This is a genomic window from Microcoleus vaginatus FACHB-2002 (assembly GCF_040004035.1).
In the GTDB taxonomy this organism is placed as follows: domain Bacteria; phylum Cyanobacteriota; class Cyanobacteriia; order Cyanobacteriales; family Microcoleaceae; genus Microcoleus; species Microcoleus vaginatus_C.
This window is the reverse complement of sequence record NZ_JAMPLN010000024.1, coordinates 1-57,671: the sequence shown is the minus strand read 5'-3', so window position 1 is coordinate 57,671 and position 57,671 is coordinate 1. Positions and strand designations below refer to the sequence as shown.

Genomic DNA, 57,671 nt, shown 5'->3' with positions numbered 1-57,671 from the left:
CAAAGTCATCTAGCAGTTTGGTGTCACCGAATTGCGCCTTGGTTGCTGGATTTTGTGTTGCGGATGGCGACTCCCGAACTTCGGGACAAATCGCGGGGCCGTAAATTGCGGGAGGCTTTAGCTAGCGGGCGATAAACCCTTTTATGGGCGGGCAAGATGCCCACCCCACAAGAAAACTCCTTCTTTGTGGAACGGGCATCTTGCCCGTTCCTAAGCGCACCTTACATTTGGCAAACACTCTAACTGTTAGTCATATCGTTTCCGGTTGCATCGGAAGGATATAGAGGACACGGCACGGCCCATAGGTGTCAACTTAAGACTCAAACCCTTGATCAATCTCGTTTTTAGCTTAGTCTAGATCCCCCTAAATCCCCCTTAAGAAGGGGGACTTTGAGAAGAATCTTGTCCCCCCCTTTTTAAGGGGGGATCTAAGTTTAATGGTCAAAAGCCGTCTGTGACTAGGTTTTACATTAAGTTGACACCAATGATATCACTCATCCTCATCAGAAAATAGGGACGGTAAATCCCGTTCTCCCCTTACCACCCTGATAATTTCAATTCCACTGTCTATCGCCCGATAAAGAATAATGTAACCCATGAGAGGAAGCCCCCGTACAGAAGCAGCTAGTTCCTCGTAACTACGACCCATATTAGGAAAGTTAATTAAATTTCGACACTTTCGATTGAAGTCCTCGACGAACTGTTCTCCGGATTCAATATTTCTAGCTGCAAAGTAATCAGAAATTTCATCTAAATCGCGACTCGCTTCTGGAGAAACAATGTAGCGACTCATCTTTAGTTCTCCCGCATTTTCCGAAATTTTTCCTGCAATCTTGCTATGACTATTTCTCCATCAATCCCTTCACCGCGATCGAGTTGAGCTATTCCTGTTGATACTTTTGGTCGCGTTTCTTCTACCCATTTTTGATAGCTGTTGCTCTCTTTGGGCTCGCTGTTGTCGGCTAGGAGTTCTAATGCCGCTGCGATTACCTCCTCCGCCGAAGGATATCTGCCACTTGTAACTTGTGCTTCTATGAATTTTTGCTGCTCCGGCTTGAGAGTAATTTTCATGGGGTTTACCTCTGAGAACCTTTAACTATTATATCATTTCCACTCGCCCTGAAGGGTAAAAGCAGCCCAATAATAGGGAGACTTCCATTTTTCCTGCTGCATCATTTCGATCTGCGCCGCCCTCAAAGCTGCCGCCGGCGCTAACTTTTGTTGAAGCATTTTTTGATAAAACTTTTGCATTAACACAGCAGTTCCTTCATCATCTACACTCCACAAACTCACCGCCACCCGCTGCGCCCCCGCATACATAAAACCTCTTGTCAATCCCACCATTCCTTCGCCTTTAACATTCTGTCCCATTCCCGATTGACAAGCACTTAAAACCACTAAATTTGCTGCCAGTTTCAAGTTGAAAATATCTGTGAGGCGCAAAAAGCCATTGACAAGATTGCCTTTGTCATCTACCATCGACATCACAATTCCTGACAGTTCGGGATTTTTGCTGTTGGCAAGGCCGTGGGTGGCGAAGTGCACGATTTGATAATTGGCTAAACTGCCATCGGTAGCAGTAGTGCGGCTGGCATTAAAATCAAATATTTGACGGCTAGAAGCTGAGGGGAATAAAGTTAATATTGTTTGGGCTTCTTGGCGGGTAAATGGTAGGCGTTTTGGCGGCCATTCCCGATTAGAAGCGCGAAGCGAGCGATTTAAACCGAGGTTATTTGCTTCTAATTTTTCTGTTGTTGCTTGGGTGATTTTTCCTTTGACTCTTTCATCGTCTGGACTGAAAACAGGATCGGCTAAAATTGCTAAAGTTTGGCTGGGCGGTTTTCTATCTCCGTAATTTTGCCTGAGAATAGCGAGACTTGAGGCGGAAGGCAGGGTAATAATTTCATGTTGGGCAATTAAGGAAAGATTGGTATTTTGTCCCCGGGTTTGGGGAAGAGTTAAAGACGGAAAAGGGGTATAGTGCAGCACGCCATCGGGAACAATTAATAATCGTTTGTTTGCTAATTGGGCTGCTGCGGGCTGTAAAATTACTTGACTTAGATTGGCACTTGCTTGGGCAACTTTTTGGGGAATATCTCGGTGGATTCGGCTAGTTATTGCGTCTCGGAAATTGCGGGCTGCTGTTTCAATGTCAACCTGTTTTGGTAATTCATAGCTGGTTAGTCCGGTGGATGTCACCACCCACAAATAACTGCGGTCTTTGCCGAGGGAATACTGCAATAAAATAGTGTTTTCATCGAGAATCTGTTTCTGAATTTCTGGCAGTGTTAAAGGTTGGGGTTGGGTGAGGGCTGCGTAGCGGGGGCTGGCGGTACGAATCTTTGTTTGAATTTGCTGATATTCTTGCAAAAGTGCGAGGCGCTGTTTGTCGATTTCAGTGATTTTAGTTTGATTGGGATTGGGGCTGCTGATTGCTTCGATGCGCTGCTTTTCAATGGCTTCGAGTTGCTGTTGCCAGCTCTTTTCTTGTTGCAATAAATTGGGGTCAATGCCTTCGCGAATGTTGGCGTTACTTTCTTGGAGGAGTTCGAGGAGGCTGCGGGCTCTCGAACGTTCGCTGGCTTCTAAGGCTTTTGTATCGTAACCGGATTTAGGATTAGTTTTATGCAGTTGCATTAACAAATTGATGTAGAATTCGTAGTAGTCCTGGACTGTGGCAAAGTATGAGCTGCGGAGTTCAGGGCTGGCTATTTTGGTGCGGAGGTTTTCGATGATTTTGAGAGAGGCTTCGATGTCTTTGAGGGCTTCGGTAAGATTGTTTAGAGCGCGTTTGACATAAGCTATGTGGAAAAGGGTGACAGCTTCTCCAGCGCGATCGCCTGTTGCCCGAAATATGGGAAGCGACTGGCTGTAATACTCTAGCGCCTTCTGTTTTTCTCCCAATTCATCGTAGACTAAGCCAATGTTGGTGAGGGTAGTAGCTTCCCCGCGGCGCTCACCTGTTGCCCGAAACAGGGGAAGCGACTGGCTGTAATACTCTAGCGCCTTCTGTTTTTCTCCCAAATCTGAGTAGACTAAGCCGATGTTGTTGATGGTGCCAGCTTCCCCGCGGCGATCGCCTGTTGCCCGTCTCAGGGGAAGCGACTGGCTGTAATACTCTAGCGCCTTCTGTTTTTCTCCCAAATATGAGTAGACATTGCCGATGTTGTTGAGAGTGCGAGCTTCCCCGCCGCGATCGCCGGTTGCCCGACTCAGGGGAAGCGACTGACTGTAATACTCTAGCGCTTTCTGTTTTTCTCCCAATGCTGAGTAGACTACGCCGATGTTGTTGAGGGCGGTAGCTTCCCCGCTGCGATCGCCTACTGCTCGAAACAGGGGAAGGGACTGGCTGTAATACTCTAGCGCTTTCTGTTTTTCTCCCAATTCTGAGTAGACCTTGCCAAGACCAAGGAGGCTAAGTGCTTGCCCTCTATTGTCGCCTGCTTGCCGATATAGCTTTAAGGCTTCTTCCAACTTGGCGATCGCACTTCTTTTTGCTTCCGCCGTTCCTTGCTGGTAGAGTTGTACTCCTTCGTTTTCTGCTTTTTCAGCAGCGTCGCTACTGTTAGTTTGTGCTGTTTGTACGACCTTACCAACGGGCGTGGCTGCTGCAACTGGCTGACTTAACTGAAGCGAAAGCGCGATCGACATTCCAGCCAAAAACCATTGAGTGCGATCGAACATAACCACCCCTTTTGTATTTTTGTCGATTTTACTCACTAGCTCGCTTAGTGTAAAGGCAGGAAGAAGTAAGGGCGATCGGCATTTTTGCTAGAGTTAACAAGTAGTGCGATTCTCTGCCGGATAGCTACGCTTGACGAACTTTTTCCCAGCATGAACAACATCCTAACTACCCCCGATCCCGTAACAACCCACTGGGATTGCCCCGAATGCGGCGGCACCGGTACCCTCAGCCCCGAAATTTGCCCTGTTTGTCTCGGAGCAAAATACATCGATCTCGCTACAATAACTAACTGGATGCTTGATTTTATGGAATCTCGCGGCTGCGATCGAGCTGAGATCGATCGATTGCGAACCGAAAACCCAGACCCTCTAACATTAACTTTTTGCCTCGAAGTTTGTATCGCCCTTAAATAAACAATTTACCAATTACCAATTCCCTATTCCCAATATTCAGTGTCCCTTAACCGGATGTTGACCGTAAAAAGGCAAAGCATCCGACCAATCAGGACGACTTCCCATTTGCCACTCCCAATAAGCCAATTCCAACACACTAGAAACCGACCATCCCAACTCGCTACCAACTTCAATCAACTGATAAGAATTCCCCCAATTATCCAACTTTTCTTGCCAAGATTCAGGAGTCATCACCGTCTCAGGAAACAACTCAGTTAAACCAGAATCTTTGTTAACTGAATAAACAGCGCCAAACAATTGTCCCCGCTGTGCAGGCATTTGCAGCGCTATATTCTCTCTCAAAAGCCCCCCCTTAGCAAGGGGGGGTTGGGGGGGTTCCGCCCAAGCCACAGCCGCCAGAGTTGAAACCGCAAAAACCGGAATATCCAACTGTTGAGCCAAAGTCCGCGCCGTCACCATACCCATCCGAGTTCCCGTGAAGCCTCCGGGCCCCTTCGCCACAGCAATAAAAGCCAAATCCGCCCAAGTTTGCGGCTGAATAAACTCGACTAAATACTGATGCAAATGAGTTGCTAAATCCCGATCCAAATTCCAAGTTTGGCAGCGAGAATCCCCGGCAAAATTGCTGATGGCTAAACCGAGTTCGCGACTAGCTGTGTGCAGGGCTAAGCCGTATTTTTTAACAGATGTTCCGTCTTGGGGATTGCTATTCACGATTAGTGGTAATTTTCCTTAACAAAAAACAGGGGCAAAGCCACAACTAAGCAACCCAAAAGAATGCCAAATATTCCCGTATTTAAAATCCTCGAATTACCCATGCCCCCAGTCATTAAAAACAGCACTACTAAACTTGCAAATAAATTTTTATTGGCAAATTCTTTGTTTTGGGAAACTTGATGCTTCACCGTCATAAAACCAGACGTAACTATTAGGGCAAACCAAGAATTAAAAATGACTATTTGAGAGCCAAAGATAAACCAAACTAAGGCAAACATTAGCGCATCTATCCAAAAATCCTGAGTTTTCAACTTCGGCAGCCAAAATTCTTGGGTAGTAACAGAGGCGATTTTCTTGAGCAATTGATTGTGTTGCAGCCGCACGAGTTTGTTTCTCAATTGAATCTTGGGATCGATTTGCAATATTTGCTTCCACTCCGGGCGGCGAGAATTGTTGACTCTTCCCAACAGCTTCACGGCTGCGACTTTATTTAACTGCAAATCGGTGAGTCTGGTGGCAATTATTTGAGATAAGTGCGGATAGTAAACGGGGTTGTCTTCGGTTCTGTTGATGACGATAGTGAGCTGTTGCTTGGCTTGACTGACTTGGATTGTAACATTGTAGGGGGCGAGATCCTCTTGCAAAGCTTGCTGAATTTCGGCTTGCTGTTGGCGAGTGAAAAGCGGCACACCGGGCGCAGGTGTAACCACCCGTTCGGCGGGCGTTTCCGGCGCGTCTAGCACCGGCTGTGCGTCTAAATACACCGGTTTGGGGTTCAAGTGCCGGATGACTGCTGATGCTGAGCTGTAGCGCCGATTGGTGGCACTTTGAAGCATGGTGTCGAGGATGCGGCCGAAATCATCGCTAACAGCAGTCTTCAAATAATTTCGCCAAGCCCAAGAATCCTCTGTACTGTCGAACAAATCGAAGGGAGGAATTTCAGTCAGCAAGTGAATGCATGTAACGCCCAAACTGTAGATATCGCTAGCAAAAACTGCTTTCCCCATCAATTGTTCTGGGGCTGTATAAGCAGCACTGCCGATGATTGTACCAGTTTGCGGCAACCCAGTTGCTGTTACTTTCTTAGCTGCACCAAAGTCTACTAAAACAATATCTTTTTGGAAAGGAGAGGGTTGATAGGAATTTTCTAAGGCGGGTAAAGGGGCTGGAGATAGCCGGCGGCGAATGATATTTTCTGGTTTGATATCGCGGTGAATGACTTTAGATTTGTGGACGAAGTGGAGCACTGGCAATAAATCGTTGAGGATTTGCCGAATTTGAGTTTCGGTGAATGCTCCTTTTTGTTCTAATTCTCTAGCTAGGTTTTTGCCGTCTATAAATTCTTGTACTAAATACTGTCTCCCGTCTTGTTCAAAATGCGCGATTAATTCTGGAATCTGGGGATGTTTTCCCAAGGTTTCTAGCTGGGCTGCTTCTTGGTGAAATAGTTGAGCGGCTTTTTCGGCTGAGGTATTTTGCGGGAAAAATTGCTTGATTACGCACTGCGAAAAAATCAGGGGTTTGGTTTCATCAACTGCTAGAAATGTTCGGCCAAAGCCTCCTTGCCCGATCGGCTTTATGGTTCGGTAGCGAGATGCTGATGGCGTTTCTGCGTCAATAGTCAACAACAATTTGGAGCCGCAACTTTGGCACAATTCTGCATCCCCTGGGTTGTGCGGATTCTGACAAGTTGGGTTTAAGCAATAGCACATTGGATTTTAGATTTTAGATTTTAGATTTTAGATTTTTAATTGGGAATGGGGAATGGGGAATTGGGCATCGGGCATCGGTAATTGAAAATTGAAAATTGGGAATTGAATATTGGAAATTGAAAATTGAAAAGCGGGTAAAAAGAAGAAACAAGAAAATGAGAGCGTTTTATTTTTTCGTCCTTCCTTCTTCCTTCTTCCCTCTTCCTTCTTCCCTCCTCCCTCTTCCTTCTTCCTTCTCCCTTAAGTCGGGACAAGTTCGCCTGGCCGCAATTTTGCCCATTTGCCGGTCTCTTGCTTGAAACTCTGACACCCGACTACATCCCATTCCATTTCAATTTCGTCTTGGCGGGGACGGATGTTGACGTTGATGGTGGGTTCTACGGGGTCGAAATCGGGTGTTTCGGTGAGGTGAAGCTGTTCGTGCTGTTCTTCTACGGCGTGGTAGGTGAAGCAGCGGTCTACATAGTGGCAGTTAATACAAATACACATTCTTGATATCCTCTGTGCATTTCAAAAAGATTGGTGAAATTTGAGCTTTCTGTTAATCTAGCGTAGCAAGAGTTTAATTGTTTGTAAGTTTGTAGATTTTTGTTGCAATGCCGATTAATTTGCCCTCTTCATTATCTCCTAATACTTGGCCGTTTGATTTGGAACTGCTGACACCGCCTGCTTATCTGGTGGGCGGTGCGGTACGGGATGCGTTGCTGGGCCGCCGATCGCACTATTTTGACTTGGATTTTGTCATGCTAACACGGGCGGTGAAGACTGCTCGAAAAATTGCCGATCGCACGAAAGGTGGATTTGTCTTGTTGGATGCGGAACGCCAAATTGCGCGGGTGGTGTTTGCCGACGGTACGGCGGATTTGGCGCAGGCGGAAGGGGGGAGTCTGGAGGGGGATTTGCTGCGCCGGGATTTTCGGATAAATGCGATCGCCTACAATCCTTTTACCGGAGAAATCATCGATCCTTTGGACGGTCAAACTGATTTGCGCTTGGGTGTGCTGCGGATGATTTCGCGGTCAAATTTGGAGGACGATCCGCTAAGGTTATTAAGAGCTTACCGCCAAGCCGCGCAGTTGGGTTTTGCGATCGAAGCTGAAACTCAATCTGCGATTCGGGAATTGGCGCCGCTGTTGAGTCGGGTAGCGGTGGAACGGGTGCGGACGGAATTAGGTTATTTGTTGAGTAATCCAGAGGGTGTTCCTTGGATTTGTCGCGGTTGCGAAGACGGTTTGTTTTCGATTTGGTTTGAAAGTGCGATCGACCGTTTTGATATTTTGACAAAAATTGATGCCTCTGCTGCCAAGTTAGCGGCAATTTACCCGGAATTAGGGAAGGAATTCGGGCGTCAGATTAGAGATACAATTAAAACGCCTTTGTTGGCTGTCGCGAAGCTGGCTATTTTGGCAGATTCCGACCCGACAATTGCTGAAACTCAGTTGCTGCGGTTGAAGTACAGCAATGCGGAGATTAAAAGTGCGATCGGGCTTTTGAATTACTTGCCGAAGTTGCAAGCAAAACCTATCGTGGAAATGTCTTTGCGAGAACAGTATTTTTTGTTTCGGGATGTGGGAATAGTATTTCCAGTTTTAGCGGTTTTGGCCGTGGCGGCGGGAGTTGCGGTTGAGGATATTTCACTGTTAATTAATCGCTATCTGGATGCTGATGATATTATTGCTCACGCCACACAATTAGTTAGCGGCAATGATTTAATGGAATATTTGAAATTGCCCCGAAGTCCGCGCATCGGTCAATTGTTAATGGAAATTCAATTAGCGCGGGTGGAAGGGAGAATCGCGACTCGCGAAGATGCGCTGACATTGGCGGCAGAGTTGGTGAATCAGTCAGTTTAAATTGATATATTTCAGAAATTAGAACGGGCAAGATGCCCGTTTTACAAAATTCAACTTTCCCGTGGGGTTGGCTTCTAGCCCGCCCTAAAAAGTTAGTTTACAATGCTCAAAACTCAGAATCTTAAACAACATTTTTTAATTCTTCCGGCAATTCAAACTTGCCATCGGCACCCGGTTCAAACTCAACAACTTTCAACACAGCATCAACATTCAGCGGCCCGTAAATGTGCGGGTAATTCTCACCCGCAGCCAATTCATACTTAAGTTCAGATTCTACTTTGTCCGAGTCAATCCAAAGCAGCAGCAATCCTGTTTGTCCCACAAAAAATTTATTAGCAGATTTAAGAACTTGTGGCAGAGTCGAACAGTGGATAAATCCTTCAGTATCTAGCGTATCGCCGCGATAGGATTGAACTTGTTTTGCTTGTTCCCACTGTTGGCTGCGGGTGATGTGAAAAATAACGCTCATAGTTAGATAGGTTTTAGGTTTAATTGACAATTGGCAGCAAAATTTGAGAGGGACAATTTCCGCCACAACTTACTGTCAGCGTGATAATTTTAGCATCGATCGTCCGCGCTTCACCGCCCGGCGCGCCCGTTCCCGGATTCACGTCGTAAGCGGGAAAACAAGCCGCACTCAAACTCAGACGCAAGGCATTACCTTTGGCAATTTGCATACAAGTTGCTTGCAGCACAATTCTCACAGGTGTTTCACCTGAATTCACCCGGACGTAACCTTGAGTAAAATTGTAGACGCTGCCGCTATCTTTGACCTCAGAAAGTATCGCACACAAATCAAAACTCGGCGCATCGGCGGTACAAAATACTTCGACAATTATATCTCCAGCTAAGTGCAAATCTGCTGTTAGCGGCGCCGCAGTGTATGTTAAAACATCGGTGCGGCAGTCAATAGTCGATCGCTCCATCGCACCTGCAGGAAATGCAGCGTGACCTCCCAATGATGGCACCGGGCGCCAAGGGTCATGTACGAATATATCATCAGTGCAAACATCCGCGCAACTCTCTGTTAAAATACCCGCATCTTCTCTAATCGCGGCAAGTCCGGTACTTGCTAAAAAATAAGATTTATGATTATTATTAGGCCATTTATCAAATTTCCGCCAATCATTCCTCCCCATCTCAAATAGCGAAATCGGCCGCTCGTCTAATATTCCTGTATCAACTCCTTTGAGGAAGCGATCGAACCAGCGAATTTGCAAGTCATCCACAGGATTTGAAGCTGCCCAACCATAATCCAAGGCTCCAACTTTTCGCCCCCAAGGTAAATGCGCCCAAGGGCCAATTATCAAATGCTGGGGACAGGAACTGCGGCTCACCATTTCCTTGTAAAGATGGATTGTTCCCCGCAAATAAGTATCAAACCAACCACCAATATGCAGCATTGGCAAGTCTAAATCTTTGAGGTTGGGCGATAACTTTTCCCAATACTCGCTTGGTAGATAATTATCCAACCAATCGTGATAATATGAGTCGGGTGCGAGATGTTTAATAATCTCAGGACGCGCCGGCACGGTATCGTATAGGGGGAGATTTCTCGAAGCTGCATAAAAGGCTTGATAGGCAGAAATATCGGCTTTTAAGCGAGCGGTTTCTGCCGCTAGCTGAATTGCCCAGCCGAGATTTGATTGCAGACAAAATGCGCCGCCTTCATAGGCCCAATCTGCGTATAAATTGCAGCCTACCATTGCCGGACAGATTGTTATTAATGCGTTCGGTTTAGCAGCAGCCGTGTAGAGTTGAGTCATTCCTTGGTAGGAAAAACCGTACATTCCGACTTTGCCGTTACTTCCCGGCAAATTAGCTGCCCAATTGACGCTATCAAAACCGTCTTGTGTTTCGCTAACAAATGGGTTAAATTCGCCTTCGGAAGTGCCGCGTCCCCGCACGTCTTGGATGACAACGATGTAGCCGTGTTTGGCGTACCATGCGGGATGGGAATATACTACTGTAGAGGCGATCGCCCTTCCGTAAGGTTGCCGCATTAATAATACTGGAAATTCGCCCTCCGCATCGGGGCGGTAGATGTCAGCATCTAAACGCACGCCATCTTTAGTTAGCATTGACGCTGTTTCTTTCGGGCAAAGTTTCAGCATAAATCCTAAAAAACATCAACTAAAAAAGTTCGTAGTAAGGGCTTTATTTTTTTCTCTAAGGACTGAAGTCCTTACTACAAACCTAATGAGATAGTCCTTTCTCTAAGAACTCAAGTCCTTACTACAAACCTAGCACGATACGAGTACATCCGATCGCCCAAGAACTCTCATATCTTCCTCATCGAGTTCGACTGGTGTACCGCTGCGAATTAGTTCCACAAAATCCTCATTCGGCACCATGATGCACAAAGTGTACAAACGTCCACTGCCCGTATTCTCAATTAGGTGAGTCCCTGTTGGAGGCACTAACAAACTATCTCCCGGTTGAATACTAACTGTTTTGCCGTCGCAGGTTGCTTGCCCTGTTCCTTTGAGTACAAAAAACATTTCTACTGCAAATTGATGGCGGTTGGGAGGAGTTTTGCCGCCCACATCGAAAATCTCCACGCAAACTGTTAATGAAACATTAGCTATTACCGGATCGAAGACGATAGCTAATCTATTAGTATCGCCCGGACTGATGCGAAATGCTTGGTAGTCTTTCGGAGACTTTATAACAGGAATCACGCACTGGTTTGTCATTTTTTTATTGTTAGTTGTCAGTGGTTATGTTTCTGCTGTCATTAGTGAGAATCCAGAGTCATTAGTCCGCCGCTCAACCTCCAAAGTTTATTGATTTCACAGGAGAGTTCGCTGTCAGAGCAGGAAGCGAGATATAGGCTTTGCTGTGCGGGACTCTCGCACTCCTAAAAAACGCTTTTTACACTCCAGAGGGATACTCCCCTGATGACTGCTATTTAATTGCTTCTAACATAGCCTGAGAATCTGACAAAAAGCCAAAACATTGTTTAACGTTATAAAGAGTAGCTTGCCAGCAATACTCGGGAGATGTGGTAGCTGTACAATCTTTGACTAAAATACAGTCGTAACCGAGGAAATTAGCATCTTGCAGCGTAGCCATGACGCACTGATCGGCGTTTACTCCTCCAAAGAAAAGTGTAGTTCTGCCGAGGTTCCGCAAGATACTATCTAAAGGAGTATCCCAAAAGCCGCTCATCCGATATTTATCAACGCAAATATCCTCCGGTTTGGGTTCCAGTTCATCGACAACTGCGGCCGCCCAACTCCCTGCCATCAGTACAGGTGCGTTGTTTTTTGGCAGCGGATCTCCCAAACCTACGCCGTCGCCCGTGGGATTGTAAACGTGACGGGAAGCTGCACTAATATTGAGCAAATCGGGGCGGTTCCCCCAGTTAATCCAAATAATTGGTATTGCGTGCGATCGCAATTTTGGCAGCAAATTTTTTAAAGGATTAATTGGAGTTCGGGCGGGCGTTACATCTACGCCGATATGTGCTAGCCAACCGTCGGGATGACAGAAATCGTTTTGCATATCTATCACCAACATTGCTGCTTTTGCTAAGTCCAAACGCAGGGTTTTAGTTTCTGTTTCCAGGGTAACAGGTTGAGGCGCGATCGGCGATCGGGTGATATCGGCAATTTTGGCATCAACTTTCCAAGCATTCGGCGGTACGCCCAAGGTGCGGAGAGAATCAGGATTCATAGGGATTTTGGCTCAAAAACAATTTCAATCTTATAACTATTTGATTGTTACTAACTTGTCATATCTTAAATCTTTGTTATAATTAAGTATCAGGGGTAACTTTGTGATATATTTTAGGATTTATTAAGTTTATTACAGTTTGGTGATCGCAAATGTTAGCGCCTGGGAATCATACAATAAAAATCAATATAAATTTACAAAAAGGGTAAATCTATGAGCTTTACAATTCAAAATGCTTTAATTCCGGTTGATAGCGGTTATGAAACCGCAGACGTGCAAGTGGTGGATAATTGCATAAGTGCGATCGGGCCCAATAATCCACCCTCTAATTCCCCCGCTTACCAAGGGGGGGATAGGGGGGGTCAAACAGTTATTAACGGCAAAAATAAGCTGCTGCTGCCCGGTTTTGTCAACGCGCACACTCACTCTTCAGAAATGTGGCAACGAGGCATTATTCCCCCTTTGCCGCTGGAGTTGTGGATTGCCGAATTATACGATTTTACGCCTCTCGATCCCGAACAAGTTTACTTGAGTGCCTTGGGAACTGCGGTAGAAACATTGCTGTCGGGCGGTACAAGCGTAGTCGATCATTTAGTGTTGATTCCGGGGCAGGAATTAGAGACAATCGCCGCAGCAGTTCGCGCTTATCAAGAAATCGGTATCCGCGCTTTTATCGGGCCGTTAATTCAAGATGAATCCCTGACAGCGGGAATGCCTGCGGGCGATAGCGCGATCGAACACGCGACTTACATTCGATCGACTAAGGCAACTTTGGAATTAATGGAAACAACCATAAAACAGTTTCACAATCCCGAAAAAGGTGTTAATATGTTGTTGGCCCCGACGGGAATTCAACTGTGTTCCGATGCTTTGTTTGAAGGCTGCATCGAATTGAGCGATCGCTACAATCTTTGCCGCCACGCCCACCTCTTAGAAACCCCCGCTCAAAAACAGTTAGCTCACGAAAAATACGGCTGTAGCGCTGTCGAACACCTGCAAAAAATTGGTTATTTGAGCCCCCGAACTTCCTTAGCGCACTGCGTTTGGCTGGACGATTCAGACATTGCGATTATGGCAGAAACGGGAGCGACAGTTGTACACAATCCCCTCAGCAACTTGCGCTTGGGAAGTGGGATTGCACCGATTTTGAAATACCGTCAAGCGGGAGTCAACGTATCTTTTGGCTGCGACGGCGCTGCTAGCAATGACTCTCAAGATTTGCTGGAAGCGATTAAAATTGGCTCGATTTTGCACAATATCACGGATTTGGATTACCGCCAATGGATTACACCGCGCCAGTCTGTAGAAATGGCATCCCTAGGAGGAGCAAAAGGCTTGAATCTAGCCGATGAAATGGGTTCGTTGACAGTAGGTAAAAAAGCAGATTTTGTGCTGTATGATTTAACCAGTTTATCATTGCTGCCGCGCACCGATCCGATCGGCTTGCTGATTTTGGGACGCCCGACTAATGCGGTAGACAGCGTTTGGGTAAGCGGCAAGCAAATTGTTGGCGAAGGTAAGGTGAAAACGATCGATGTTGATGCTTTGAGGCGGGAATTATTCGATCGCAGCGAGTGGATTAGCAAGCGTCAATCGCAAACGGTGGGCGAGATTGAAGCGCACTACCGCCAAGTGATGAAACTGCAAGGTTACTCTTAGTAGGGTAAAACTGAGATATTGCATCATTTTCAATAAGCCTTTCAAGGGGGGGCCAGAAGCCCACCCCACAAGAAAATTCACTCTTGTGGAACAGGCCGGAAAGCCTGTTCTTGAGAATGGTGCTATTTGGTGAGGTAAAATAGAACTCTCACAATAATATTTGCGACAAATTGATGATTAAATTGCACAAATCGCAGCGGATACTGGCTTTAATAGTTGTTTTTACAATCGCCCTTACCTCCTCCGCAATTTTATCCCCGCGTCTCTTGGCTCAAACCCCGCCCACCAGGCCAACAACCGAATTGCGCGGCGTCTGGTTGACGAACATTGACAGCGAGGTTATGTTCTCCCGCAACAACATCATTGACGCTGTAAATCGACTCGATCAACTCAATTTTAATACCATCTATCCCACGGTTTGGCAAGGAGGCTATACGCTTTATCCGAGTGCTGCAGCCCAACGAGTATTCGGACAGTCGATCGACCCATCGCCCGGATTGAAAGACCGAGACATCCTCAAAGAAATTATAGCACAATCCCGCCAAAAAGGTATAGCAGTAATCCCCTGGTTTGAGTTTGGTTTCATGGCTCCCGCCGAATCGGAATTAGTTACACTTCACCCAGAGTGGCTGGCGCAGCGGCGCGACGGTTCAACTATTTGGAAAGAAGGCAAACACGATCGAGTTTGGCTGAATCCCTTTCATCCCCAAGTGCAGCAATTTATCTTAGATTTAATCCTAGAAATTGTCGATAATTATGATATAGATGGCATTCAATTTGACGACCATTTCGGCTTGCCAGTAGAATTTGGCTACGAGCCGTTAACAGTGTCAATGTATCAGCAACAAATCAAAAGCCCTCCCTCCAACGACCCCCGCGAAACCTTCTGGGTGCGCTGGCGCGCTGACAAAATCAACGACTTCGTGGGGCGAGTTTCCCGCGCCATCAAATCCCGCAAAGAAAAATGTATTGTCAGCTTATCTCCGAACCCTTTCCACTTTTCTTTACCCGCCCACTTGCAGGACTGGTTTACCTGGGAAAGACGTGGCTACATCCAAGAAATTGTGTTACAGGTTTATCGCAGCGATATCAAGCGTTTTAGTGCAGAACTGGAACGGGAAGAAGTCAAATTGGCTAAACTTAACATTCCAACTGCGATCGGCATTTTAACTGGTCTTAAAAATAATTCGGTTCCACTCAAACAAATTCAAGAACAAGTGCAAGAAGTGCGAAAAAGAGATTTTGCTGGCGTGTCGTTCTTTTTCTACGAAAGTTTGTCGAATTGGGCGAAGGAAACCCCCGAACAGCGCAATTCGGCTTTGCAAGAATTCTTTCCCACAAAGATGCAGCGCCCGCCATCCGAAGGCAGAATTTGAAACCCACGGTTAAAATGAGAAAAATCATACAGCGCTTAGGAATTGTCATCTTATCTTTGAGCGCTTTCTTAACAATTGGCTATCTCACTCCCAGAAAGTGGGGAAATTACTCGCAAGCAGATTGCACAATCTCTCTATACATTTCCAACCAAGGCATCCACACCGAAATCATCGTTCCCGTTAAAAATGAATATTTTGACTGGAATCAATTTTTACCGCTAACTGAAATAGGGCGGGATGCCACTTCTGATTATAAATACTTGTCTTTTGGGTGGGGAGATAGAGCTTTTATGCTGGAAACTCCCACATCAGGAAGTATCAACCCAGTTACAGCTTTCAAAGCCCTATTTATTCCTACTCCGTCTACCGTACACGTTCAAAGTTATCGAATTGTCCCCCCATATATAGAAACTAAATGTGTTAGAATTAGTGGCAAAAATTATTTGATCATGGTAAATTTTATTAAAAATTCATTTCAATTAGACGCAGCAGATAAGAAAATGAAAATTAGCTACGGCTACGGTAATAGCGACAGTTTTTATGAAGCAAAAGGCAGTTACTATGTTTTAAGAACTTGCAACAACTGGACGGCAGAAGCTTTGCAAAAAGCCGAGGTCAATACTCCTTTATGGTCAACGCTTTCTTCGGCGATTATGTTTCATCTTAATAGCGGTTGCGAATGTCACAAATAAATGCTATTAGGTAATCGTAATAATATCTTTACTTTAGATTATAAAAATTATAATGAATGATTATGTATGGGTGGGGAGCTTGCCTCAAGTTTTAGCTGGTATAATTACCAATTTGAGGAAAAATTATGAATGTAATTCCAGCGATCGACTTATTGGACGGAAAATGCGTCAGATTGTATCAGGGAGACTACGCGAAGTCTCAAACTTTTAACGACAACCCCGTCGCAGTCGCCAGACAGTGGGTAAATGAAGGCGCGACAATGCTGCATTTAGTAGACCTCGACGGCGCCAAAGCAGGTCATCCAGTCAACCAAGCAGCCATTGAAGCGATCGTCCGATCAGTAGACGTTCCCTGTCAAGTAGGTGGGGGAATGCGCGATCGCGCTTCTGTTGCTGCTATCCTCAATTTAGGCGTCCGGCGCGTCATTCTCGGCACTGTCGCCGTCGAACAACCGCAATTAGTCGGCGAATTGTCTGCCGAATTTCCCGATCGAATTCTGGTTGGCATCGACGCCAGAAATGGTAAAGTTGCGACTAGAGGCTGGCTAGAAACTTCTGCAGTTTTAGCGACAGAATTGGCGCAAAAAATGGCCGAGTTAGGGGCGGCTGAAATTATTTACACCGACATTCACCGCGACGGTACTATGGAAGGGCCGAATTTGGAATCTTTGCGCGAAATTGCTAACGCTATTTCGATTCCGGTGATTGCTTCCGGTGGCGTTAGTTCGATCGCCGATTTGTTGAGTTTGCTGGCTTTGGAACCAATTGGTGTCAAAAGTGCGATCGTCGGTAGGGCAATTTATACCGGCGATATCTTGCTAAAAGAAGCAATTCAAGCAGTCGGACAAGGGCGGTGGCAGGATGTACCGCCAGATTTAGGTTCTTCGAGTTTTGCTTGATAGTCATGTTGACTTAAGTGGCTACCCAATATGTAACAGTTATCAATTTTCCGACTCACAGTCAACAGTCACCGGTCAACAGTAAGCGTAGAATCGTCTTTCTTACCATCCTCGTACCCATGTTTTTGAACCATACAATTACAGCTTTAAGTTCTGGGGTGGCATCCCTAGTTGCTCCCATACCTTTGTTAGCAACAGTGGATGCAGAAAATTCGCCGATCGTTATGAGCGGAGTTTTGCTCAGTTTGGTAGTGATTTATCTCGCCAGTAAAATCGGCGCGGAAGTGGCTCTAAAATTTGATTTTCCGCCGGTTCTGGGTGAACTTGTAGCAGGGGTGATTATTGGAATATCTGCTTTACAGTTAATCGTTTTTCCCGGAAGCGGGCTGTCAGCCTCAGACTCAGGGATTATGACAGTTCTGCAATCGATTAATCATCTGTCTCCTGTCGCCCTCACCAGTGTCTTTGAATCGCAGAGTGAAGTCATTTCAGTGCTAGCTGAATTAGGCGTAATTATTCTGCTGTTTGAAATTGGCTTAGAGTCAGATATCAAACAACTCAAGCAAGTCGGAATTCAAGCTACCGTTGTCGCCTGCGTAGGTGTGGCAGTTCCCTTTGCCGCTGGTACTGCAGGCTTGATGATCATTTTCCACACTCCGACGATTCCGGCAATTTTTGCGGGGGCTGCTTTGACGGCAACCAGCATTGGAATTACATCTAAAGTGTTGTCTGATTTAGGACAACTGAACTCTAAAGAAGGTCAAATTATTGTCGGTGCGGCGGTGATTGATGATGTGTTGGGAATTATTGTCCTGGCTGTTGTCGCCAGTTTAGCCAAAACCGGTGAGATTGATGTTGTTAATGTCATCTATTTGATTGTCAGTGCAACTGTTTTTCTGCTAGGTTCGATTCTGTTGGGTGGTGTCTTCGACAAAACTTTCTCGGCGGTGGTAGTTCAACTCAAAACTCGCGGCAATATTATCATCCCGGCATTTATTTTTGCCTACTTCATGGCTTTTCTGGGCAATGCAATTCATCTCGAAGCGATTTTGGGTGCGTTTGCGGCTGGTTTGGTGTTGGATGAAAGCGATGCCCGCGAGGAGTTGGATGAAATGGTGAAACCCATCGCCGATTTATTTGTACCCATCTTTTTTGTAACGGTGGGATCACGGGCGGATTTGGGGGTTTTGAACCCAACAGTGCCGGATAATCGGGCGGGACTTTTGATTGCCGTATTTTTGATTGTGGTTGCTATTTTGGGCAAGATCGTAACAGGTTGGGTGGTGTTTGGTCAGCCTGGAATCAATCGATTGGCGATCGGAGTGGGGATGATTCCTCGGGGCGAAGTTGGCTTAGTGTTTGCCGGCATCGGTTCGGCGAGTGGGGTTTTGGATAAACCGTTGGAAGTCTCGATTATTATTATGGTGATTCTGACGACTTTTTTGGCTCCGCCTTTTCTGCGGATTGCCTTTGGCGATACGGTAGAGCCTCCTGCTAGTGGGGAACTTTCTAGCGAGAAAATCGTTTGATTGAGGGAATTTGAGTCTGGGCGACCGACTCATTTAGAAACAAATGTTGACGACGCCAAAGCAGGGCATCCAGTCAACCAAGCAGCCATTGAAGCGATCGTCCGATCAATAGACGTTCCCTGTCAAGTAGGTGGGGGAATGCGCGATCGCGCTTCTGTTGCTGCTATCCTCAATTTAGGCGTCCGGCGCGTCATTCTCGGCACTGTCGCCGTCGAACAACCGCAATTAGTCGGCGAATTGTGCGCCGAATTTCCCGGCAGAATTCTGGTCGGCATCGACGCCAGAAATGGTAAAGTTGCGACTAGAGGCTGGCTAGAAACTTCGGAAGTTTTAGCGGCAGAATTGGCGCAAAAAATGGCCGAGTTAGGGGCGGCTGAAATTATTTACACCGACATTCACCGCGACGGTACTATGGAAGGGCCGAATTTGGAATCTTTGCGCGAATTGCTAACGCTATTTCGATTCCGGTGATTGCTTCCGGTGGCGTTAGTTCGATCGCCGATTTGTTGAGCTTGCTGGCTTTGGAACCAATTGGTGTCAAAAGTGCGATCGTCGGTAGGGCAATTTATACCGGCGATATCTTGCTAAAAGAAGCAATTCAAGCAGTCGGACAAGGGCGGTGGCAGGATGTACCGCCAGATTTAGGTTCTTCGAGTTTTGCTTGATAGTCATGTTGACTTAAGTGGCTACCCAATATGTAACAGTTATCAATTTTCCGACTCACAGTCAACAGTCAACACTCAACAGTTCACAGTCAACAGTCAACAGTCAACAGTCAACAGTTCACAGTCAACAGTCAGCGTAGAATCGTCTTTCTTACCATCATCTTAACCATGTTTTTGAACCATACAATTACAGCTTTAAGTTCTGGGGTGGCATCCCTAGTTGCTCCCATACCTTTGTTAGCAACAGTGGATGCAGAAAATTCGCCGATCGTTCTGAGTGGAGTTTTGCTCAGTTTAGTAGTGATTTATCTCGCCAGTAAATTAGGTGCGGAAGCTGCTATAAAATTTGATTTTCCGCCGGTTCTGGGTGAACTTGTAGCAGGGGTAATTGTTGGCGTATCTGCTTTACACCTGGTCGTCTTTCCCGAAAGCGGGCTGTCAGCATCCAACTCAGGGATTATGACAGTTCTGCAATCGATTAATCATCTGTCTCCTGCCGCCATCACCAGTGTCTTTGAATCGCAGAGTGAAGTCATTTCAGTGATAGCTGAATTAGGCGTGATTGTTCTGCTGTTTGAAATTGGTTTGGAGTCGGATCTCAGACAACTAAAAGAAGTGGGGGTTCAAGCCGTCGTTGTCGCTTGTGTCGGCGTGGCAGTTCCCTTTGCCGCCGGTACGGCAGGCTTGATGATCATTTTCCACACGGCGGCGATTCCGGCGATTTTTGCGGGGGCTGCTTTGACGGCAACCAGCATCGGAATTACGTCGAAAGTTTTGTCGGAATTAGGACGGCTGAAATCTAAAGAAGGTCAAATCATTGTCGGTGCGGCGGTGATTGATGATGTGCTGGGAATTATTGTCCTAGCTGTTGTCGCGAGTTTAGCGAAAACCGGTGAGATTGACGTTGTTAATGTCATTTATTTAATTGTCAGTGCAAGTGTCTTTCTACTGGGATCGATTCTGTTGGGCGGCATCTTTAACAAAAGCTTCACTGCGGTGGTGGAGAAGCTCAAAACTCGCGGCAATATTGTGATTCCCGCCTTTATTTTTGCCTTGTTCATGGCGTTTCTGGCTAATGCAATTCATCTCGAAGCGATTTTGGGTGCGTTTGCTGCGGGCTTGGTTTTGGATGAAAGCGATGCGCGCAATGAGTTGGATGAATTGGTGAAACCCATCGCCGATATGATTGTACCCATCTTCTTTGTGACGGTGGGAGCCAGGGCCGATTTGGGAGTTTTGAACCCAGCGGTGCCGGATAATCGGGCGGGACTTTTGATTGCCGTATTTTTGATTGTGGTTGCGATTTTGGGCAAGCTGGTGACTGGTTGGGCGGTGTTTGGTCTGCCAGGAATCAATCGATTGGCGATCGGAGTGGGGATGATTCCTCGGGGCGAAGTCGGCTTAGTATTTGCCGGCATCGGTTCGGCTAGTGGGGTTTTGGATAAACCGTTGGAAGTCTCGATTATTATTATGGTGATTCTGACGACTTTTTTGGCTCCGCCTTTTCTGCGGATTGCCTTTGGCGATACGGTAGAGCCTCCTGCTAGCGGGGAACCTTCTAGCGAGCAAATCGTTTGATTAGCGGATGATATTAAGTCGGTTTTGAGGTGGTTGGGGGCGATCGGCTGGTATTATAGAACCACTTTCCGGCGATCGTCTCCATTGCTACTCATATCAATTCCCGTTGCACCGGAATGATATAACATCCCTCTCAAAACCCCCAATGCCGTTCATCAAACCCTCACGAAACCTGTTCGATAAACTATCCCAGCGCGATTTGTAGCTAGCTTCATAGGTGTCTATCATCAGAAACGCTATAGCGGTTCTCAAAAAAGTGAGGTATGCCCTATGCCCTATGCCCTATGCCCTATGCCCTATGCCCTATGCCGGATAGTACCTCATCTTTCTGAGAAAGGCTATATATGAGGAATGCGATCGCAGTTAAGTAGGTGTGCAGAATTAATTACACAATATTTCTACTGAAACCCTTGCCTAGCAAGGAGTCTTTATGTAATTAATTTTGTGTGGTTACTTATCTACCAACGAGTGCTACAGCACCGCTTTGGAAAACAGGAATTTCAATTCGGAACTCTGTTCCTTGATGGGGTTGAGAGAAGCACTCAATGGAGCCACCGTGCTTATCAACTACAATTTGATAGCTGATGGATAGCCCTAATCCAGTTCCTTTACCAGTTGGTTTTGTGGTGAAGAAGGGATTGAATATCTGTTGTCTAACAGTTTCCGTCATCCCAGGTCCATTGTCTAGAACTTGAATCACCACGTTTTTAGAAGAACCGGGCCCAGTTTCGTTTGTGACTAGCTTAGTCCGAATAGTGATGCGACTGGGATTCTTTTGGATATCTTTTAGAGAACGCTGGTTGTCGTAGTTTTCTAAAGCATCAATCGCATTTGCCAGAATATTCATAAAGACTTGGTTCAACTGTCCGGCATAGCACTCTACTCGCGGTAAGTCGCCGTACTCTTTGACAATTTCAATAGCAGGATGATCCGGTTTTGCTTTCAGTCGATTTTGCAAAATCATCAATGTGCTGTCAATTCCCTCGTGGATATCAACAGGCTTCTTGTCTGCCTCATCGAGCCGCGAGAAGTTTCGTAGCGACAGGACAATTTGACGAATGCGATCGGCTCCTACCTTCATTGAAGTCAGCATTTTGGGCAAATCTTCACTAATGTAGTCCAGATCGAACTCTTCAATTTTTTCCTCAATTTGGGCATTAGTTGGATAGGTTTGCTGGTAAAGCTGAATCAACTTTAGTAAATTTTGCGTGTAGTCGGCAGTATGGCTCAGGTTGCCATAGATAAAGTTGACTGGATTATTAATTTCGTGAGCAACCCCAGCAACCAGTTGCCCCAAACCAGACATTTTCTCTGCCTGAATAAGCTGTGCCTGAGTTTGCTGCAAGGTTTTGAGTGCAACCTCAGCTTCCTCTTTTGCTTGCCTTAACGCAGCTTCGGCTTGCTTGCGCTCAGTAATATCCAGTGTCAAGGATGCAACTCCAACAATCTTTCCAGCCTCCCCTACTAAAGGCGTATTGAACCATTCGCAAATAATGGTTTGGCCGTTTTTCGTAATATTTTCGTTGACGCTGTAGATTCCTTGGGTCTGAATCAACAGGTTGTTCATAACTTGATCGACTACCTTTCTGGCAGATGCAGGCACAATTAATTCTGCGGCATGGTGTCCGATCGCCTCTTTCGCCGTGTAACCAAAAATCTGCTCTGCCGCTGGATTCCAGGCAGTGACTTTAAAGTTTAAATCCCATTCCACAACTGCCAGTGCACTTTGGCGGAATAGAAAAGATAGTCGCTGTTCCGACGCTTTGAGTTCTTCTTCTGCCTGTTTCCGTTGAGTAATGTCAATCCCTGTTTTGATGATGTACTCAATTTCACCTCGATCATCCAGTAAAGCAGTATCTGACCAGGCAATCCGTCTGAGTTGTTGATCTTTGCTCACCCAACTGCCTTCATACTGCTGGGGAAAATTACCAGCTTGTAAAGACTCAAAAGCAGTTTTGGCTTGTCCAGCTAAGTCTGAGTTCGGGAACAAGTCCCAAATGTAGCGCCCTTTCACTTCACTAAACGAGTAATGAGTCGTTTGTTCGCAAGCTCGGTTAAAGCGAACGATTTGTCCCTGCGGGTCGAGCACAACTACCAGGGCACCTGCAATTTCAAGAATGGCTGAAACGAAATTGCGTTCTACTTCAACTGCTGTAATCAGTTCCTCTAACTGAGTTGCCATCTTGTTAAAGGCGATCGCCAATGTCCCGAGTTCGTTTTGGCTGTGGATGTTGACCCGTGTATCTAATTGCCCCGCACTGAGTTCAGTAGCTGCCGTGGTTAAGCGGTGGAGCGGCACTACAATTTGCCGAATAAATAGAAAGCCAATGCCAACAGCGACGATCGTCGCCACCGCCAATGAGCCTCCCATTACTGAGAGCATTTGGTAAACGGGAGCATAAGCCTCAGCCGTTGGCAGTTCTACAACCACATTCCAATTCACGCTCCGAACTAGGGCAGTGGCTCCCAATACTTCTACCTGCTTTAGACCCGGATAAACGTTAAGGCGCTTAGTATCTTCGGATGCTTTCAAAAATTGAAAGAAGGGGCGCTTAGAAAGATCTTGAATTTGAAAGGTTTCTGGCTTACTACCGTTTTGAGCAATGATAAAATTACGCTCATCGACTACATAGACATAACCCGTCTTGCCAACCTCGATTTGGGAAACAACAAACCAGAGAAAGTTGAGATTTATCTCTGCTAATAGCACCCCATCCACCTCATCTCGCTCATCCCGAATCGGAACCGCCAGAATGGTGGTGGGTTGGCGAGTTTTAGGATTAATTTCTACAGGACTGACATAATCTTCCTGTTGTTTGAAGGCACGAATAAACAGTGGCGAATGGGCTGGATTTTCTAACTTGAGCGGTTCGTAGGGTGAAACTGACGCGACAACTTGTCCCTTCCGGTTCAAAATGGCAACGGCTTCATAAGCATCATTATGACGGATCAACCCTTCCAAGAAACTCTGCTGCACTTGAGGTTGAAAGTTTGTGAGTCCTTTGACCCTAGCTAAATAGCTCAGTTTTCGTTTCAAGTCATCTAGATAATTATCAATCTGCCCTGCTGCTGTCTGACTGCGCTCTTCTTGGAGCGATCGCGATTGCTGGATCTGCGCCTGAAAGCTGAGGTAGATCAGCAAGCCACCCGTGGGCAGCAAGCTCAGAAGAACCAAAAATACCAAACCATACCGGAGCTGATTTGCAATAGAAAAGAAGCGTTGCCAAGGATGAGAACGAGAGCTTCTGGCGATCGGCAGAACGCGCTCGTTGCGTTGATTTTGCATCGGACTTAGAATCAATATTAGTAAATCAATTAATCGGTACACTAAGGAGAAACATCGATTTTGCCAGTCGTCACAGCTTCTCGGATAATCTTGAAAGTGTCCTCTTCCTGAGACGTGAGACTACCACGGAAAGGGGCAAAGTCGTAGATTTTTTCCTTGAGCCCAAACTTGTAAAGTTTTCCTTCCCAGCGACCTTGCTGGGTTAACACTGCCACATTTAGCACCAGATTGGGAATGTCCTGCAGAACGCTAGTTAGGACTTTGCCGGGAGCCACTTCGTACTGATCCTTTGTCCTACCAATCACCAAGACTCCTGGCTTTTGCGAAACGGCTTTTAGGGCGGCTAACCCTGCCTCACCGGCGTTGAAGGTCAAAACATCTACTCCAGAGGCCACCATATCCGTTGCAATTTTGGTGGCTTTTTCCGTATCAACCCAAGAATTGAGAAAAGCAGTCGAGGCTTGAACAGAGGGATTCGTTGCCTTCACTCCCCGCCTAAACAAGGCTTCTTCTTCTTTGTAAACAGGATAAGGTTCACCCACAATATAGCCAACTTTATTGCTTTTGGTCTTCATCGCAGCCAAAGCGCCTGTGAGGTACCCCACTTCACCCGATCGAAAGGCAACAGCCCCCAAATTTCTGTTATTCCCTGGATGCGTTGTAATCAGGGCAAATTTCGTTCGCGGAAATTCTTTAGCGACCTTTTCGGCAGTTGTGGAATAGGCACCACTGGCTGCAATTACCAGGTTATAGCCTGACTGGGCATATTTGCGAATGGTAGCTTCACTATTTTCACCGTCAATACTGTCAGTAATGTCTACCTCAGCATTAAATTTATTTTTGATTAGATTCAATCCTTCAAAGCAAGCTTGATCCCAACTTTGGTTGTCTTTGGCGCCTGTGGTGAGCATTGCCACTCTAAAGCTGCTAGAGGTGCTTGCTTCAGGGGAAGAGTTTACGTTCGGAGTCGATCGACTGCAACTGATCGCAAAAAATAGAGCTAGAGCCACCAGAGTCATTTGTTTCAAGAAAGATTGAATTCGCATAATAGCTTTTCGCAGCAATATTAGTTTTTCTACGCCGATAAATTTGTTGAAGGGTATCTCAACAATCTTAACAACTCTTACTGTAGCTGGCATTTAATGACTCTGGCAGATTCAGCGTACCACTCATTTAACCTCAAAAACAAGTAAGGACACGGCACTGCCGTGTCCTTACAAATCTAACCTGCAATTAACCGAATTTGTTTGCTATTACTTAACAAACAGCATTTCTTGATAAGTAGGCAGAGGCCACAAATCATCAGCCACTTCACCTTCCAGAGCATCCGCATACTTGCGAACCTCATCCATTAAAGGACGAATTGTTTGCGAAGCATATTGCATATGGTCTTCTGTCGAAGCAAAATCGTGCTTGCTCAAAGCAGCACTCAATTTGCTCGCAGTATCCATCATCGACTTAACCAGCACCGCTACTTTTTCGGCACTTTCCTTTTCCAGTTCAATCCCAATGTCTTTCAATTTAGAAATCGTGCCGGAAAGTTCAGCTAAATACCTCACTGCTGCGGGATAAATAATGGTTTTTGCCATGCTTATTACCAGTTTTGCTTCGACTTCAATTGCCAGCAAATACTGCTCTGCATAAACATCGTAACGGCTTTCCAATTCAACAGGAGTCAGAACACCTGTCTTTTCAAACAAGTCTTCAATGTATCCTTCCTTCAACACGGGCAAAGCATCGGCAGTAGTCCGCAAGTTAGCTAAACCCCGTTCCTCAACAGCCATTTTGTGCCATTCTTCCGAATAGCCGTTGCCGCCAAATACAACCGCACCGTGCTCGTCCATCACTTCTTTGAGTATGGTTTGGATGGCAGCATTCAGTTCAGTTCCGTTAGCCAAATCGCTTTCTAATTTGTTAGCAATCCAGTCCAAAGAATCTGCAAGAATTGTATTCATCGCCACCAGCGGCCCGGAAACCGACTGACCGGAACCTACTGCACGGAATTCAAATCGGTTTCCAGTAAAGGCAAAGGGCGAAGTCCGGTTTCTGTCTCCAGCATCCTTCATGAAAGTAGGCAGTGTTTCTACACCTAAGTTCATAATTCCCCGACCTTTAGAGTCCTTAACTTCTCCCCGGCTAATTTGCTCGAAGATATCTTCTAATTGCGAACCCAAATAGACAGAGATAATTGCTGGTGGAGCCTCATTTGCACCCAATCGGTGGTCGTTGCTGGCAGTAGCAACTACCGCGCGCAACAGCGGGCCGTATTTGTGAACTCCGCGAATCACAGCGCCGCAGAAAACTAGAAATTGTATGTTCGAGTGCGGTGTATCGCCGGGGTCTAATAAGTTTCCTTGGGTGGCATTGCCGATCGACCAGTTGACGTGTTTGCCGGAACCGTTAATGCCGGCGAAAGGCTTCTCGTGCAGCAAACACATAAAACCGTGTTTCTTCGCAGTGTTGCGGAGAATTGTCATGGTTAATTGTTGGTGGTCGCTGGCGACGTTTGCAGCTTCAAAAACTGGTGCAATTTCAAACTGACCGGGAGCTACTTCGTTGTGGCGGGTTTTGGCAGGAATTCCCAGCCGGTACATTTTTTCTTCTACTTCCTGCATGAAGACTTGAACGCGCTCTGGAATCGCTCCAAAATAGTGGTCGTCAAATTGCTGACCTTTGGCAGGAGGTTTGCCGAAAAGGGTGCGACCTGCTAGCAGTAAATCGGGGCGGCTGGTGGTGAAATTGGCATCTACCAGGAAGTATTCTTGTTCGGAACCGCAACTGGAATTGACCGGGGCAACTTCGGTATTTCCTAATAGCTTTAACACTCGGGTTGCTGCTTTGTTCATTGCGGCAATGGAACGCAAAAGCGGCGTTTTTTTGTCTAAGGCTTCACCTGTCCAGGAGATGAAAACAGTGGGAATGCACAAGGTCATGCCGTTGTCTGTTTCCATGACATAAGCAGGGCTGGTGACATCCCAGGCTGTGTATCCGCGAGCGGCGGCGGTGGAACGGATGCCGCCGTTGGGGAATGAGGAACCATCGGGTTCGCCTTGTACCAGAACTTTGCCTGCAAATTCTGAGATGACGGACCCGTCGCCTTGCACGGAGATGAAACCGTCGTGCTTTTCGGCGGTGCTGTTGGTGAGCGGGTAAAATACGTGGGCGTAGTACAGGGCTCCTTTGGAAATAGCCCAGTCTTTCATTGCGGCTGCAACTACATCAGCGACGGAATCATCTAATTTTTGGCCGGTTTGAATGGTGTTTTTTACTGATTTGAAAATACTTTTGGGCAGACTTTCTTGCATCTTGCTCAGACTAAAAACGTCTGTTGCCCACATATCTTCTAGCCGCTTGAGAGGCCGGGCAGGCATCTGTTTGCGGTTGACGATTTGAGAAATTGCTTGAACGCGCGATTCGTTTCCACTCATGGTTATTTGTATTGGGATTGGGGGACGAGTATTTGTGAAAAAATAGATGTTAGCAAAGTCTAACTATTGACAAATATGTTGGATTTACCCAACGTTTTTAGTCAAAGCTAACTTTGGGCAGAATGCCGTTTTTGGCAGGCTCTAAAAGATTGGATGAGCGAGGCCCTATCACTTCGCCCATCGGGCGTGACAATCCAGTGTGAGATGCGGTTGGATTTCGGTTATTAGCAGCAATAAAATAGATGACAAGAACCTGTACTAACTTGAGTCAACATGATAGATGTCTGCGCTGCACAGATTTAGTAACTAATCTTCACCCTGGTCAGCTCAAAAATTTTGTGTGAATCAATTCCGATGAATTCAGGTCAAAACTACTTATGGTTTTTAACGGTTCGACGATCGATAAATCGCAGTCCAGCAAACAACGCACTCGTTTAGGGGTTTTGGAGAATTATGGAGAGTACACAATCTACACTTGGAGAGTTTAAACAATCATTAACCAAATAAATGTATTGTAGGCTACAGAAATTTAGTTTTTTTTCCGAAGGGTCGATCGCACCGATCGCACACAACCGCAGGATTTCAGTGTAACAGGGCATGGGGCATGGGGCATGGGGCATGGGGCATGGGGCATGGGGCATACCTCACCACGCTTGAGAACCGCTATATAATAAATAAAGTCTTGCAACTCTTCTAAAATTTGGTGCGACAATTTGCCGTAGAAATCTTTACGAGATTTGGGAGCTTATTAAACTGTTATAGCCGCAGTTTATTGAGCATAAATGAGTAAGTTGATAATTTTTAGTTAACTCGTTGGTAATCCGAAGACTTCAGAGAATGAGCCAAAAAGCGTTCTGTGTAGTACAAAGCTAATTGATTGCTCGGACCATTAAAAACTGCATCAAAGGCGTGTTCAGCCCAAGGAATTTCGAGTAAAATAGCCCGTGAAGCGAAGCTATCCCGTAGGGAATCGCCCGTGGCTCGCAATCGTTGGTAGAGCGATCGACCAAACTTGGGCTGAACGATATGGTCGCGACCTGCATAAACCAGTAGAGAAGGGGGAAGATTCGGTTTAATATAATTTATGGGAGAAGCCCGACGGTAAAGCTCATTGAGTTCATCTGGCGTTCCTCCCAGAAAGGCACGCAAGACGGCTCGAACATTTATGGCATCAGGAAAAGGTGGGTCATTGTATCCCCGGATCAGGTCATTTGGCCCGTAATAATTTACCACTGCTCGAACTGGAAGCACACTAGAATCATAAGCAGTTAGCATTGCTAAATGGGCACCTGCAGACCTTCCCATCAGAGCAATTCGATCGAGATCGATTTCCCAATCACCAGCATGAGTTTTGATATAGGAAAGAGCGGCTTGTACGTCCTCAAGCTGAGCAGGAAATCGATACTTGGGAGCGTGGCGGTAATCAATTGCAACCACACAATAGCCTTGGGCGGCCATATAGCGGCTGAATTCTTCATTGGAATCGGCATTGCCTCTCTGCCAAGCTCCCCCGTAGAGCGTGATAATCGCCGGATATTTGCCAATTTGCATCGGCCGATAAAGGTTTAGTTGCAGTGAAACTCCGTCAGGGTTGGCAAATCCAATAGCCCGATCGATCCTAACGTCTCTGATGGGAATTCCTCGGAACGCATCTGCTAGGATAAACGGTTGAGGGCGTAGCTGGGCGCGATCGGCTTGAGAAACGGCTGCTAAATAGTTTTCCCCTAGAACAGCTTGCATTTGGGTAGCTATGGCTGCATTGGCTGCGGGAAACTGCATCAGGGGTAGCAGACCCAGGATGAGGGCGAACAGGTTACAAATGAGTACAATAATGTAGACTTTGCCTTGATGCCGTCCCAGCAGGTTCAGCAGAAGGGCGATCGTATTGATACCGACTAACCAAGGACTGATTTCGGGTGCTCCCACCGCCAAAGGGTACAGGGACATCGTGGGTGCTGGTACGATGACCCAGAGACTGAGAAATAGTGCGATCGCACTCAGGAACCAAGAAATAAATGGCGAGACTAAGAATGCTGCCAATAAAGGTAACTTTTTGCGGTTCTTCTTGTGGATCATCGGATTTTCGCAGCCTAATTTTTAATCAGTTTAAATTAATCTGGTGGTTTTTATTGGTAAGTCGATCGCCTCTGGCATTTTACCAAACCAGCAGCTTCGACTCCATCACATCCGGCAGCGAAAATGCTTTGTATCGTTCTATGTTCATCAGGACTTACGCATAAACACCATATATAGTGTTAAGGAGGTTCATGAAATCCAAATTTATAAACGGTGAAATCACCGCCCGCTAGAATCTAAAATAATCTGCACCCTAACTGACTAAAAATACTATAGCAATCCTTGCAGGAGTCGTAAAAAGATGTACGGGTAATGCTAAGAGTGCCTACCCCAGCCAAGGCGGGTCAACCAGGGGGGGTTTGCCCCTACAAGAATTACACAAATGATTTAGGATCGGTATAATAGGTAAATAGGCAGGACTAACCGCAATGAATGTAGAACGTACACACTCCTTGAATGATCGAGAAGAGCTTACTGTAAATTTTCCTCAAGAGCTATGTACGGACTGCCAAACACTCGAAGTACGACGATTTGCGGTGATAGTCGATCACATGGCAGAGGCTTTTATTTCTATTAATTCAGAGTGGCACTGCACCTATGTCAACTATAAAGCAGAGCAGCTTTTAAACAGGAAGTGGCAACACCTGATTGGCAAAAATATATGGACTATATTTTCGGTCGATCTTACTTCTGAGCTATATAAGTATTGTCATCAAGCGATCGTAACGCCAACAGAGATCGAGTTTGAAGAACATTACCCCTCAGTCAACAAGTGGTTGAGAATTCGCCTCATCAAGAGTGAAGATGGCTTACTGATTTACTTCCAAGACACGACTCAAACATCTCAACTCGATCGACAATTGAAAGCCGAAATCGCCAAGTCCCAGCAGGTGGAAGCCACCCTTCAGAAAGAACAGGACTTTTTGAAGGCAATCCTAAACAACGTTCAAGCTGGCATTGTCGCTTGCGATGCCGATGGCATATTGACAGTATTTAACCAAGCAGCTAAAGATTTTCATGGATTACCTCAGCAGCCAGTTCCACCGGGTCAATGGGCCCAGTATTATAACTTGTATTTGCCCGACGGCAAAACACCCATGAATACAGAGGATATTCCCCTGTTTCAGGCATTGCAAGGACACAACGTTCGTGATGTGGAAATGATGATTGTTCCGCAGCATGGAACTGCGCGAATGCTGTTAGCAACTGGACAGGCAATTATTGCGGCAAACGGCGAAAAACAGGGTGCTGTTGTCGTGATGCACGACATTACACAACGCAAGCAGGCAGAAACTGCTCTGCGTGAGGGTAAAGCGCAATTATCTAGCATCTTCCAAACTATTCCTGATGGCATCACTATTCTAGATTCTACCGGACAGATTATTGCCGCGAATAAGGCAGCAGAGAGGATTTTAAGATTAACTAGCAGCGACATTGTGGAGCGAGGCTATAACGATCCATCCTGGTTCATTACAACCGTGGAGGGTCATCCTTTCCCAGAAGATGAACTGCCGTTTGCGAGGGTTATGCAAACAGGTGAGCCTGTTTATGGTATTGAACATGGCATTAGCCATGCCGATGGAACTCGCAGGATTCTCTCGATCAATGCTTCCCCTTTGTTTGACGCAGAGGGACAAATTATCAAGATCATTGCTGCTTTCTGCGACATTACTGAACGGAAGCAAACCGAAGACGAACGAGTACAGCTTGTTCAAGAACAGGCAGCCCGTGCTTTAGCAGAGGTTTCTCAGGAAAAATCAGCATTTTTAGCCCAAGTGAGTGCTGTCCTTTCCTCTTCCCTAGAGTATGAACAAACTCTCCAAAGCGTTGCAAAGCTGGCAGTTCCTTATTTTGCAGATTGGTGTAGTGTTGATCTGCTGAATGACGATCGCACAATTGGTCGGGTTGCAGTTGCTCATTCAGATCCCGAAAAAGTGAAGTTTGGCTGGGAGTTGGCTCAACGCTTTCCCAGACATCTCGATGATGCGTATGGCATTGCTAAAGTCATGCAAACAGGACAGATTGAAATTGGGATTGAGATTACAGATGAACAGTTAGTTGCCACAGTGCCGAATGCTGAATACTTGGAAATCTTACGTGGAGTTGGGTTAAAGTCCTGCATCATTGCACCGCTACAGGCACGCGGCCGCGTGTTGGGTAGCATTACCTTTGTGTTTACTGAATCCGATCGCCGCTATCGCCTGGAAGACATTCCTTTGGCTGAAGATTTGGCTCAGCGAGCAGCGATCGCCATTGATAATGCTCGTCTCTATAATGAAACACAACAAGCGAAATTAGCCGCCGAACTCGCTGCTAACCGCACGGCTCGACTGCTGGCGGTGATGACGGCTTTGTCTGAATCCCTAACTTCGGCTCAAGTGGCTCAGGTGATTATTGAACAGGGAATGTCCGCACTGGGAGCAAGTTCTGGTTTGCTTGCGGTATTAAACCAGGATGCAAGCGAACTGGAGATTATTCAAGCCATTGGCTATGAGCACGTAGGAGACTTTCTGCGTAGTTTTTCAATTCATGCACCCTATCCTCTCGCAGAAGCTGTGCGAAGTGGGCAACCTGTTTGGGTAGAAACTATTGAAAACCGAATTGCCCGTTATCCTCATTTAGCCGAAGCGTATGCCAAGGCTGGTTCAGAAGCCTGGATTTCAGTGCCATTGTTGATTGAAGGACAAGCCGTTGGTGGACTGTCGCTGAGTTTTTCGACTGTTCCCCGACTTTCCGAGAGCGATCGGGCTTTTGTTTTGGCACTGGCACAGCAGTCGGCGCAGTCGATCGACCGAGCACGGCTCTACGAGTCAGAATCGCAAGCACGGACACAAGCAGAAGCAGCTAACCGAATTAAAGATGAGTTCTTAGCTGTCTTGTCGCACGAATTGCGAACTCCGTTGAATCCGATTCTAGGTTGGACTCGGCTGCTGCGAAGGGGAACCCTGGATTCTGGCAAGACGGCGGTAGCTCTCGAAACGATTGAACGCAATACCCAGTTGCAAGTTCAACTGATTGAGGATTTGCTGGATATTTCTCGCATTCTGCAAGGTAAGCTGAGTTTGAACTCTACTCCTATTAATTTGAAAACAACTCTTAAAGCTGCGCTCGAAACAGTTAGTTTAGCCGCCGAAGCGAAAAACATTCAACTTCAAACTCACCTAGAACCCAATGTCGGCGATGTGTTAGGAGATGCTACCCGATTGCAACAGGCTGTCTGGAATTTGCTTACCAATGCCATTAAGTTCACTCCAACTGGAGGTAGAGTTGAAGTTGAGCTAAAAAGGATTGATTCCTATGCTCAAATTCAAGTCAGGGATACAGGAAAAGGGATTAAGCCAGAATTTATTCCCTATGTATTTGACACATTTCGACAAGCCGATAGCAGTATTACGAGAACCTTCGGTGGGTTAGGGCTGGGATTAGCGATCGTGCGTCACGTCGTTGAGCTACATGGTGGAACTGTCAAAGCCGAAAGTTTTGGAGAAGGACAGGGAGCAACATTTACTGTCACACTTCCTTTATTAGCCAGAAGCAATGATGCAAAGAGCGATCGCAACGATAATCTCTCACTCAAATCTCACTCTTCACCCTTGGCTAGATTATGTATCCTGGCCGTCGATGACGAAGTAGACAATTTAGAGTTAGTTCAATGTATTTTGGAGGAAGCGGGAGCCACAGTGATCTCTGTATCTTCAGCAAAAGATGCGCTACAAAAGCTCAATGAATCTAAGCCAGATGTTTTGATTGCTGATATTGGAATGCCACAAATTGATGGCTATATGTTGATTCGTCAAGTCAGACAACTATCCACACAGGAGGGAGGAGAGATTCCCGCGATCGCCCTCACAGCGTATGCAGGTGAGGCAAATCAACAGCAAGCACTAGCAGCCGGATTTCACAGGCATCTTCCCAAGCCTGTTGAGCCTGAAACGTTAGTGGAGACAATTGAGAAATTGCTTCATCCAATAGAGTAAGGCAGAGCATTAGACATCTCCGAAAATTTCGTCGAAGCGGTTTATGGTATGGTGGGATTTTAAAGGGCGATCGCCCCCTCTGGTAGACTTTGATAGGTCAAGGGCGATCGCATCCTTAATGTCTGGTTAGCCTGTGATTTTGGTTTGGTGCGATCGGATACATCGGCGTTTGCTAAGTCGATTGAGGTGGTAGGTGCGAGCGCATCTTTTTAAGCTGAGCCTGTAATTCCTGTAGGGTTAAAAAGTTAACAGAAATTAAGTATTTCTCATCGCTGCTAGGTCACTCCATAACCTTGCACACTTGTAATCAATTATGTAGAGAACCATTTATCCCTGCGTGCAATTTCTCCTACCTTAACTATTTTCGATGCAACACTCTCTCTACATTTAGCTTCAGCAGCAGCCACCAAAAATCCAGGATATCGCTCTGGTTGTCTAGAAATCTCCTTAGCAATGTCATCAGGAAGAGAATCTGCTGGTACTGTACGGACAAATTTATGAACAGCATAGCGCTCAGAAACTACACCCTTCATATAGCTTTGAGATATGATTTCCAGCGCCGATTGCCAACTTATTTCTCCTTCACCTAGTAATTGAATTACTACACTTTGCCAATATTGCAGCACCAGAAAGTCAGACCCACTATATCCACAAAGATACTTTGAATATAGGTCTTTGGGGTTTTTTGACCGAATGCCTAGTAAGGTTACTGTTCTTGCATTCAATACCTGTGGCAGTAAGTCAACATCAAATATAATTAAACGACCGCTTCCTTGCTGTGTCCATGAAACTGATTCTTCTACAGAATTATACAAACGTCCCCAATACTCCGTAGATAGTTCTTCTACATGAATCTCAACCACTCCAGCAAGTTGTTCTAGAGTTTTCTTGCTACCCCAAGTGATTAAAATCAAAACAGCAAACATGATGTCTGTGACGTTTTTCGCTTGAGAAAACAACCTTTGCCAGTAGGATACTGTGCCAGATCTCAGCCTTGCATAACGTGCGCGTTTACACAACGGTACAGAATGGTCAAGAAGGTCATTAAATTCCGTGTATGTTTCATTTTTAGATTTGATTCCACTAGCAAGATTAGCAAGCTTAAAAAACGCCCATTGGTTCCCATATAATGAACGAGCCTTCTCAACTAAATTATCCCAAGGCGTTATTTGTGTTGCCCACTCCTGAACGCTGGCATGTGATTCTTTTTCTACAGTGTCTAGTATTTCATAACACTTATATAAGTCAGAAAAATTTGGTATATTATGGAGATTTTTTCTACTAATATAAGGAATTGATATAATTCTATCATTTGTATAAATTCTTTCGTGTTTCCATACCTGAGATAATGATAGGGGGTAGTAATTACTAAAAGCTAGAGCATATCGCTTTACATCTGTAGCGTAACTCAATAGTTCCAAAATAGATTTGTTGCGGGATGGACTATCAATATTAATATCTCCTAATAAAATTGCTTCTACCGCAAGTTGAAAATTTTCTTTGGTCATCTCAAAATAATCAAACCGCCGTGCATCAAAAAGAATTTGAATACGGATTAGGTTGCTTATTTCATCAGAAAGGACGGTGCTAAGCTCAGTGACTGAAAGCTTTGATAGACTGCCCAGATAAAGCCCATATTCAAGCCAACGTGTACGCTCACCATTTTTTTGGGCAAGAACAGCTCCACGCCATAATTTTTCAACTTCATCAGCAGACGCATTAGCTTTAACTAAATCAATTACATCTAACGCATAATCCTTGGGAGGAGAATTTCCTAAGATGGCCAAGCAACGAGTGATAAGTTCATCTTGACCACAATCTTTTGAGAGTACCAGTGGATTGCCTGAAGCAGGTCTACGACTATTAGAAGCTAACAAATATCGCAACCCTATACCGTCTAAAATCAACTCAATAACTCGACGTACAGACTTGGGATGTTGGGTGAAAACCCAATCTGAAAGTAACATAGCTGCCAATAGCCTTGGATAGCTGATTAACGAATATCCCTCTTCTGCAATTAGTTCTTCTAATCGGTCAATTAAATCTGCTAGTTCCCCTTTGCTGTAGCAACCGGCATAAAACCTTGTGACATTTAGCCAGTAAAAGTCGCGTGCTATAGCATCAAATCGATCAGGTTTTGTTCCAGGCTTTTCATTCCCTGGTGGAGAGGGTGGAGCAGTATCATAGAGGTGCTTTGCGGCAAAATACTCTCGAAGTGGTTGAACCTCAAACTCGTAAGTACCTTCTACACGAGATACTAGCGCACCAACACGCTCAACCATACAAACTAATAAATCATCAACCAAAGTTTCTTTATGACCTTCAGTAGTAAGATAATCTGCTAGCAAAATATGAAGATTTTTCTGGGTAATGCGACCACTACCGTTTTCTTCTTCCGCTTCTACATGGAGTTTCCATGCCAAGTACCTGTTGATGTCGATTAGTAATTCACGGTGAGTGCGGACTACTGAATTCTTTTCTGCCTCACGGTCAAAAAAGAGTTCTATATAGCTGTCGTAAAGTGCAGTACGTTTGTCAGGCAATGATGCAGTTTTTCTACGGATAAGGCTAAGTAAAATTGTTAACTGCATCGGATTTCTCGCTAGATCGCGTAAGTGAGGCTGGTCTAGCTTTTGGTTCAGAACTTGGTTAACATCTCTAATTTGCTGATTATCCAGCTTTAGAGCCTTCATCCACTTTTTTGCATATTCATAAATTAGTGGGCGAGTAACTGGGCCTAGATGGTAGTAAATAAATTTATCTTCCGGAAGACCCGGTGAATTCGCAAATGCTGCTGGACGGCTAGTTACTATAACCTGGAGGGACGTAGCATTTGTCTTAAGACGATTAACCCCATTAACAATCTCTTTTACAACTTCTCTTCTCTTGTCTATATCAGCAACCTCATCAAGACCGTCAAAAACAAGAAGAATGGAACTGAGTTTTGCTACAGCGTGCAAATCAGCTACTTCAAATTCAAAACCGCCCGACCCTTTTTCTACCTGATCAGCTAAAAAAGACTCTAGAGATTTATGCCTTTTGGGGTGTGCCTCATCATATCTATCAGGGGATAAGGGATTTGGTTTAGCAAGCCACGCGGCTAAATCTCGAAGATCAACTTTGAACGGTAAACGAACCGATGAAAATTTATGCTCCTCTGGCAATTTTTCAAAGGCTTCATGTTCTCTGTATTGTTCTGGAAGAAGTTGCTCTACTTGCTCCTTACCCAGGATTTGCATACGATGTACCTGACAAAGGTACTGGGTTATCGTAGACTTTCCTTGCCCAGGCGCACCTTCAAGCACTACATACGGAATATACTTGGGAACAACTGGGTGAAGCAACATGGCTGCTACTCCTACAATAAGTTGCTCATCCCTGCCCGCAGAAAACTCAGATTGTGTGTCAAATGTTGAAGATATAACTTCAGAAGAAATGGAGCTATTATTAGCTCTACGACGCTCTAATACATGGTGAGCAATATACCGCTCGATGCTTTGACAAATCAATTGTTGCTTTTTAGTAGATGCGCTATTTGGCGGTACAACTGGAACATCTATGAACAGATCTAAAAGCCTATTATCAAGTTCCACTTGCTTAAATTTAACTTTTTGATCTAAACGAAATTGATCTTTAATGTAAGCTCGAATCGCATCAGCTCTTCTCTCCTTACTCTCTGATAGCCCAGACTCAATAACAGACCTAATTAAGTCGGCACCAGTCATCAGTGCTGGGTAGACCCACTTGAGATCCCAGGCATTATCTAACCGACGACTTAAATCATCTCGCCACCAGCACATGGCTGGAACACCAAGTTCAGTTTTAAATATTTGATTTACTTGATCAATTGATCCTGAATCAGGGTGTGCAGTTCCTTTAATGTTTGTAAGTAAGATATACTGCTTTGCACCTTTTGGAATTTGTTTCTTAAGTTTTGCTGCTTCACCCTTTTCACCCTTTAAAGTTTCTATCAGCCATTTGTGAGGGTCAGTCTCTGCTTGGGGTTGCCTCACAAATTTAACTTGGTACATTATGAAACTGCGCTCTTCATCGTCACTGAAATAACTCAGTGCATCTCTCCCACCGTCTGGCTGTCCAACTGGAAAACATTGGACATTAGAAAACTCTTTAGCTAGTAATGCTTGGCAGAACTGTTGAAACGTTTCTGGATCTAGATTTTCAAAGGGATAATCCATCTGTTTTCCTCAATAGGACTTGTTGTGCAAACAGACAAAACCTCTTTTTCCAGAGATTTAGAGATAAGCCTTCACATAACTGAGGCTGCTTCTGTTAATGTATCTTACACTGCCACTTTATCTTGTGACAAGGCGACTCTGCATAACACGCCCCACACAACCGAATTGGTTCCAACTTCATCCCCACCCCAGCAGGCGGTAACATTTGTTATAGTCGATCAACCACGGCCCTACCACCAGCACCAACGCCTCCAACTGCTGAGGAGAAGGAGGAGGATTAAACCGAAACTTTTCGCCACTGCCGTGTCCTTACCTGCATCCCCAAATCATCTCAAATCCGATCGCCAGTCCATCTCAGGACACGGCGCGGTGCCGTGTCCTTAGCCGTAACTTATCGGCGACAGCCTTCGGCGATCGCCCTTAACACCGCTAGTCGTACTTCTGGATGAGATTTCTCAAGCCCGTTAGCCCGAAAAATCCAGTGTCCGCCGCCCGCGTGCTCGATCGCAATTTTCTGTCCATCAGGCAAAACTATTTGCCACCAATTCAACACAGTGGCTTTAATAAGGTGGCACTGAATTTCGTTCAGTTGAACCTCCATTAATTTCAGTTGACGCATGATTGGATTTTGGGCAGATGACTTCATGATTTTTCTCATTAAATGAATTCGACTGTTTCTCGGCTTTGATTTCACTTTGCCGATTTTTGAACTTAACTTCACCTTCCGAAGTTTTCGCCTTAACTTCCTTTTCCGAAGTTTTCGCATTAACTTCCTTTTTAGCACCTTTAGGCTCAACTTTGACTCCAAAACCTTTAGACTTAACTTTGCCGGGGGCAGAAGTTGAAGCCTGTCCCGTTGCCGGCTTCTTAAACTCCGCGTCTAATTGGTCTAAAATCTCCTCTTGTTCGGGAGTATGTTCCGCTGGCTGCTCTAAATTTCTGGGATTGTATTCGCCAACCAACCTTGCCAAAAATTCCGAAATTGACAGTCCGGCTGCGGCTGCTTTTTTCGTTAAAAGGGCGTAGGTGTCGGTTTTAATGCGAATTTGTTTGAGCCGGAGGTTGGGATTGTTGTCAACTGTTTCGGCAATAGTTACTGCGGTAATCCTTTCTTTTGGTATGACATCGACAACTTCTTGCCACTTTTCCTGTAAACGACAGTCGCCATATTGGTCGGTAATTGCGTGTTTGAACAAAGGGACAACTTGAGCAACGCAGCTAGGCAAAATCTCAAATCCTGCTTTAATTAAGCGCAGGCAAATGCTCGCAGCTTTGATAATTTGCGTGCAGTAAAAATACTGTCTCCCTAATGCTTGTTCGCAGTAAGTTTTAAAAGTTTTGAACTTGTCTTTGTACAATCGCAGTTTTCGGATCGCGTCCAGCATGATTCCTTGCCGCACGTAGTCTAGGAATCCCCTTTTAATTTCGCCTGTCAGGTAGTCTAAATCGTGAAAGGGAGATTGATTCTGGATTTCTTCTTCAAAGTCTAGCAGCGGGCCTGCAAAGTGAAAGTTGGAGGCGACATCGCCTAGGTAGAAGTTGTCAATTGATGTGGGCATGATCGGGAATGGTTCGAGAAATGGCACGATAGCACGGAAGTTGTGCGATCGCAAAGGAGAAGTTTTGGTCTGGATCTTTGATACAATTTTGAGTTGTGTTGTCCTGTAAGGTCGATCGACCTTTTACATGGCATCATCTCCTCGGCGTTGAGGAAAAGAGGCTTGAGGTATGCGCCCTTGCCCCAAAAAAACGCTTGAATATGCAGGCACGATTGATAGACACGAAAAATAAGGCGGTTCTTCAAACCTGCATTTTGACCTTGGAGGCTCGCGCTCGCCGCCCTTTGTCATGTCACCTTTGTCTCATTATGAGATGTCAATTTAATTTTGTCAAGTATGACATCTCAATCTGAGATTTTACGATCCAATGTCATCAAGAAAAGAACGAAGACAGGAGGGCAATTCACCATTGGAAGCCCTAAGACTCCACAAAACCGACTTATCACAAGATGAGTTCGCTTTTAAATGTGGGATTCCCCGCGCCACCTATCACAGATGGATATCTGGAGCAACAGAACCCAAATTTTCTCTCGAACAGTTGAAAGCAATTTGCCGAGAACTACAAATAGAAAAAATAGATGAACTTCCAGAGAGTTTTGGCCCTAAGAAGCAATCCAACCAAACCAACAGTTAAAAAATTACTGCTGATACAATTTTGAATCAGGCTGTGAGGTCGATCGACTTTAACCCGACCAGGATCGAACCTACCCTTGGAAGGGGGGGAGAGGTAGATTGTAATAATGATTAATCTTTAATGGGGCAGGAACTTCAATGCTAGTAAAGCTCTTTTGATGCCTGTTGAAATGTGGCGCGATCGTTGAGATGTGGAAAAGGCTTGTCAGGAGGAACAGATACGCCAAGGAAGTGACACAAGGGTTCCCAACCCTCCTTCACTTGGTAAACTAACAGCCGCTCTGGTGGAACCAAACGTTTGACTTCTTCAATGTGTTGATTGAAAATTCCGAGCGCGTAGGGCTTATCCTCAAATTTCCCTTGAAAATCCTTCACCCAAACATCTTTATCTGCCATGCGAAAGATGCGAACTAGACTCCGCAGCTTTGGAGAAAACGGGAGCGATAAAGCCATCTTTAGCTTCTCCCAACCTTTTGGCCCTGCTTGGTAGATGGTTTTCAAGGTACTCTCATACCAACTATCTGCATCTCGAATACTCAACAGAACTTTAGCATCAGGATAGTGCTGCATAAGTTGACTATAGTAACGATAACCTGGGTAATCTACTATTGCTTGGTAGCCATCAAACAAAGCATCCCAATTGACAGGTTTTCCTTGAGTGGCATCCTCCCAGAACTTTACATCAGAAGGGTGTGTTAGAAGTTCTGCCATGTGGTAGCATTTACTAAAACCGAGTTCTTCTAAAGCAGCTTTGAGAGATAGCGTTCCCGTTCGTCCAAAACCTGCACCAATCACCTTAATTGCCATAAATTCCTCAAGATTCTGCTTCGATTAAAAGTCGAAGCCCACTGCCTTAATTGTAGATCAGGCGATCGCGCAACAGTTCTGGTACTAGGCTATAGATTTTCCCCCCTAGGTGTAGCGACCTGCAATACTAAACGCTCTATCCCTGCAATGCTGCGATTTCTGAGGATGGATTAATTGCAACTGAAATTACAGTTCAGCCAGGATTAACTGCAACACAAACCCAGGACTAACTGCAACCGAGCCTGCAATCATCCATTTCGACCGAAATTAGCTGCAACTGATCGATGTCTAGAGGCTGACAATGACCTTTCATCGCTCAATCCGTAATTTTCGCTCTCAGAGCTTTAATCTGCCCTCGCTTGGTTTTGCTGTCGAGACGCTTGCGCTGGGAACTACGAGTTGCTTTGCTGGGTTTGCGCCTTTTCGGTATGACGATCGCACTTTTAATCAGTTCTTGCAGCCGTCTCAAAGCCTCTTCCCGGTTTTGTTCCTGGCTGCGGTGTTCCTGGGCTTTGATGACAATCACACCTTCGGAGGTGATGCGCTGATCGTTGATTTGCAACAAACGCTGCTTGTAGCGATCGGGCAATGAGGAAGCTGGGATATCAAAGCGCAAGTGAATCGCACTCGCCACCTTATTTACATTTTGCCCCCCCGCGCCTTGAGAGCGAATCGCACTAATCTCGATTTCGCGATCGTCCAGGAACACTGTGTTAGAAATTTGTAGCATGATTCATCAGTGAGATTAAAGATACCGGGAAAGCAGTGCATCTTTTATATATAACTTACTTTGGTAGATAAGTTATTTACAATTCTTAGCTGTCAGGATGAATTCGATGAGTTTTTTTCTATCCCATAACTCTACCTCGTTAGATTTAGCAAGTTTGCAAGCATTTTCTGTAAATCTGTTGTTGGTGATTACTAGGCCTTTATTGCCTTTGTAATGTCTGACTGCTCCTGCTACTTCTTGAACAGCTTTAATCCCAACTGGATTTTTGCTTCTTTTTGCTTGAACCACGGTTTTTAATCCATTTTTGTATAAAATTAAATCCGCCCCATAATCTTGACTATCTTGAGTTAAAGTAACAGTACAACCAAAATTTATAAAATGAACCTCTAGAAATTTTTCAAACTCTTTTCCCGTCATTTCATCCACTTCCATAATACCACTGTCTAATAAACGCTTTTTTTCCTCTTCTTCTTTCAATGTATCCAATACCGATGTCGCAATCACACCCACAACGGCAGCGGCTCTTACAATAAAAGATTTCATAAAATTACATTTTTTTAAAAGGAGTAGTTATGATGGTAGCAGATTTGCTCAGTATAGTTATCTACTAAGATCACAAGTAAGATCACAAGTAAGATCACAAGCACATTGTGATCTTACTTACTGATTCTTTTAGATTCCTGATCTTAGACTGGGGCTTTTTGTCTGCACTCAAGTTCAAGTATGGTTCAAAGAGTCAGGCGAAAGTCAAGGAATTTTATAGTTTAGAACTGTAACAAAACTTTAATCACACCCCAGCCGTAGGTTTAGCAAAAATTACGGCGGGTACAGTGACAATTGGCAATGCTGTAGCCTAAGATCGGTTTAAATTGTCAGTATCATCTCAAGGCAAGGGTGCAAAATGGCAGATATTAACGGCACGATGATGCAATATTTCCACTGGTACATTCCCGATCGAGGAACCCTGTGGGATGAGGTGAAAAACCAAGCGAAAGAATTGGCGGATGCGGGTTTTACGGCACTGTGGCTGCCCCCAGCTTACAAAGGAATTGGCGGGCAAAGCGACGTTGGATATGGGGTGTACGACTTATTTGATTTGGGAGAATTCGACCAAAAAGGTTCAATTCGCACCAAGTATGGTACTAAGCAGCAATATTTAGATGCGATCGCAGCCCTGCACAAATCTCAGATTCAAGTTTATGCCGATGTAGTTATCAACCACAAAATGGGTGCAGATGCAGCAGAGATATTTAAGGCAACTCCTTATCCTCAAAACAATCGGCTAAATCCCAAAGGTGGATTGCAAGAAATCAAAAGCTACACCCATTTTAACTTTCCCGGACGCCAAGGTAAATATTCCCAATTTGAATGGCACTGGTGGCATTTTGACGCAGTAGACTACAACGAGTACAATAAAGACGATCGCGGTACAGTCTATTTGGTAGAAGGGAGAGTTTTTGATGACTATGTTGCCCTAGAAAATGGCAATTTTGCATATTTAATGGGGTGCGATCTGGATTTCCAGGATCAATGGGTACGAGATGAAATTACACGCTGGGGTAAGTGGTATCTCGACACAACAGGTGCCGACGGTTTCCGTTTAGATGCCATCAAGCACATATCGTCTTGGTTTTTTGTGGAATGGTTGGATGAAATGGAGCGATATGTCGGCAAAGATTTGTTTGTTGTAGGTGAGTATTGGGCACCAAATATCGATATCCTGCACTGGTATGTCGGTTCAGTTAAGGGCAAAATGTCAGTTTTTGATGTGCCGCTGCATTACAACTTTCATTACGCCAGCCAACAGGGCGGTAACTACGATATGCGGCGCATCTTAGACGGTACAATGATGCAGCAGCAACCGACTCATGCAGTAACCTTTGTCGAAAACCATGATTCCCAACCGCTGCAAGCACTTGAATCTGTGGTAGAACCCTGGTTTAAACCTCTTGCTTATGCGATTATTCTATTGCGAAAAGAAGGTTATCCCTGCGTTTTCTACGGCGATTATTACGGTGCAGAATATGAAGATTGGGGGCGTGATGGCAATCGGTATAAGATTGTTCTGCCCTCTCATCGATCGCTAATTGACAAGTTTCTCCATGCTCGCAAACACTTCGCCTACGGCCCTCAATATGACTATTTCGATCATTGGAATACCATTGGCTGGACGAGATTGGGCAATCGGAAACATCCACAGGCAATGGCAGTAATTATGAGTGACGGCCCGGAGGGTTTCAAGTGGATGGAAGTTGGTAAACCTCATGCTAAGTTTGTGGATTTAACAGGGCATATTAAGGAACCTGTTTCTACTAACGAGTGGGGTTGGGGCGAGTTTCGCTGTGAAGGCGGTTCAGTATCCGTGTGGGTTCAGGAATAAGATCGGTTGGCAGTAATATCATTGTTTATTTGTAAGGTGCGCCGAAACGCACCCTACAAAAATTAATTAGTCCGTACTACCAGTTTGCAGCGACTCTTTAGCAGTCTGCGTCCACTCTGAGTGGAAGAATTCGCCGCGCGGTTTGTCGGTGCGTTCGTAGGTGTGAGCCCCGAAATAATCACGCTGAGCTTGCGTGAGGTTTTGCGGCAATCTTTCGCGCCGGTAGCTGTCGAAATAGTCCAGCGAGGCGCTAAATGCTGGCACTGCAATCCCCAGTTGGCAAGCAGTAGCTAACACGTCTCGCCAAGCTGATTGGCGATCGAGAATGCTCTGTTTGAACTCCGGCGCTAACAGCAAATTCGGCAACGTGGGGTCGTCTTTGAAAGCTGTTTTAATCTTATCCAAAAATCCAGCCCGAATAATACAGCCACCCTTCCAAATTCGGGAAATTTCGCTCAAACTCAAGTCATAGTTGTACGACTTCGAGGCCGCGCTCAAAAGTGCCATACCTTGCGCGTAGGAGCAAATCTTCGAGCAGTAAAGCGCATCCCGGACTTTGTTCACAAACTCTTTAGTATCGCCTTCGTACTTGCCGCTAGGCCCCGTCAGTTCTTGGGAAGCTTTGATGCGCTCGTCTTTGTAAGAAGACATGATTCTGGCATTCACAGCAGCGATAATTGTGGGAATGCTCACGCCCAATTCCAAAGCACTCATAACAGTCCAGCGGCCGGTACCTTTCTGACCGGCTGCGTCCATAATTACCTCAACTAAGGGTTGCTTAGTTTCCGGGTCGTTGTACTTGAAAATGTTAGCCGTAATTTCAATCAAAAACGAGTTGAGTTCGTCTGTGGTATTCCATTCGGCAAAAACTTCCTGCAACTGCTTGCCGTCCAATCCACCAACGTTTTTGAGCAAATCGTAGGCTTCAGCAATGAGCTGCATATCCCCGTACTCAATGCCGTTGTGAACCATCTTCACGTAATGGCCGGCGCCACCGGGGCCGATGAATGTGACGCAGGGGCCGTCATCTACTTGAGCCGCAATTTTGGTGAGAATTGGCTCTAGTAGACCGTAAGCAGTGCGGGTGCCACCGGGCATCAAGCTAGCACCATTCAGCGCGCCTTCTTCGCCGCCGCTGATGCCCATGCCGACAAATCCCAGCCCCATCGATTCTAAATCTTTGGTGCGGCGTTCGGTGTCGTCGTAGAGCGAGTTACCGCCGTCAATAATCATGTCGCCCGGTGACAGCATGGGTTTGAGCTGGTCGATGACCGCATCTACGGGTTTCCCAGCTTGCACCATGACTAAGATTCGGCGTGGGGTTTCTAGGGCATCGACGAATTCTGTCAGAGTCTTGGTGCCTACAATGTTCTTGCCGGGGGCGCGTAGGGCCATAAAGTCGTCGGTTTTGGCTGCTGTGCGGTTGTACACAGCCACGGAGAAGCCTCTGCTTTCGACGTTGAGCGCTAGGTTTTCGCCCATCACCGCTAGACCGATTAAACCAAAATTTTGCTTTGTCATGCTAATAACCCGCTGGTTGTTCCCGCTTGAGGATTGATTTGCGAGAGAGGAAAGCGAGGCGGGGTGTAGCGCTTTCCGGTGGACTAAAAGTATTGGACAATAGACCTAGGAGGTTTAGGTTTATTTTTATATTCTCAGAATTGCTGTTTGGTAAATCAGTAGGGTTTTTTTAAGATTTAAGGGGTATTAATGACGCGGGCAGGTGATGATAAGGCAGGTATTATGTCGATCGCAGTAACGGTAGCTACAAACAAGCGGACATTTTGAGGAAAATTGAGGAGACTGTTTTAACTATGGAAGATTTGCAGTATCTCGCGGCCTGGGTGAAGGAGCAACACGCTCGCGAGTATATTTTGACTTGGCTGCTGAGTCAACAGGGGCTGTGGTGGTCTGATGGGGATATTTATCAGGCCGTTTTGCAAAAGTCGGGAAAGCTTTTGAAAGCTTATGTTCAAAAAAGGCAAGCGGGAGAGTTATTTGAGGGAATTTCTGAGAAGTTGGTGGGAGATGATAATTGGGATGATTTGGTGCTGAGTTTAGGGCGAATAGTGGCTGTTTATCAAGAGGAATTGCTGAAGCTGCAAGAGCGCGATCGCCGGGGTGATGGGCTAAAAAAAAATTTGAATAGTAACCCATTGACTGGAGATCCTTTGCCGCTTTTGGAGGTGCAGCAAGCTTTGCCCGATCCTTATGCGGATACGTTGACGGGAAGATAATTTGCGATCGGCTTTTCGGAGGCACAAGAATCTCAGAAACCGGGTTTCTTCCTATATCTCTCGTACTCAACCAGAAATTGTCGCAGAAATCCGGTTTCTCGCCACGCAGTGAATCCCAAAAACCGGGTTTCTTCCTATATCTTCGTACTCAACCAAAAATTGTCGCAGAAACCCGGTTTCTCGCCAGCCAACTAAAGAAAATGGATAGAGATTCAAGGATTGAGAATGGGTGTAATATCTAGAAGAAATCCGGGAAGTACATCTTCACCCGAAAGTGTAGGCGGTTGGTCAAAAGAGAAATTAATAACTTCTGCTACCTCTTCAGACAAGCGATAGATTTCTACTAAAGGCGTTTGGGGGTCAATTAGCCAACCTAAGCGACAGCCGTTAGTTTGATAATACCGCATTTTAGCCCGCAATGTTTCTAGGGAATCAGTTTGCGATCGCAATTCTATTACAAAGTCCGGGCACAGGGGAGGAAATTTGCGCTTATCTTCTGCGGATAATGCTTCCCAACGTTCTAGGAGTACCCAAGCAGCATCAGGGGAACGCTTCGCACCGTTGGGTAATTGAAAGACAGTGGAAGAGTCAAAGACTTTTCCCAATCGAGTCTGACGATTCCACAAATTTAGGTCTGTAGTCAAATCCGAATTTCTGATGCCGCTTTCGCCGCCTGTTGGAGGCATAATAATTAGTTCTCCTTCGGGGGTTTGTTCTAATCGCCACTCTTCATTAGCGATGGACAATTGATAAAATTGTTCGTCGGTTAAAGCTACGGCGGCAGGTAGGTTGAGAGTTATAGTTTCCATCGTTGATATTATCGCCAACTAGGTTGGTTTTATTATAGCTCGCACTTTCTGACAATTTTCTCAAAAAGATCGCATTCAACAGTAAAACAGGTATCTCTGCTTTACCTCGAAGGCTAGATCCCCCTAAATCCCCCTTAAGAATGGGGACTTTGAATCGAACTTTTGTCCCCTCGTTAAGAAGCGGGAATTTGTATTTGACTTTTGTCCCCCCCTTTTTAAGGGGGGCTAGGGGGGATCGAGACTTTGCCACAAAACAAATGAGATTAATCTATCATAAATCTATCTCGCACAATCATCCCAGGAACCGGGTTTCTTCCGATATTTCTCGTACTCAACAGAAAATAGTCGCAGAAACTCGGTTTCTCGCCACCTAACGAGAGAAATTAGATCGCAAATCCGCGATAATTTATCACAATCACCCGCGCCAAATTCCCCACGCTAACCCACAATTCCGCCGGGGGTTTAAAACCCCCGTCTCATAGCAAAAGTCCTCTCAAAGAGGACTGAAAGACACATTTTTGAACAAGCATTGCAATATCTCCCCAGTCGGTTTCAACCGACTTTCGCTATGAGACAGGGGTTTTAAACCCTGGCGGACTGTTTATTTAACTCTAAATATAACTGCTAGCTTGACGGGTGAACATTGAGCAGTAAATTCCGTTTGATGCTATCAATTCGTCGTGAGTTCCTATTTCTGCTATTTTACCGTTTTCCATGACGGCGATACGATCGGCTATTTTTGCTAAGCCTAATCTGTGACTGATGACTATTGTTGTTTTTCCGGCGGCTATTTGGCGGAAGATGCTGTAAATTTCGTGTTCTGTCTTGGGGTCTAGGGCGGCGGTTGGTTCGTCAAAAATGAGCACTTCGGCTGTAGAAAGCCGCATTAAGGCGCGGGCGATCGCAATTCTTTGCCACTGTCCCCCCGATAAGTCTATGCCGTCCTCTAATTGTTTCCCCAACGGAGTCTCTAAACCTGCGGCAAGACTATTGACTTTGGCGCTAATTCCTGCTTCGGAAATAGCTTCATTAATTGCGGTGTCATCTGACAGTGAAAGCAAGTCACCGAAACCGACGTTTTCGCGGACTGTGGAGGGGAAACGGGCGTAATCTTGCATGACGACGGCGATGCGCGATCGCACGTATGCTAGAGGGTACGATCGCAAATCTTTGCCGTTCCAGGCGATCGTCCCACTTGTCGGGTCGTACAGGCGGCCGAGGAGTTTGCCAAGGGTTGTTTTACCCGCGCCATTTTCACCAACAAGCACTAGCATTTCACCCGGATTAATCGTTAAGTTGATATCTTCAACCGTGCTTTTATTGCTACCGGGATAGCAAAAAGATAAATGCTTAATCTCAATGCCAATTTTATCTTTTGTGGGGGGGGAATCTTGCCCGCCATCTGGTAAAGTAGGCAGGCGAGACGCCACATCCACAAGCGGAGACTGCAATTCTGGCTTGAGTTCCAAAAGTTGAAAAATCGGACTAACGCCGAGGGAAATATCGTACAAATTAGCATAATTGCCTATAAGTAATTGCAAACTTTGCTCCACCTGAACAATCAAACCAGAATACAGCGCCAAATCTCCCAAAGTATAGCGACCACCCAAAGCTCCCATTACCACATAAACAAATGGCAAAGCTACTCCGATTCTACTAAACACTGACCACAAAAGTAAAACAATTGCTCCTTTTTTTCGGATTTGCTGCATCTCGCTAAAAAACTGCAAAAACTGATCCTGCCAGCGTTTGAGCCAAAGTTCCTGCAACCCAAACAAACGCAATTCTTTAGCGTATTCTTCCCCCGTCAACACTCTAGCGGATAAGTTCATTTCACGAGTTATTTTAGCTTGCTTTCTTTGAACTCTCCAGATGATTTTGCTATATTTTCTTTGGATGTAAATTGAGGGGCAGGATGAAATCAACATCAGCACTGGCACCCACCAAGCTATCGCAGCAGCAAGGCCTATCGATGGAATAAATATAAAAATTCCGGTGACAGTCATGCTGATGGTAAAGGCTAGTTGCTGTATTTTGAATACTCCCGTTTTGGCTAGTTCTACTATATTTAATAGTTCGGGGTTTTCAAAGAGGGCAATATCGTCGAAATTGGCGACTTTTTCGATGACTTTTCCTTCGACAAAGCCTTGAACGCGATCGCGCAAAGATGTCGAGACAAAAGAGCCCATTGTGTCTAGGGCATCGCCGACTAACCTGAGACTTAAGACTCCGGCAATACTCCACAGCAATATTGGCCGGGAAAGCATCAAAGCAAAGGGCTGTGCTGTTTGGGTTTGCGATAGCAACCTAGATACTTCATCAATGATTAATTTATCTAAAAAAAGCACGGCAGATGGGGCAGCACCGCCGATGATGTTGAGTATTATTAAATTTCGGAGTTCTATTGGTGCGGCTTTGATTATCAGGCCCAGGCTGCGCCACAAAGCTTGAAATGTGGTAATTTGGATGGCTTGCATAGTTGGTGGGTAGGTGTCGGGTCTACTCATCCCCGGACGGTATATTATAACAGTAGTTATTAACTGTTTGCCAAGCATAGACAGGGCGCAGTATTGGTATTTCTCCTCAATTTTCCCAGGTTGGTTGAAAATTTATGAGTGCATTCATAGCTCGTTCCAAACTGGGGGAATTAGTCTGTGCTGACGCCACCTGCCAACTTTTATTGACAAACTCGATCAGTTGACCGTTGTAGTCTTTACCAATTTTAGCCGTACTATTAGGAGGGGGGACGATCGCCTCCCGCAGATTTCGCTTTTTTGACTTTTTAGCCAAATTGATTAAAAGCTGCTTGGGGTCAGGAATTCGATCTGCGTCGCCAGGAATCAAGTCTACTGAAATACCCAGAAATTGGGCAAAGCCCGCTCGATGTGCAAGTAACCACGCTTCCACTTCTTTAACAGCAATCCGAAACAGCAGATTAGGATGTTTTGGTTGAGTTAACCACTCCGAAATAATTACTAACGGGCATTCTGCATTATCCAAATCAGTTAATACTAAGTATGGCATTCCCTTGGCCGCATAGTTTAACCCTGAAATAATCTTTTTAATTTTGCCATATCCTCTCTGATTCAAGCACTGTCCCACTGAAAAGGGACGTTGAGACTGTTTGAGCATTTGTTTAAGAACTGCTTCACTCAGTGCATCCTCAAACACTAGATTGATGGGAATATCAGTCATTTGAATAAACTCAGTTTTTCAATCGCGGGTGGCGCTGTGAGAGGAAGTGCAGCATCAGCTATGCTTAAACCTCCTTCTAATAGCATTTTGATTTGTTCATTACTTGAAGCAAGTTTTACCTGAGTTCCTTCAGGAGTCGGTGTCATTAGCAGCACCTCTTCGCCGCCAATGCCTTTGTCTGAGAGCAAATCAGCACTATGGGTACTGAGAATAACCTGTCGCTTTTTCGGGCGCTGAAGGCGATAAATCAGAGAGGGTAGATTGCTAACAATCGCCGAATTTAAGGAAAGTTCTGGTTCTTCTAGTAACAATAATGAATCTGATTCTAACAGTGACCAGAGTAAACCAATTAACCGTAACGTTCCGTCAGAAAATTGGTCTTCCCGTTGTTTTCCTGCTCGGGGCCGCCAATGTTCGTAAACAGCTTCCAAATGCGGAACTCCCATCACATCTTTGGTATCTGTGAGGTTTTTCAATTGTGGGACAGCCAGCTTTAAAGCATCTTCAATCTTTTTTAATCGCGATTTTCTGGTTTTATCGGGAGTTTTAGCAACTCGCTCTAAAAAAGTTCTCCCAAAAGGATCTTCGGAAAGTCCAGGGGTAGCAAAAGCTTCGGGATGGCGAACTAGCTGAGGAATTAAATGTAAATATAAAATCGATTCTAAAAATTTAGAAATTACTCTAAATTCTCCATTGGTATTAATTTGCTCTAAATAAGTCTGGGTGAGACGTAGCTCATCGTTGTCATCTTCTTGAGTAGGGCGATTGACAATTTGCTCCTCGCCTTTCCAAACTCGTTCGTAGGCAACAATCGGCTCATTTTTTCCCCCTTTTCTCTGTTTAATTCCCAGCCCATACCTCCATAATGGCGGTTGGGCATTAGATTCGGAAAGGTGAATTTCTATTTCTACATCTGGATAACGGCGCGCATAAAGACTGCGAATTTTTGATACGCCACCTCGATCGCTCACTGCTTTCTGCAATCCGCCTCCTGCTTTAGCCAGATCCCGCAAAAAGCGCAATGAATCGAGAAAGTTTGACTTACCACAAGCATTAGGGCCTACCACAAAAACGCGATCGCGCAAATCAACATTCACTGACTGAAAATTGCGCCAATTTTTCAGAGCTATATGGGAGATAATCATACTGATAAAATTTCCGTTGTTCTTGTAATACTTTAAAATTATTTCGGTCTTCAGGGGAAACACTATCCTCAAAACCTTTACTTTACAATTTATCCAACCCCTTTGCCTAATTTTTTGGATATTTTTTTGGGAGTTCTATAACCCGTTAACATCTTTGCTACCCTAGAAATGAATTTTATCTAGCCACAAAGGAATCACAGACGATCGCCCTTTCCATCTCAAACTCTACCAGATCGAGCGATCGCCCTGAATGAATCCCACCATAGCATAAACCGCTTTATGCCAAAGTTATCCAAATGTCAAACGCCGCACCGTACCGTCATCTGTAAATCGCTGTTCCCCAACACCAACAACTTCCACAATAACTTCGCGTTCTGATATCAAAAATTGACCCTCGCGCGCGGCAATTTCAACGATGATTTTTTCCCCTTCCAAATACACCTTGTAATTAGTCGTTGCCCAGACACCTTTTTCATGTTCAAAACTGTGTCCGTCGTCCTCATAAAGCGTCCATTCACCGCTTCCGGGCCAAATTCGCATTTTTAATGACTCAAGCGGTTCTTCGCTCACAAATTGCCTCACAGGTGCGATCGCAATTATGCCCCCACCCCGCACGTAAAGCGGCATTTTCTCCAAAGGTGCATGGGCTAAAATGTGCATCGGGCCCTGATAGCATTCACCCGTCCACCAATCGTACCAAGTCCCCTCCGGCAAATACACGGCGCGGTGTTCAACTCCCGGCCGGTAAACAGGTGCAGCCATCAGCGACGGGCCGAGTAATACTTGATCGTAAAGGTGATAAGTTGCCCGATCGCGCGGAAATTGATATAGTAACGGTCGCAAAATCGGTGTTCCCGTCGTTGCAGCTTCCCAAAACAACGTGTAAATGTAAGGCAACAACTGATAGCGCAAATTCATGTATTCGCGGCAAATCTTCTCAGTGCGATCGCCAAAAACCCACGGTTCGTGTTGGGCCGTATTTATCGCCGAATGACCGCGCATCAAGGGATACAGCATTCCCACCTGCATCCACCGCGCGAACAATTCAGCGGTTGCATTCTCCGCAAAACCCCCGATGTCGCAACCGACAAACGCCACGCCGGAAAGCCCCATATTGCAAAGCATCGGTAGCGACATTTCTAAGTATTCCCACTGCGATAGATTGTCGCCCATCCATACCGAGGAGTAACGCTGAATTCCCGCAAAACCCGATCGCGTCAGCACAAAAGATCGCTCGCCCGATCGCACTTTTTGCAACCCTTCCGAACAAGCTTTCGCCATCATCAACCCATACAAATTGTGCGTTTCCGCGTGAGTGGCGCCCTCAGATTCCGGGCCTTGCGGTGCATCCAGCGGAAACCAGACGTGTTGGTGACCGTCGCCAAAAGGCCGTTCTGCGATCGAAGGTTCGTTCATGTCGTTCCAAATCCCCGCAACGCCCATATCTGTAAGGTTTTTGTGCAATTCGCCCCACCACTGACGCACCTCCGGCCGCAGGAAGTCGGGAAAAACCGCTTTTTCCGGCCAAACGTAACCGTGGAATAGCCTTCCCTCTGCGGTGCGGACGAAATAGTCATTTTCCACACCCTGATCGAATACTTCATAATCTCCTTCCGGTTCGTACTTGACACCGGGATCGACAATCGTGACAACCTTAAAACCGGCTGCTTTCAAGTCTGCGATCAGTTTCGCGGGATCGGGGAAACGCTTCGGGCTCCAGGTAAAAATGCGGTAGCCGTTCATATAGTCGATGTCGAGGTGGATGACATCGCAAGGAATCGCCCGATCGCGAAATTGCTTCGCCAACTCCCGCACAACGTCCTCGGAGTCGTAGCTCCAGCGGCATTGGTGGTATCCCAGCGCCCATTTTGGCGGAAGTGGCATCCGGCCGGTTAACTGCGTGTAGGTAGCGAGAATTTGGGCGGGTTCCGGGCCGTAAATAATGTAGTAATCGAGTTCCGGGCCTCTGGTTTCCATCCGCAAAACTCCCGGTTGTTCGGCGCCGATGTCGAATCGACTCCAAAATGTAGTGTTGAAAAAGATGCCGTAAGCGCGATCGGGATTCAGGGCGATGTAAAATGGGATCGCCTGGTACATTTCATCGCTGAGGGAATTGTAGTCAAGCGCGTCTATTGTCCAGTTTGTCTTGACTTGGGAGAGTTTGTCGAGAAAGCCGGTGCGTTCCCCAAAACCGTAGAAGTGTTCGTCTGCTTCGATGCGTTTCCAGCCAGCCGTTGCGCCGGTGCGCCATCCCATACTAGGATCGCAGTCGCTAGCAAAGGGTTTTCCCGATTTGTCAAAGCATTCGATGGAAGCGCGATCGCGCTTGACTGAAATCGTTATTTCTGCTGTTTCAATTTCTATTTTTTCGTCTGTTTCTCGCACTTCAAATGGTATAATTTCCCACTCTTCGTCAGGGACAGTTATTGATTGCGATCGGCTTTTGAATTCACCTGTCGGGGACATTCGCACTCTGATTAAATTCGGCGCGAGGATGCTGAGGTTTAGGGAAGTTTCGCCGCAATTAAAGTGAAAGGTGCGATCGGTTTTATTTATGGATTCTACCGAACCGATTGTTGACCAAGGCTGTTCAGTAATTTGGAGTTTTCCGAAGTATTGTGGCATATACGATTTTAGGTTTCCGTTCCTAACTATAATGCCAGTCGAGGGCGAAAGCTCGCTCTCTCTTAGGTTAGAAGCAATAAAGCGCGATCGGCTCCGGGTTCAGCTTCTCAGTTTGCTAAAATTATTTCAAAAGCTTATGCAAGCGGGTCTACAGAATGAAGCTAGACATAGAAAAGCTGTTTGCGGTAGCTGACAGCCATATTCGGTAAATTATACCGCAGTTGTGATATAATTTACTCAATGACTGAGGTAAACTTTGGCTAAAAAACAATCGGAGTAGAGTTTAACACGCAAAATATGTAGAAGGTTATTTCCGAAACACACTACGATCGGAATTGCGTTGAGTAAAATAAATTAGGTAGTTGAGTATTTTGGATGGTGCAAGATATGGCGGAAAGTCAATTCTATAAGCAGCTCCAAGAAGGAATCTCCAGATGGTTAAAGTTTGGAGAAAAATCTGGATTTACAGAATTAGAGTCTGCAACAGTTGTATTAAGTAGCGTTTTAGGAAAACGGTCAGAGAATCAAGACCGCGCAATTTTTCTGAGAGTAAAGTTTGAAAAATCCCGCAAACCTTCTATTGCAGCACTCGTACTTTGTGATGGGATGGGGGGTATGGTCAAGGGTGGGGAGTGTGCAAATGTAGCAATAAGTACATTTGCTGCATCCTTGGTACATAGCAATGCCTCTACGTTGATCAAGAAACTCGAAGTTGGTATACAGGACGCTAACGAGGCTGTTTATAACGCTTTCCAAGGAAAAGGGGGAGCAACTTTGTCAGCAGTAATCTGTAATGAAACGAAAGATTGGGCCGCAGTAAACGTAGGAGATAGTCGAATTTATTGCGTACTCAATAGCGGTGTAGTAGAGCAACTTACGATTGACGATACATTGGAAAAAGAACTTGCAAGTTTAAATCTTCCTTCTCCCCCGCCTGAATTTAGGCAATTATTGCAGTACGTTGGTATGGGAGAAGGCATTGAGCCGCGACGTGTTGAATTAAAACCCTCTTCTGATATGAAATGGTTGCTTATTACGTCGGATGGTGCTCACGGCATTCCTGAGAACATATTTCATTCATTAGTAAGCTACGCAGAAAGTCCCAGAGAAGTTGTTTCTAGACTGACCGCTCTTTCAGAATGGTTGGGTGGCAAGGATAATTCTACAGTAGCGGCTTTAACTATTGGAAAAGATTTATTTTCAATAAATGAAGAATCGGATTTAAGTTATCTTGAAATTTGGAGTATCCCCGGAAAAATAGAATTTTTTAGTATTAAAGCTCCACAAACTGATGCTCTTCCAGATAAATCCTTAAATACTCCAGATGCCAGCGCCTCGGGAGTTGAGGAACCTCTTAAACAAGAAAAAATCCCACAGCAGAAAAAGCAACCAAAGAAAAAGAATCAAGACAATGCTCAAAAGATAGAGTTCACTGGTGTAAACAGTAACAAAACTAATGGCGATAAACGTGAAGTTGACAAGCCAGTACCCCAACTAAATATTGAGTTTTCTGAGGAGAATTAGTTGTTATGTCAAGTGGCATCCCGTCTCGTTATGTTCCGACAGAAAAAGTGCTTATCGGTGGAATGGGAGAAGTTTTGGTCTGTCAAGATACGAATCTTGACAGGAAAGTTGCCATTAAGTTCATTCAAGATGTTAGACATCAGCGCCGACTCTTTGATGAGCTAACTGCATTACAAAAAATACGTTCTAAGCATGTCGTTCAAATCTTTGATGTTTTCCTAAATGAAGCTGATAGACGAGTTGGGATCGTCCAGGAATATGTTTCTGGTGATGACTTACAATCTTTTGCCGATCGGAGTTCCTTCTCGATAGATGAATATCTGAAGGTTCTCTATCAGATATCCTCGGGAATCAGTGATATTCATGCCCAAGGCTTAATTCATAGAGATATTAAGCCTAACAATATGAAGTTTGACCAGGCAAATATTATTAAGATATTTGATTTCGGTTTAGCTAGGTTTTTAGGTAAAGACGACTCAACTTTGGGATTCGTTGGAACTGAGGGTTTTGCAGCTCCTGAATTATATAGAGCGGGATTGGTTTCGTTTACAAATGCTGTTGATACCTATGCTTTTGGTATTACTGCCTGGTATCTCTCTGGGGAGGAAATCCCAAAAGCTCTGTTAAAAAAGCCACCTCATCTTGCCACTATTCCAAGTTTTTCTTCTATTCCTTTGGGGATTCCTGATGCTATTGTCAAATTACTCGATCGCACCCTAACTGAAGATGCAACTGAGAGACCTGCAATGTCAGAAATTAAGGATATTCTTGGTAATTATCTTCTGCATGGCAAACATCGTGGACTACTTGTATACAGAGACAAGACATATACGCTGGAAACAATCAATCAGCGCGTAAAACTGGATGTTACCAATTATGGTTCTATCCACATTAAGTATGACGGCTTTAACTTCTTAGTTGATGCAGTGAATGGCTCAGTTTTTGTCAATAATCAGCTAGTAGAAAAAGGTCAAGCTCTTCCTAAAAGTTGCGTCATCACACTAGAAGATAACTCGGGTGGAGGGAAGAGATTATTTATGACTTTTGACATATCTAACCCAGAGGTGGTTTTATGACAGGAAATCAAATTCATAATATCGGCGATCTAGTAGATAAGCGTTATGAGATCCTTCGCTTTGTCGGTGAAGGCGGGATGCAGGAAGTCTATTGTGCAAGAGATTTAGTGCTTGGCAGAGAAATTGCTCTTAAATTGCCTAAGAATTTCTCAGCAAAAAAGAGGTTTCAGCGAAGTGCTGTGGTCAGTGCAAAAGTGAATCATCCAAATGTAGCAAAAACATTAGACTATCTTGAAACTGACTCATCGCCTTATTTAGTAGAAGAGTTTATTGCAGGAAAAGATCTTAAAGAAGGGTTATTACAGCAATTAGGTATCGTCGATCCATATCTCACTGCTAAGATTCTTCATTACTTAGCTAAGGGTGTTGCAGCTTCGCATAATGCAGGTGTTATTCATCGAGATCTGAAGCCAAGTAATGTGATGTTTTCAGGCGATTTCAATCTATCAGAGATTAAAATCACAGACTTCGGTATAGCTAAGATGGCTGAGGAAGAGATTGTAAATGGTGTTAAGGACGAATCTTCAATAAGTGCTTCCGCTACAGTCATGGGAGCCTTGCCATACATGGCACCTGAGATGATTGAAGAAGCTAGCAAGGCAGGTAAGCCATCAGATATATGGGCGGTTGGAGCCATGATTTATGAATTAATGAGCGGTCAAAAACCCTTTGGTTTTGGATTAGCTGCGGTTCGCACTATCCTTGCAGCTATTCCACCCCAAAAACCCGCTTATATTGATAAAAATCTACAGTTTCAGTCCCTGGGCAATGAGTTGTATACACTAATCCTTGAATGTTTGAATAAGAATCCAGACGATCGCCCTACTGCCGATGAGCTAGTACAACGGTGTGAAAAACTTTGCTATCCAGTTGTTGAGCGTCAAATTGGCATATGTAAAAATTTACATCCAAATTATGATTGGGGAAATATTCAAAGTGATGATGGAGAGACTATCTTCTTCCATTTTGATAGTGTGTATGGCAAGAAACCAAGTGTCGGGAGTCGTGTCTGTTTTTCTGCATTTCCAGGTTCACCACATCCACGTGCTCATCCTGTTGTCTTAATCGAGGGTGTAAATACAAATCCATGAAATGTGAATCTAACAACTACGTTGCAGCGAACCGCGTTCGAGCATCGATGCTACCCGGCGAACAGTGAGGCGAGTATTTGGGAAAACGGTTTCTCCTCCCATGATATTTGAGTGAGTAACTAAACGCTTTTGCCAATCTTTGAAGCGTGGAATTGTGTCCGACAGTTCACTGGCGAGAGCGCTTTACGGAAATTAATATTTCTGCAGTTTCAGTTCCTATCTTTTCCTCGGTTTCTCGCACTTCAAATGGTATAATTTCCCACTCTTCGTCCGAGAGGGTTATTGAGTACGATCGGCTTTCTACCCCCCTTGCCCCCCCTTAGTAAGGCTGACAGGTGTAGGTTTTTTACAACGAACGAGGTAATATGGAACCCATTTGAGATATTTTGACACTCGGTCGCACCAGGGCGCTCGACTGATGACGGGCGCTCGGCTGATGGC

Annotated in this window: 43 protein-coding genes and 1 pseudogene (1 of these 44 running past the window's edge); 17 read left to right on the top strand and 27 right to left on the bottom strand. The window is 45.3% G+C overall.

The genetic code is table 11. The annotated features are described in order from the left end of the window. Positions 1-135, top strand: the 3' portion of a protein-coding gene (locus NDI35_RS19905) for an SDR family NAD(P)-dependent oxidoreductase (RefSeq protein ID WP_333098608.1). The gene continues 687 nt to the left of window position 1, outside the view; only the last 135 of its 822 coding nucleotides appear in the window; the start codon falls outside the window, past its left edge; the stop codon is at positions 133-135. A 355-nt stretch (positions 136-490) separates the two neighbouring features. Here NDI35_RS19905 and NDI35_RS19900 read toward each other — a convergent pair whose 3' ends face one another. Genes NDI35_RS19900 through NDI35_RS19890 form a run of 3 tightly spaced genes read right to left on the bottom strand, consistent with a single transcriptional unit; the run spans position 491 to position 3,684 of the window. Beyond that, the gene (locus tag NDI35_RS19900) at positions 491-793 is read right to left on the bottom strand and encodes a type II toxin-antitoxin system RelE/ParE family toxin (protein ID WP_445314240.1); all 303 of its coding nucleotides are present in this window, start codon (positions 791-793) and stop codon (positions 491-493) included. Between the two features lie 2 nt (positions 794-795). Then, positions 796-1,071 (bottom strand): ribbon-helix-helix domain-containing protein, encoded by a 276-nt coding sequence (locus tag NDI35_RS19895; RefSeq protein WP_333047456.1) that lies wholly within the window; start codon positions 1,069-1,071, stop codon positions 796-798. Positions 1,072-1,104: 33 nt separating this feature from the next. Beyond that, positions 1,105-3,684, bottom strand: coding sequence for a CHAT domain-containing protein (locus NDI35_RS19890; RefSeq protein ID WP_445314289.1), 2,580 nt, complete (start codon positions 3,682-3,684; stop codon positions 1,105-1,107). A gap of 84 nt (positions 3,685-3,768) precedes the next feature. Between NDI35_RS19890 and NDI35_RS19885 the strand changes: the two genes are divergently transcribed. Next, positions 3,769-4,098 carry a hypothetical protein gene (locus tag NDI35_RS19885; RefSeq protein ID WP_445314239.1) on the top strand — a complete coding sequence of 110 codons (330 nt, stop codon included), beginning with the start codon at positions 3,769-3,771 and terminating at the stop codon, positions 4,096-4,098. A 36-nt stretch (positions 4,099-4,134) separates the two neighbouring features. Here NDI35_RS19885 and tsaB read toward each other — a convergent pair whose 3' ends face one another. The 3 genes from tsaB to NDI35_RS19870 all read right to left on the bottom strand — a co-directional run bounded on the left by tsaB (position 4,135) and on the right by NDI35_RS19870 (position 7,016). After that, positions 4,135-4,812, bottom strand: coding sequence for a tRNA (adenosine(37)-N6)-threonylcarbamoyltransferase complex dimerization subunit type 1 TsaB (tsaB, locus tag NDI35_RS19880; protein ID WP_445314238.1), 678 nt, complete (start codon positions 4,810-4,812; stop codon positions 4,135-4,137). A gap of 2 nt (positions 4,813-4,814) precedes the next feature. After that, the gene (locus tag NDI35_RS19875; protein ID WP_445314237.1) at positions 4,815-6,527 is read right to left on the bottom strand and encodes a protein kinase domain-containing protein; all 1,713 of its coding nucleotides are present in this window, start codon (positions 6,525-6,527) and stop codon (positions 4,815-4,817) included. Between the two features lie 240 nt (positions 6,528-6,767). Next, positions 6,768-7,016 carry a Ycf34 family protein gene (locus tag NDI35_RS19870; protein WP_006632635.1) on the bottom strand — a complete coding sequence of 83 codons (249 nt, stop codon included), beginning with the start codon at positions 7,014-7,016 and terminating at the stop codon, positions 6,768-6,770. 107 nt (positions 7,017-7,123) lie between these two features. Here NDI35_RS19870 and NDI35_RS19865 point away from each other — a divergent pair, with 107 nt between their 5' ends. Beyond that, a complete protein-coding gene (locus NDI35_RS19865; protein WP_445314236.1) occupies positions 7,124-8,380 on the top strand; it encodes a tRNA nucleotidyltransferase/poly(A) polymerase-related protein in 1,257 nt (418 codons plus the stop codon). 121 nt (positions 8,381-8,501) lie between these two features. On the opposite strand, the gene NDI35_RS19860 is transcribed toward NDI35_RS19865, so the two are convergent. The 4 genes from NDI35_RS19860 to NDI35_RS19845 all read right to left on the bottom strand — a co-directional run bounded on the left by NDI35_RS19860 (position 8,502) and on the right by NDI35_RS19845 (position 12,058). Continuing rightward, entirely contained in the window at positions 8,502-8,849 is a 348-nt protein-coding gene (locus NDI35_RS19860; RefSeq protein WP_445314235.1) for a DUF952 domain-containing protein, read from the bottom strand. Between the two features lie 19 nt (positions 8,850-8,868). Further along, positions 8,869-10,461 carry a CocE/NonD family hydrolase gene (locus tag NDI35_RS19855; protein WP_445314234.1) on the bottom strand — a complete coding sequence of 531 codons (1,593 nt, stop codon included), beginning with the start codon at positions 10,459-10,461 and terminating at the stop codon, positions 8,869-8,871. A gap of 162 nt (positions 10,462-10,623) precedes the next feature. Further along, positions 10,624-11,076, bottom strand: coding sequence for a cupin domain-containing protein (locus NDI35_RS19850; RefSeq protein ID WP_445314233.1), 453 nt, complete (start codon positions 11,074-11,076; stop codon positions 10,624-10,626). 211 nt (positions 11,077-11,287) lie between these two features. Further along, a complete protein-coding gene (locus NDI35_RS19845) occupies positions 11,288-12,058 on the bottom strand; it encodes a cysteine hydrolase family protein (protein WP_445314232.1) in 771 nt (256 codons plus the stop codon). Between the two features lie 213 nt (positions 12,059-12,271). Here NDI35_RS19845 and NDI35_RS19840 point away from each other — a divergent pair, with 213 nt between their 5' ends. The 7 genes and pseudogenes from NDI35_RS19840 to NDI35_RS19810 all read left to right on the top strand — a co-directional run bounded on the left by NDI35_RS19840 (position 12,272) and on the right by NDI35_RS19810 (position 20,456). Next, positions 12,272-13,717, top strand: a complete 1,446-nt coding sequence (locus NDI35_RS19840; RefSeq protein WP_445314231.1) for an amidohydrolase — start codon at positions 12,272-12,274, stop codon at positions 13,715-13,717. Positions 13,718-13,890: 173 nt separating this feature from the next. Continuing rightward, on the top strand, positions 13,891-15,093 hold the full coding sequence (locus tag NDI35_RS19835) for a glycoside hydrolase family 10-like protein (RefSeq protein WP_445314230.1): 1,203 nt from the start codon (positions 13,891-13,893) through the stop codon (positions 15,091-15,093). Between the two features lie 14 nt (positions 15,094-15,107). Continuing rightward, entirely contained in the window at positions 15,108-15,785 is a 678-nt protein-coding gene (locus NDI35_RS19830; RefSeq protein ID WP_445314229.1) for a TIGR02117 family protein, read from the top strand. Between the two features lie 125 nt (positions 15,786-15,910). Beyond that, entirely contained in the window at positions 15,911-16,684 is a 774-nt protein-coding gene (gene hisA, locus NDI35_RS19825) for a 1-(5-phosphoribosyl)-5-[(5-phosphoribosylamino)methylideneamino]imidazole-4-carboxamide isomerase (protein ID WP_445314228.1), read from the top strand. Positions 16,685-16,803: 119 nt separating this feature from the next. Next, on the top strand, positions 16,804-18,213 hold the full coding sequence (locus NDI35_RS19820; RefSeq protein WP_445314227.1) for a cation:proton antiporter: 1,410 nt from the start codon (positions 16,804-16,806) through the stop codon (positions 18,211-18,213). A 48-nt stretch (positions 18,214-18,261) separates the two neighbouring features. Further along, positions 18,262-18,878, top strand: a pseudogene (locus NDI35_RS19815) (1-(5-phosphoribosyl)-5-[(5-phosphoribosylamino)methylideneamino] imidazole-4-carboxamide isomerase); the annotation flags it as partial. Between the two features lie 168 nt (positions 18,879-19,046). Beyond that, positions 19,047-20,456: a cation:proton antiporter gene (locus NDI35_RS19810; RefSeq protein WP_445314226.1), complete on the top strand. Its 1,410-nt coding sequence runs from the start codon at positions 19,047-19,049 to the stop codon at positions 20,454-20,456. Between the two features lie 454 nt (positions 20,457-20,910). Here NDI35_RS19810 and NDI35_RS19805 read toward each other — a convergent pair whose 3' ends face one another. The 4 genes from NDI35_RS19805 to NDI35_RS19790 form a co-directional block, all read right to left on the bottom strand. Continuing rightward, entirely contained in the window at positions 20,911-23,742 is a 2,832-nt protein-coding gene (locus NDI35_RS19805) for a PAS domain S-box protein (RefSeq protein WP_445314225.1), read from the bottom strand. A 41-nt stretch (positions 23,743-23,783) separates the two neighbouring features. Continuing rightward, the gene (locus NDI35_RS19800) at positions 23,784-24,881 is read right to left on the bottom strand and encodes a BMP family protein (protein WP_445314224.1); all 1,098 of its coding nucleotides are present in this window, start codon (positions 24,879-24,881) and stop codon (positions 23,784-23,786) included. 114 nt (positions 24,882-24,995) lie between these two features. Beyond that, entirely contained in the window at positions 24,996-27,170 is a 2,175-nt protein-coding gene (locus NDI35_RS19795) for a glutamine synthetase III family protein (protein WP_445314223.1), read from the bottom strand. Positions 27,171-27,971: 801 nt separating this feature from the next. Beyond that, positions 27,972-29,246 (bottom strand): alpha/beta hydrolase fold domain-containing protein, encoded by a 1,275-nt coding sequence (locus tag NDI35_RS19790; RefSeq protein ID WP_445314222.1) that lies wholly within the window; start codon positions 29,244-29,246, stop codon positions 27,972-27,974. A gap of 428 nt (positions 29,247-29,674) precedes the next feature. On the opposite strand from NDI35_RS19790, the gene NDI35_RS19785 reads away from it, so the two are divergent. Then, the gene (locus NDI35_RS19785; RefSeq protein ID WP_445314221.1) at positions 29,675-33,223 is read left to right on the top strand and encodes a hybrid sensor histidine kinase/response regulator; all 3,549 of its coding nucleotides are present in this window, start codon (positions 29,675-29,677) and stop codon (positions 33,221-33,223) included. 311 nt (positions 33,224-33,534) lie between these two features. Here the strand turns inward: NDI35_RS19785 and NDI35_RS19780 are convergent, their stop codons facing one another. The 3 genes from NDI35_RS19780 to NDI35_RS19770 form a co-directional block, all read right to left on the bottom strand. Further along, positions 33,535-37,419, bottom strand: coding sequence for an NACHT domain-containing protein (locus tag NDI35_RS19780; protein WP_445314220.1), 3,885 nt, complete (start codon positions 37,417-37,419; stop codon positions 33,535-33,537). A gap of 391 nt (positions 37,420-37,810) precedes the next feature. Then, the gene (locus NDI35_RS19775; protein WP_246276752.1) at positions 37,811-37,972 is read right to left on the bottom strand and encodes a hypothetical protein; all 162 of its coding nucleotides are present in this window, start codon (positions 37,970-37,972) and stop codon (positions 37,811-37,813) included. Positions 37,973-37,979: 7 nt separating this feature from the next. Further along, the gene (locus NDI35_RS19770; protein ID WP_445314219.1) at positions 37,980-38,978 is read right to left on the bottom strand and encodes a hypothetical protein; all 999 of its coding nucleotides are present in this window, start codon (positions 38,976-38,978) and stop codon (positions 37,980-37,982) included. 367 nt (positions 38,979-39,345) lie between these two features. Between NDI35_RS19770 and NDI35_RS19765 the strand changes: the two genes are divergently transcribed. After that, positions 39,346-39,612, top strand: coding sequence for a helix-turn-helix domain-containing protein (locus tag NDI35_RS19765; protein ID WP_190661131.1), 267 nt, complete (start codon positions 39,346-39,348; stop codon positions 39,610-39,612). Between the two features lie 140 nt (positions 39,613-39,752). Here NDI35_RS19765 and NDI35_RS19760 read toward each other — a convergent pair whose 3' ends face one another. From NDI35_RS19760 to NDI35_RS19750, 3 genes are all read right to left on the bottom strand, one after another. Continuing rightward, positions 39,753-40,418, bottom strand: a complete 666-nt coding sequence (locus NDI35_RS19760) for a sulfotransferase family protein (RefSeq protein ID WP_445314218.1) — start codon at positions 40,416-40,418, stop codon at positions 39,753-39,755. Between the two features lie 316 nt (positions 40,419-40,734). Continuing rightward, the gene (gene arfB, locus NDI35_RS19755; protein WP_015176289.1) at positions 40,735-41,148 is read right to left on the bottom strand and encodes an alternative ribosome rescue aminoacyl-tRNA hydrolase ArfB; all 414 of its coding nucleotides are present in this window, start codon (positions 41,146-41,148) and stop codon (positions 40,735-40,737) included. Between the two features lie 72 nt (positions 41,149-41,220). Continuing rightward, positions 41,221-41,691, bottom strand: a complete 471-nt coding sequence (locus NDI35_RS19750; RefSeq protein ID WP_445314217.1) for a restriction endonuclease — start codon at positions 41,689-41,691, stop codon at positions 41,221-41,223. 358 nt (positions 41,692-42,049) lie between these two features. Between NDI35_RS19750 and NDI35_RS19745 the strand changes: the two genes are divergently transcribed. After that, a complete protein-coding gene (locus tag NDI35_RS19745; protein ID WP_445314216.1) occupies positions 42,050-43,528 on the top strand; it encodes an alpha-amylase in 1,479 nt (492 codons plus the stop codon). 66 nt (positions 43,529-43,594) lie between these two features. On the opposite strand, the gene gnd is transcribed toward NDI35_RS19745, so the two are convergent. Further along, positions 43,595-45,049, bottom strand: a complete 1,455-nt coding sequence (gene gnd / locus NDI35_RS19740) for a decarboxylating NADP(+)-dependent phosphogluconate dehydrogenase (protein ID WP_445314215.1) — start codon at positions 45,047-45,049, stop codon at positions 43,595-43,597. A 293-nt stretch (positions 45,050-45,342) separates the two neighbouring features. Between gnd and NDI35_RS19735 the strand changes: the two genes are divergently transcribed. Further along, a complete protein-coding gene (locus NDI35_RS19735) occupies positions 45,343-45,765 on the top strand; it encodes a hypothetical protein (protein WP_445314214.1) in 423 nt (140 codons plus the stop codon). A gap of 212 nt (positions 45,766-45,977) precedes the next feature. Here NDI35_RS19735 and NDI35_RS19730 read toward each other — a convergent pair whose 3' ends face one another. The 5 genes from NDI35_RS19730 to NDI35_RS19710 form a co-directional block, all read right to left on the bottom strand. Further along, complete coding sequence (locus NDI35_RS19730) at positions 45,978-46,574, bottom strand: Uma2 family endonuclease (protein ID WP_445314213.1); 597 nt, start codon at positions 46,572-46,574, stop codon at positions 45,978-45,980. A gap of 611 nt (positions 46,575-47,185) precedes the next feature. Further along, the gene (locus NDI35_RS19725; protein WP_445314212.1) at positions 47,186-49,051 is read right to left on the bottom strand and encodes an ABC transporter ATP-binding protein; all 1,866 of its coding nucleotides are present in this window, start codon (positions 49,049-49,051) and stop codon (positions 47,186-47,188) included. Positions 49,052-49,157: 106 nt separating this feature from the next. After that, entirely contained in the window at positions 49,158-49,769 is a 612-nt protein-coding gene (locus tag NDI35_RS19720) for a hypothetical protein (protein WP_445314211.1), read from the bottom strand. Beyond that, a complete protein-coding gene (locus tag NDI35_RS19715) occupies positions 49,766-50,914 on the bottom strand; it encodes an AAA family ATPase (RefSeq protein ID WP_445314210.1) in 1,149 nt (382 codons plus the stop codon). Before NDI35_RS19715 ends, NDI35_RS19720 begins: the two co-directional genes overlap by 4 nt. Positions 50,915-51,202: 288 nt before the next feature. After that, positions 51,203-53,539: a glycoside hydrolase family 31 protein gene (locus tag NDI35_RS19710; protein WP_445314209.1), complete on the bottom strand. Its 2,337-nt coding sequence runs from the start codon at positions 53,537-53,539 to the stop codon at positions 51,203-51,205. 375 nt (positions 53,540-53,914) lie between these two features. Here NDI35_RS19710 and NDI35_RS19705 point away from each other — a divergent pair, with 375 nt between their 5' ends. Genes NDI35_RS19705 through NDI35_RS19695 form a run of 3 tightly spaced genes read left to right on the top strand, consistent with a single transcriptional unit; the run spans position 53,915 to position 57,230 of the window. Continuing rightward, positions 53,915-55,063, top strand: coding sequence for a PP2C family protein-serine/threonine phosphatase (locus tag NDI35_RS19705; RefSeq protein WP_445314208.1), 1,149 nt, complete (start codon positions 53,915-53,917; stop codon positions 55,061-55,063). A gap of 5 nt (positions 55,064-55,068) precedes the next feature. Continuing rightward, entirely contained in the window at positions 55,069-56,139 is a 1,071-nt protein-coding gene (locus NDI35_RS19700) for a serine/threonine protein kinase (protein WP_445314207.1), read from the top strand. Next, entirely contained in the window at positions 56,136-57,230 is a 1,095-nt protein-coding gene (locus NDI35_RS19695; protein ID WP_445314206.1) for a serine/threonine-protein kinase, read from the top strand. Before NDI35_RS19700 ends, NDI35_RS19695 begins: the two co-directional genes overlap by 4 nt. A gap of 9 nt (positions 57,231-57,239) precedes the next feature. Here NDI35_RS19695 and NDI35_RS19690 read toward each other — a convergent pair whose 3' ends face one another. Continuing rightward, positions 57,240-57,335, bottom strand: a complete 96-nt coding sequence (locus tag NDI35_RS19690) for a DUF433 domain-containing protein (RefSeq protein WP_445314288.1) — start codon at positions 57,333-57,335, stop codon at positions 57,240-57,242. Positions 57,336-57,671: the final 336 nt, after the last annotated feature.

What these genes read in the sequence shown, in the direction of transcription:
- NDI35_RS19900 (WP_445314240.1), bottom strand. Translation starts at nt 793, where the DNA reads ATGAGTCGCTACATTGTTTCTCCAGAAGCGAGTCGCGATTTAGATGAA.
- NDI35_RS19895 (WP_333047456.1), bottom strand. Translation starts at nt 1,071, where the DNA reads ATGAAAATTACTCTCAAGCCGGAGCAGCAAAAATTCATAGAAGCACAA.
- NDI35_RS19890 (WP_445314289.1), bottom strand. Translation starts at nt 3,684, where the DNA reads ATGTTCGATCGCACTCAATGGTTTTTGGCTGGAATGTCGATCGCGCTT.
- NDI35_RS19875 (WP_445314237.1), bottom strand. Translation starts at nt 6,527, where the DNA reads ATGTGCTATTGCTTAAACCCAACTTGTCAGAATCCGCACAACCCAGGG.
- NDI35_RS19870 (WP_006632635.1), bottom strand. Translation starts at nt 7,016, where the DNA reads ATGTGTATTTGTATTAACTGCCACTATGTAGACCGCTGCTTCACCTAC.
- NDI35_RS19865 (WP_445314236.1), top strand. Translation starts at nt 7,124, where the DNA reads ATGCCGATTAATTTGCCCTCTTCATTATCTCCTAATACTTGGCCGTTT.
- NDI35_RS19860 (WP_445314235.1), bottom strand. Translation starts at nt 8,849, where the DNA reads ATGAGCGTTATTTTTCACATCACCCGCAGCCAACAGTGGGAACAAGCA.
- NDI35_RS19855 (WP_445314234.1), bottom strand. Translation starts at nt 10,461, where the DNA reads ATGCTAACTAAAGATGGCGTGCGTTTAGATGCTGACATCTACCGCCCC.
- NDI35_RS19850 (WP_445314233.1), bottom strand. Translation starts at nt 11,076, where the DNA reads ATGACAAACCAGTGCGTGATTCCTGTTATAAAGTCTCCGAAAGACTAC.
- NDI35_RS19845 (WP_445314232.1), bottom strand. Translation starts at nt 12,058, where the DNA reads ATGAATCCTGATTCTCTCCGCACCTTGGGCGTACCGCCGAATGCTTGG.
- NDI35_RS19840 (WP_445314231.1), top strand. Translation starts at nt 12,272, where the DNA reads ATGAGCTTTACAATTCAAAATGCTTTAATTCCGGTTGATAGCGGTTAT.
- NDI35_RS19835 (WP_445314230.1), top strand. Translation starts at nt 13,891, where the DNA reads ATGATTAAATTGCACAAATCGCAGCGGATACTGGCTTTAATAGTTGTT.
- NDI35_RS19830 (WP_445314229.1), top strand. Translation starts at nt 15,108, where the DNA reads ATGAGAAAAATCATACAGCGCTTAGGAATTGTCATCTTATCTTTGAGC.
- hisA (WP_445314228.1), top strand. Translation starts at nt 15,911, where the DNA reads ATGAATGTAATTCCAGCGATCGACTTATTGGACGGAAAATGCGTCAGA.
- NDI35_RS19820 (WP_445314227.1), top strand. Translation starts at nt 16,804, where the DNA reads ATGTTTTTGAACCATACAATTACAGCTTTAAGTTCTGGGGTGGCATCC.
- NDI35_RS19810 (WP_445314226.1), top strand. Translation starts at nt 19,047, where the DNA reads ATGTTTTTGAACCATACAATTACAGCTTTAAGTTCTGGGGTGGCATCC.
- NDI35_RS19805 (WP_445314225.1), bottom strand. Translation starts at nt 23,742, where the DNA reads ATGCAAAATCAACGCAACGAGCGCGTTCTGCCGATCGCCAGAAGCTCT.
- NDI35_RS19800 (WP_445314224.1), bottom strand. Translation starts at nt 24,881, where the DNA reads ATGCCAGCTACAGTAAGAGTTGTTAAGATTGTTGAGATACCCTTCAAC.
- NDI35_RS19795 (WP_445314223.1), bottom strand. Translation starts at nt 27,170, where the DNA reads ATGAGTGGAAACGAATCGCGCGTTCAAGCAATTTCTCAAATCGTCAAC.
- NDI35_RS19790 (WP_445314222.1), bottom strand. Translation starts at nt 29,246, where the DNA reads ATGATCCACAAGAAGAACCGCAAAAAGTTACCTTTATTGGCAGCATTC.
- NDI35_RS19785 (WP_445314221.1), top strand. Translation starts at nt 29,675, where the DNA reads ATGAATGTAGAACGTACACACTCCTTGAATGATCGAGAAGAGCTTACT.
- NDI35_RS19780 (WP_445314220.1), bottom strand. Translation starts at nt 37,419, where the DNA reads ATGGATTATCCCTTTGAAAATCTAGATCCAGAAACGTTTCAACAGTTC.
- NDI35_RS19770 (WP_445314219.1), bottom strand. Translation starts at nt 38,978, where the DNA reads ATGCCCACATCAATTGACAACTTCTACCTAGGCGATGTCGCCTCCAAC.
- NDI35_RS19765 (WP_190661131.1), top strand. Translation starts at nt 39,346, where the DNA reads ATGTCATCAAGAAAAGAACGAAGACAGGAGGGCAATTCACCATTGGAA.
- NDI35_RS19760 (WP_445314218.1), bottom strand. Translation starts at nt 40,418, where the DNA reads ATGGCAATTAAGGTGATTGGTGCAGGTTTTGGACGAACGGGAACGCTA.
- arfB (WP_015176289.1), bottom strand. Translation starts at nt 41,148, where the DNA reads ATGCTACAAATTTCTAACACAGTGTTCCTGGACGATCGCGAAATCGAG.
- NDI35_RS19750 (WP_445314217.1), bottom strand. Translation starts at nt 41,691, where the DNA reads ATGAAATCTTTTATTGTAAGAGCCGCTGCCGTTGTGGGTGTGATTGCG.
- NDI35_RS19745 (WP_445314216.1), top strand. Translation starts at nt 42,050, where the DNA reads ATGGCAGATATTAACGGCACGATGATGCAATATTTCCACTGGTACATT.
- gnd (WP_445314215.1), bottom strand. Translation starts at nt 45,049, where the DNA reads ATGACAAAGCAAAATTTTGGTTTAATCGGTCTAGCGGTGATGGGCGAA.
- NDI35_RS19735 (WP_445314214.1), top strand. Translation starts at nt 45,343, where the DNA reads ATGGAAGATTTGCAGTATCTCGCGGCCTGGGTGAAGGAGCAACACGCT.
- NDI35_RS19730 (WP_445314213.1), bottom strand. Translation starts at nt 46,574, where the DNA reads ATGGAAACTATAACTCTCAACCTACCTGCCGCCGTAGCTTTAACCGAC.
- NDI35_RS19725 (WP_445314212.1), bottom strand. Translation starts at nt 49,051, where the DNA reads ATGCAAGCCATCCAAATTACCACATTTCAAGCTTTGTGGCGCAGCCTG.
- NDI35_RS19720 (WP_445314211.1), bottom strand. Translation starts at nt 49,769, where the DNA reads ATGACTGATATTCCCATCAATCTAGTGTTTGAGGATGCACTGAGTGAA.
- NDI35_RS19715 (WP_445314210.1), bottom strand. Translation starts at nt 50,914, where the DNA reads ATGATTATCTCCCATATAGCTCTGAAAAATTGGCGCAATTTTCAGTCA.
- NDI35_RS19710 (WP_445314209.1), bottom strand. Translation starts at nt 53,539, where the DNA reads ATGCCACAATACTTCGGAAAACTCCAAATTACTGAACAGCCTTGGTCA.
- NDI35_RS19705 (WP_445314208.1), top strand. Translation starts at nt 53,915, where the DNA reads ATGGTGCAAGATATGGCGGAAAGTCAATTCTATAAGCAGCTCCAAGAA.
- NDI35_RS19700 (WP_445314207.1), top strand. Translation starts at nt 55,069, where the DNA reads ATGTCAAGTGGCATCCCGTCTCGTTATGTTCCGACAGAAAAAGTGCTT.
- NDI35_RS19695 (WP_445314206.1), top strand. Translation starts at nt 56,136, where the DNA reads ATGACAGGAAATCAAATTCATAATATCGGCGATCTAGTAGATAAGCGT.